Genomic DNA, 56,350 nt, shown 5'->3' with positions numbered 1-56,350 from the left:
GACCGCGGAGCGCCGGGTGCGACAGGGTCGGCGCGGCGTCTACGACGTCACGGTGACCGACGAGGCTGGAGACGTGGTGGCGCTGTTCCGCGGACGGGCGGTCGTCACGGATCGCCCGGCGCCGCCATCCATCGTGCCGGCGGATGCCGCGGCCGCAGGAGCGGGCGGGTGACCGAGGGGCCCGTGGCCGGCGACGTGGCAGAGGCGGGCGTGGCCGAGGCCGACAGGGGCGAGGCCGTTACCGCGCCCGTCACCCCTGAACCGCGCCGCGGCCGGCCCGGCTACGACCGGCGGGGCGCCCTCGAGGTCGCCGCGCGCGTGTTCAACGAGCACGGCTACGACGCGACATCCATGGGCATGCTGGCCACGCGGCTGGGCCTGTCGAAGTCGGCGATCTACCATCACTTCGCGTCCAAGGAGCACCTGCTGGATGCCGCCCTCGACGAGGCGCTCGGCGGACTGGAGCAGGTCCTCGAAGAGCCGGGCGCTGCGGCGGGCGAGCCGATCGACCGCCTGACCTATGTGGTGCGCCGGGCCGTCGAGGTGCTGGTCGAGCGGCTGCCGTACGTGACCCTTCTGCTGAGGCTGAGGGGCAACACCGAGGTGGAGCGGACGGCGCTCGAGCGTCGCCGTCGATTCGACGAGGCCGTGAGCGCCCTCGTACGGGCCGCGCAGGCCGACGGGGCGGTGCGAGCGGATCTCGACCCCGCGATCGCGACGCGGCTCGTCTTCGGAATGGTGAACTCCCTGGTCGAGTGGTACCGGCCGACCGGCCCCGAGCGCCCCGCCGACATCGCCGACGACGTGCTCGCCCTCGTCTTCGACGGCCTCCGCCGCCGCTGAGCGCGGGACGTCTGCGCCGCTGACCCCGGGGTCGCGTGCGCGCGAGCCCGAGAGGCCGACCCCGTTCCCGCTGCACAATCCGGACGGCGCTGCGTCGATTCGCGTGGCCCGCGCAGGAAAGTGCAGCGCGAACGCCCGAGCCGGGCGAGCTGCGGCGCGGGAGCGTGCCGGGCCGCCGCTGGGTTCGGGATGCGCGCGATACCCGCTCGCGCTGCACAATCCGGACGGCGCTGCGTCGATTCGCGCGGCCCGTGCAGGAAAGTGCAGCGCGGATGCCGGGCGGACCCGGGCAACGGGTGAGTCAGCGCCCGGTCGGCCCGAAGTGCGACCCGGCACCGAGCCCGCCCAGAACTCCCGTGCGACCTACTCCTTCGCGACGAGCGTCAGCACGTCGTAGGTCGCCACGAGGTCGTCGCGCTGGTTGCGGATCACGGCGTCCCACCGCACCTCGCCGTACTCGTCGGTCTCGCGCGGGGTGATCTGCTTCGCGGTCAGCTCCACGCGGATCTCGTCGTCCGGGCTCACGGGGGTCACGAACCGCAGGTTCTCGAGCCCGTAGTTCGCGAGCACCGGGCCAGGCGCCGGGTCGACGAAGAGGCCCGCCGCCCACGACACCAGCAGGTACCCGTGCGCCACGCGACCGGGGAAGAACGGGTTCGCCGCCGCGGCATCCTCGTCCATGTGGGCGTAGAAGGTGTCGCCGGTGAAGTTCGCGAAGGTCTCGATGTCATCGAGCGTGACCGGCCGCGACTCCGAGATCAGCTGGTCGCCGATGCGCAGTTCGCCCAGGCTCTTGCGGAACGGATGCCGCTCGTCGCTCCGCGCCTTCGCGCCGGGGTGCCACACCCCGGTGAGGGCGGTGAGCATGTCGGGGGAGCCCTGAATGGCCGTGCGCTGCATGTGGTGCAGCACGGCACGGATGCCGCCGAGTTCCTCGCCGCCGCCTGCGCGCCCGGGGCCGCCGTGCACGAGGTGCGGCATGGGGGAGCCGTGCCCGGTCGACGAGCGTGCGTCGTCGCGGTCGAGCAGCAGCACGCGGCCGTTGCACGAGGCGATCCGCGAGGTCAGCTCGACCGCGAACACCGGGTCGTGGGTCGCGACGCTTGTCACAAGGGACCCCTCGCCTCGCGCGACCAGGTCGGCCGCGTCATCCACGCTCTCGTAGCCGAGGATGGCAGCGACCGGACCGAACGCCTCGATCTGGTGCACCGCCGGCGTTCGGGCATCCGCGAATCGCAGCACGAGGGGGGTGATGAACGCGCCGTCCTGGGCCGGCCCGCGGGTGCCGTCGGCCCGCACCACCTCGGGGGCGTCGGTCGAGCCGATCGCGATCTCGCCACCGGCCTCCACGAGCCGCGCGACCTGACGGAGCACCTCGTCGCGCTGCGCGGTGGACACCAGAGGCCCCATGGTCACGCCGTCGCCGCGCGGATCACCGAGCACCGCGCGCTCTTCGAGGCGTGCGCGCACCGCGTCGAGAACGGCATCGACGGATGCCGCGGGCACGATCGCCCGCCGGATCGCCGTGCAGCGCTGGCCCGACTTCGCCATCAGCTCCGCCACGAGCTGCTTCACGTAAGCATCGAACTCCGGGGTCCCCTCGCCGGCGTCGAGCCCGAGCACCGAGGCGTTGATCGAGTCCGTCTCGGCCTGGAAGATGGCGCCGTTCGGCACGCGCGCCCGCAGCATCGCGGCCGTCGATGCCGATCCGGTGAACGCGACGATGTCACCCAGCCCGAGGCTCTCGAGCAGGCCGGGCACGCTCCCGCACACCAGTTGCAACGCGCCGTCGGGCACCTCGCCGGACTCCACGAGGATGCGCACCATCGCCTCGGCGACGAACGCGGTCGGGGTCGCCGGCTTGACGATGGTCGGCATACCCGCGAGGAACGCGGGCGCGAACTTCTCGAGCGCTCCCCACACCGGGAAGTTGAACGCGTTGATCTGCACCGCGACCCCCGGCAGCCGGGTGTAGATATGCCGGCCGAGGAATGAACCGTCTTTCGAGAGGGACTCCGACGGGCCGTCGACGTAGACCTGGGCGTTCGGAAGTTCGCGCCGGCCCTTGGACGAGTACGTGAAGAGCACGCCGATACCCCCGTCGACGTCGACCCAGGCGTCGGATTTCGTCGCACCCGCTCGAGCCGATGCCGCGTAGAGCTCGTCCTTGCGCTCGGACAGCACCTGTGCGAACCGCTTCAGGAGGAGGGCGCGCTGGTGAAAGGTCAGCGCGCCGAGGCTGGCCTGGCCGATGCGGCGCGCATAGTCCACCGCCGCGGCCAGATCGAGTCCGTCGGCGCTCACCTCGGTGATCAGCGCGCCGGTGGACGAATCGCGGACGGGGACGGCGGAGCCCCCGGCATCCGGTGTGAACCACCGCCCGGTGGTGTAGCTCGGCAGCGCGCCCATGGCTGTCCTCCTCATCGAGAACGGATTAGTGACCGATCGTTCAGGAAGTCTAACCGAGCGACACGGGTACGCCACCAGCCTCGGGTGAAGGTATCTACTGAGCGACCGCGGCCGCATCGCCGAGAGTCCCGTGCGCACACGGGTGAACGCGCTTCTGCCCGAGGGTGGGGTCCGGGCACCGCCTGGCACGCGCGGTGCACGTTGGCAGGCGGCGCCTGGACCTCAGCTCGGACAGGAGACCGCCGTCAGTGCAGAAGCCCGCACGCAACCGGATCGGTGGCCTCGGCGGGGAGGCTGGGATCCAGCTCGCTGGCGCCTTCCGGATCGCTGAGGTTGTACGCCCCGTTGCCGTCGTAGTCGTTTCCGTGGATCACGACGACGCCCTCAGCCGCGCGGATGGCCTCGGCGATCTGTGCAGCGGTGCCGGTGCCGCCGGCACCCGGGTAGCCGGTTCCAGCAACGTCAGTGAACGCGATGTTCCGCCGGAAGTAGTTGTAGGTTCCGTTCTTGGAGACGGGGAACCGGGTAACGTCCAGAAAACTGGCCGGCGACGTGTCGCCGCTGGTGTTCAGCGATACGACGACGGGCCCGTAGGCCGGAACGCCTTCGACGGTGTTCAGCCGCCCGTCACCGTTGCTGTCCAGCGCCAGCGTGGGACACTCGTTCAGTGCCTGCTCGCCGTAGTGGATGTGCTGGGCGTGAGGCGCATTGGGTGAGAGGCCCCTCGCGCGGATTCCGATCGCCCGGATCGTCTCGTCGCGAACGACCGCGATCGCCTTCCCCGAGGCCCCCGATCCGTTGAGCTCCGTGAGAGTGGCGGTGAGCACCACGTTCTTCCCCGGTGACGGCTCGGGATCATGCGCCATCGCCGGCGCAGCGCCGAGCGACATGGCAACAAGCGCTGCGGCACCGACGCCGAGCACCCGCTTGGTGTTCTTCTTCACGATTCACTCCCTTGTGTCATCGCCCGCCGGGGAGATCCCGACGGTTCGTGCGACAGGTGTGATTCGTTGCGGCGCGCCGAATGGATTGGCGGAGGTCGCCTGTCCAGCCGGCGGCATCCGTGGCACACTCGCCCCATGCGCTTCGAGACGACCCTCTTCCAGACCGGCAACAACACCGGGATCGAGGTGCCTCCCGAGGTGATCGAGCAGCTCGGCGGAGGCAAGCGGCCGGCGGTGACGGTCGAAGTCAACGGCTTCCAATACCGCAGCACCGTCGCGGTGATGGGCGGGCGCTACCTCATCGCGTTCAGCTCGGACAAGCGGGCCGCAACGGGGCTGAACGGCGGCGACCCCATCACGGTCGAGCTCGCCCTCGACGCCGCGCCGCGGACGGTCGAGGTGCCCGACGACCTTGCTGCGGCGCTTCGCGGCGGCGATGCGCAGGAGGCGTTCCAGGCGCTCTCGCCGAGCGCGCGCAAGGCGCACGTGACGAACGTGGAGGGCGCGAAGACGCCCGAGACGCGCCAGCGCCGCATCGATTCCATCGTCGCGAAGCTCGTCTCCTGAGCGCACGCGCCGCTCGGCCGGCGGGCGCGGGCTGCGCTTCTGGAATGCGCTCGCCGTCGGCCCGCTAATCTCTGAGGGAGGGAGGTGGGCGGCTGTGGGGAGAAATGCGGATGCCGTCGCCGAGGGAATCGCGATTGCCACGGCGGCCGCTCGCCTGAGTGTGAAGAACAACATCCTCGTGGGGACGATCTCGCTCGGCGAACCCTTCGAGGCCTCGCGGTTCGTGCCGGTGGCGCGAGATGCCCTCCTCCTGCTCGCCACCGAGGCGGAGGACGCGGCGAGCCTCGCGAAGCGTCAGCGCAAAGCCGCCTGGGGTCAGTACTCCCAGCCCGACGGCACGCACGACTATCGGGACCGCGACGTGAAGAACCTGCGTCGCCGCGGTCGTCAGTATCTGCGGGTCGCGAAGGAGCTCCGCAGAAGGGGCGATGATCCGGACGCGCTGGCAGAGCTCGTCGAGGCCGCGCGCGAGGCGGCGTGGGCGGATGTCGAGTCCAACCTCGAACGGCGGCTGAGGGTCGAGGGCATGCGCCCCGAGTCCGACCCCGACTACGAGCGCATGCGTGCGGCGCGGATGCAGTCGCTGCGCCTCGTCGACCTCGAGCGCCTAGCCGCGCAGCACCGGCGCCGGCTTCGCGGCGCGGACGCTGATGACGAGGACGATGGGGCGGATGACGGCGCCGGCGTGGATGACAACGTCGGCGTGGATGACACCGCCGGCGTGGATGGCAGTTCCGCCGCCGGCGACTCGTCAGAGCGCTGACGTCGTCGGACGCTCCTGGCACAATCGGGGGATGCCGGACACGCCGCCGCCCTCGCCCTTCCCGCGGGATGAGGCGTTCATCCCCCGCCTGCGGGAGCTCTGCCTCCGGTATCCCGAGGTCGCGGAGGTCGCCGCGCACGGCCGGGCCACCTGGCGCGCCGGCACCCGGCAGTTCGCCATCGCCGGCGCCGCCCATCAGCCGGAGCAGGCGGTGGTCGTACGGGTCGACCCGGACGAGCGGGAAGCGCTGCTCGAGCGCGACGACGTGTGGGTCCCCGCATACGACGGTGCCTGGGGCTACCTCGCCATCGCGGCGCATGAGGAGGCGGACTGGCAGCTGATCGCAGAACTCGTCGACTCGTCGTACCGCTCGGTCGCGAATCAGCGTCAGCTTCGAGCCCTCGACGCAGAGCCGGTCGTTCCCCTGCGAGGCGATGCATGACCGACATCGATCGCAGCCGCTGGGAACTCGAGTTCGAAGACGACTTCGACGGGAACGACATCGATCCGTCCAGGTGGATCCCGGCCTATCTGCCGCAGTGGAGCAGCCGCGCGGCGACAAGACCGCGCTACTCCCTCCGCAACAGCGTGCTCACGCTGCGGATCGATGAGGACCAGGCGCCGTGGTCGCCGGAGTTCGACGGCACGACGTACGTGTCGAACCTGCAGACGGCGGTCCGCTCGGGACCTCTCGGCTCGCGCGACGGCCAGCACCGCTTCGCCGATGCCCTGGTGGTGCGCGAAGAGCAGCAGCGCGAAGTGCTCTACGCCCCGAGCGAGGGCCTCGTCGAAGTGCGCATGCGTGCCACCCCCGACCCCGACGCGATGGCGGCGCTGTGGCTGATCGGAATCGAGGACAGCCCCGAGCAGTCCGGTGAGCTCTGCGTCGCCGAGATCTTCGGCCGCGACATCCGGGGGCAGACGATGAAGGTCGGCGTCGGCGTGCATCCGCATCATGATCCGGACCTGCCCGACGACTTCACGACGGTCGACGTTCCCGGTGCAGACGAATTCCACGAGTATGCCGCCGCGTGGTCGGCCGACGGCGCGCGGTTCTACGTGGACGGCCGCCTGGTTCGCTCCGTCGCACGCGCGCCCGCCTATCCGCTCATGCTCATGCTCGACCTGTATGCGTTCGCGCGGCCCGACGGCGGGCGGGGCGCGCTGCCGAAGTCGTGCGAGGTGGATTGGGTGCGGGGATGGCGTCCCGCCGCCCCGGAACCCTCGCCGATCTGACCTCGGTTCGCGGCATCCTCGCGCGTGGGGTATTCTGGACGCTGGCCTGCGCGCCTTGCGCCAGGCGAGACTGCGCTCGTAGCTCAATGGATAGAGCATCTGACTACGGATCAGAAGGTTGGGGGTTCGAGTCCCTTCGAGCGCACACTGTGTTGAGACAGTGACGGAAGAAGTGCCGAAGCATCGGCACTTTTTTCGTTAAGCCTCGGGTCGAAGCGAGCGCGCAGGGAACGGCTGCTGCTGCTCCGCAGGCTGGCTGACGTGTGGGAAGCCCGTCGACTCCCGGCCCACGATGCGAAAGTTCGGCTTGATGCGCCGGGGCGGCATCCTCTCGCCCTTCTCTGCGATGCGCTCGACGAGCATCTCGACCGCAAACTCGGCGATATCGTCGCGTCCCGGGTCCACGCTCGATAGGGATGGGAGCGAGAAGCGTGTCGCATCGGTGTTGTCGAAGCCGATGATGGCGACGTCGTCGGGTATCCGCACACCGGCTTCGCCCAGAGCGCGCAGAGCGCCGATGGCCAGAGTGTCGTTCAGAGCGAAGAGCCCGTCGAACGATGTCCCCGAGGCGATCAGGGCGCGTGTGGCGATTGCGCCGTTCTCGTGACGCCACTTGCCGGCGGAGCGGATGAGGTCGGGATCATCGGGGATCCCGGCTGCCGCGAGCGCCTGCCGATACCCCCGCACGCGCAGGGTCGCCGAACCCACCGCATCCGCCGGCTCCGAATCGGCCGCACCGATGAGTGCGATCCGGCGACGGCCGAGCCCCAGCAGGTGTTCGACAGCCGCCTGTGCGGAAGACACGTTGTGCATCGTGACGTGATCGGTGGGGCCGCCGAAGATGCTCTCGCCGAGGATGACCAGAGGAAACGGCACGTCGAGCAGCCCGGCATCCATCTCGCCGATATGAACAGGGCTGAAGACGATGCCGTCTGTCAGCCGAAGTCGGCGACCCGCGATGACATCGAGTTCATGCTCGCGTACCTCGTTGGTCTGATCGACGACCACCCCCAGGCCCCGCTTCTCTGCGGCCACGATGATCGAGTCCGCCAGCTCGGCGAAGTACGCCTCTCGCACCGACGGGATCGCGAGCCCGATCACGCCCGTCTTTCCCGAACGAAGGCCACGAGCGGAGAGATTGGGCTGGTATCCGAGTTCCTTGACGGCTACGAGCACTCGATCGCGCGTCGTCGCCCGCACGTGCGGGTAATCGTTGATGACGTTGGACACGGTCTTGATCGAGACGCCTGCCACGCGGGCCACATCGTGCAGCGTCGCACTCATGTCGCCTCCTTGCGCCGGCTCCCACGGCCTGTGCGTGTGCGGCAAGCTTAGCGGCGCTCCTGGTCCGCGTTCCGGCCGCCGTCCGCTGCACGACAAGAGACTTGCGATTACCGCTCTTCGGACAGGGACTTTTCGAAATTCCTTGACACGACTCGGGTGATCGGGGATAGTCATTTCCAACGTTGAATGTACAACGTTGCAAACACGATTCAGACACCCCGATCTGCTCGGTGGGCGCACGCTCGCCAGGTCGAATGGGGACCCCGCGATCGTGGGCGCTTCGACGAAGATGTCCAGCACCGAAAGGAATCACAGTGAAGACGACACCGGTCATCGCTGCAGCAGCCACGCTCGCGCTGGCGAGTGCCCTCGTTTCCTGCTCCCCGGGCGAGAACGATGCGGACGGCGGCGGCGGCGGAAACGACGCGACCAACTGCACCAACACGATCAAGAACGAAGACGCACCAGTGGTGACGCTGTGGGCCTGGTATCCGAACAGCGAGACCGTCGTCGACAACTTCAATGAGGAGCACGATGACGTGCAGGTCTGCTGGACGAATGCGGGCGCGGGCGGCGACGCCTATGACAAGTTCCAGACCGCCATCTCGGCAGGCAGCGGCGCTCCCGACGTCATGATGGTCGAGGCCGACCGGATCGCGACGTTCCAGGCGCAGGACGCCCTCGTCGACCTGACGGACATCGGCTATGAGGACGTCAAGGACAACTTCAGCGAGGGCGCCTGGAAGGACGTCTCGGTCGGTGATGCCGTCTACGGGGCTCCGATCGACGGCGGCCCGATGGGCATGATCTATCGCACCGACGTCTTCAGCGAGTACGGCATCACTCCGCCCACGACGTGGACCGAGTTCGAGGCCGCCGCGCAGACGGTGAAGGATGCCGGAGGCCCGGTCTTCGCCAGCTTCGCCGCGAATCAGCCCGCCGAGGTCACGGCGCTCATGTACCAGAACGGTGCGGAGCCGTTCGAGTACGACCCCGCCGCCGAGGGCGAGATCGGGATCAACCTGAACAGCGACGAGATCAAGGAGGTCCTCGACTACTGGAGCGGCCTCGTCGAGAAGGGTCTGGTCGGCACCGAAGATCAGTTCACGCCCGAGTACATCTCCGGCGTCATCGCCGGCGACTATGCAACGTACCTGTCGGCCGCCTGGGCCCCCGGCTACCTGCAGGGCGCAGGCGTCGGCGAGGGCGCTGACGCCGGCGTGTGGGCGAGTGCGCCGATGCCGCAGTGGAACCCGGACAACCCGATCGCGATCAACTGGGGCGGCTCCGCGTTCGCGGTGAGCAGCCAGGCGGCGGATCCCGAGCTCGCAGCGCAGGTCGCCTTCGGCGTCTACGCGGACCAGGCCTCGCTCGACGAGGGCTGGCAGCAGCAGATCATCTTCCCGCTGAACCTGAACGTGCTCGAATCGGAGGAGTTCCTGAACTACGAGGTGCCCTTCTTCAACGGCCAGCAGGCCAACAAGGAGGTGTACGTGCCGGCCGCCAACGCCTACACCGGTATGACGTACACGCCGATCGGACAGTACTACTACTCCCAGCTGACCGAGCAGATCGCCCGGATCAACGATGGGTCCGCGACCGGCTCTGAGGCCGCGGATGCGCTCCAGGCAGCCGTCGTGGCATACGCAGAGGAGCAAGGGTTCACCGTCAAGTGACATGACACGAGGGCCGGTCCGTGTCAGTGCGGACCGGCCTTCGGTCATCCGTTCCATACCCGGAGAAATCATGACAGCGACAACCGCAAGTCCCGCAAAGACGAAGGTTCGCAGATCGACCGCCGCCCGGCAGAACCTGTTCGGATGGCTCTTCGTCGGACCGTTCGGAATCATCTTCCTCGCCCTTCTCGTCCTGCCCATCGGCTACGCCTTCTACCTGAGCCTGTTCCAGAAGTCGCTGATCGGCGGGACGAGGTTCGTGCTCTTCGGCAACTACGCCAAGGCCTTCAGCGACCCGTCGTTCCTCGACGGCGTGTGGTTCGTGGTCAGGTTCTCGCTCGTCCTGATCCCGCTGCAGATGGCCGTCTCGCTCGCGATCGCGCTGATCCTCGACATCGTGGTCACCCGGTTCGCACGCTTCTCGCGCCTCATGATCTTCCTGCCGTACGCGATCCCGACCGTGATCGGCGCCCTGATGTGGGGGTTCCTCTACAGCGACAACTTCGGCCCGCTGGCGGAGATCTTCGAGAGCTTGGGTCGACAGGCGCCCGATTTCCTGAGCACCGGCCTCATCTTCTACGGCCTGCTCAACATCGTCACGTGGCAATGGGCCGGTTACTACATGATCGTCATCTACGCGGCGCTGCAGGGGATCGATCCCACGCTCTACGAGGCAGCCCGCATCGACGGCGCATCCCAGTGGCAGATCACACTGCGGATCAAGATCCCACTGGTCGCCCCGGCGCTCCTGCTGATCCTCGTTTTCGCCCTCATCGGCACCCTGCAGTTCTTCAACGAGCCGCAGATCCTGCAGCAGCTGGCCGCCGGGTCCATCCCCAATGACTTCACGCCGAACATGTACGCATATCAGCAGGCGTTCTCGCTGGCCAACTACAACTACGGCGCCGCGATCTCGTTCGCGCTGGGCGCGGTCGTCTTCGTCTGCGTCTACATCTTCCTGTTCGCCACCCGCAAGCGAGGGAGCATCCTCTCATGACCGTCACACCTGTCGAGGTCACGGGCATCCCTTCGGCGCCCGACGATGCCTCCAAGCGGAGGCGGCCCCCCCGCGCTCGCGGCCGCATCCCCCTGAACATCGTGCTCGCGCTGTTGATGATCTACTTCCTGATCCCGTTCTGGTGGCTCATCGTGAACAGCTCGAAGAGCGCCGCCGGGCTGTTCGGGGGCGACAGCTCGCTCTGGTTCGCCGACGACATCGACTACATCGGCAATCTGATCGACCTGTTCACGTACAGCGGTGGGATCTACGCTCGCTGGCTGGCGAACTCCGCCCTCTACGCGATCGTCGGAGGCCTCGGCGCCACCGTGCTGGCGGTGCTGGCGGGTTACGGCTTCGCGAAGTACCGCTTCTTCGGCCGCCGTGCCTCCTTCGCGATCCTGCTGGGTTCGGTCATGGTGCCGACGACTGCTCTGGTGATCCCGACCTTCGTCCTGTTCGCCCAGGCCGGGTTGACGAACACGATCTGGGCGGTGATCCTGCCGACGCTGCTCAACCCGTTCGGCGTGTACCTGATGAACGTCTACGCCCGCGACGCGGTACCCGACGAGCTGCTCGACGCCGCACGCGTGGACGGCGCGGGGGAGTTCAGGACTTTCCTGCAGGTGGCCCTTCCGCTGCTGCGACCCGCCATCGTGACCGTTCTGCTGCTGTCGGTCGTGGCGTCGTGGAACAACTACTTCCTCCCGCTCGTGATGCTGTCGGACAACCGGCTCTTCCCCGTGACGGTCGGGATCGGCCTGTGGAACTCGACCGCGTCGACCTACGGCGCCGCCGGCGGACAGACCCTGTGGAGCATCATCATCCTCGGCTCCTTGGTCTCGGTCATCCCCCTGATCATCGCGTTCCTCACCCTTCAGCGTTACTGGCAGGGCGGGCTCTCGATCGGAAGCCTGAAATGACATTTCGCGACCACCATCACGACACCAATGAGGACCATGATCTCCGCACATCTGACAATCGACCCCCACTTCGTCGTCGGACCGATCAACCGCCGTCTTTTCGGCTCGTTCGTAGAGCATCTCGGGCGGGCCGTGTACGAGGGCATCTATGAGCCCGGCCACGCCGACGCGGACGAGCACGGCTTCCGTCGAGACGTGATCGAGTTGGTTCGGGAGCTCGGCGTCTCGACCATCCGGTATCCGGGGGGAAACTTCGTCTCCGGATATCGGTGGGAGGACGGCGTCGGCCCCCGCGCGGAGCGGCCCAGACGGCTCGAGTTGGCATGGCATTCGACGGAGCCGAACGAGATCGGCCTCGACGAGTTCGCCACCTGGCTGGACAAGGTCGGCAGCGAGATGATGTACGCCGTCAACCTCGGCACCCGCGGGGTGGAAGAGGCACTCGACGTGCTCGAGTATGCGAACCTCAATTCAGGAACGGCTCTGAGCGATCTGCGCATCGCGCACGGTACCCCGCAGCCGTACAACATCCGCATGTGGTGCCTGGGCAATGAGATGGACGGTCCGTGGCAGCTCGGTCACAGCACCGCTCAGAGCTATGCCGAGCTCGCATCCAAGACGGCGCGTGCGATGCGTCAGATCGACCCCGACCTGGAGCTTGTCGTGTGCGGCAGCTCGAGCGGCCAGATGCCGACGTTCGGCGCCTGGGAGCGGACGGTGCTCGAGGAGACGTACGACGCCATCGATTACATCTCGTGCCACGCCTACTACGAGCCGCTCAACGGAGACTTCAAGAGCTTCCTTGCGTCAGCCGTCGACATGGACCGATTCATCGACAAGGTCGTCGCGATCGCGGACGGCGTGAAGGCCGTGCGCGGCAGTGACAAGACGATCAACATCTCCTTCGACGAGTGGAACGTCTGGTATCTGTCGCGCTATCGCGAGGTCGACCGTGTCTCAGGAGTCGACAGCTGGCCGGTCGCGCCGCGCATCTGCGAGGACACCTACTCTGTCGCGGACGCCGTCGTGGTCGGAAGCCTGCTGATCTCGCTGCTTCGCCACGCGGATCGAGTGACCGCCGCGAGCCTGGCTCAACTGGTGAACGTCATCGCGCCGATCATGACCGAGCCGGGTGGTCCTGCGTGGCGCCAGACGACCTTCTATCCGTTCGCCGTGACATCACGACTCGCCCGCGGCGTCACCCTGGACGTCACGCTCGACAGTCCGTCGTACGACACGGATCGATTCGGGTCGGTGCCCGTGATCGATGCCGTCGCCACCAGGGATGAGGCGACCGGCCAGACGACGGTCTTCGTCGTGAACCGAAGCATGGAGGAAGAGGTCACGATCGACATCGACGTGCGCCAGCTCGGAAGCGTCGCGCTGCAGGAGGTGCAGTCCCTGCACGACGACGACATCCACGCGGCCAACACCCTGGAGCATCCCGACCGGGTCGGTCTGCGCGGCAATCAGTCGGCCATCCTCGCGGACGGCATGGTGACCCTGCAGCTGCCTCCGGTTTCGTGGACTGCGTTGACCCTGGGGTAGCGGGCGTGACCGCGCTCGTGCGGCATGGCTGAGAAGAACCGCGTGACCCTGGCGACGATAGCTGCGGCGACCGGGGTGTCCGTCACGACGATCTCGAAGGTCCTCAACGGCCGCGGGGATGTCGCGGCCTCGACCCGGATCCTCGTGGAGGAACACCTGGAGCGGCTCGGGTACGCGCGACGCGGTGAGAGCAGAAGCGAGTTCATAGAGGTCGTTCTCCATGAACTCGATTCCAATTGGTCACTCGAGGTGATCGAGGGGGTGCGCGACGTCGCAGCGTCTTCTGGTCGGACGATCTCGCTATCCGTCAACGGCGACCGCTACGCGCCGACCGAAGGGTGGATCATCGACGTCGTCCGTCGGCGTCCGATCGGTGTCGTGCTGGTGTTCGCCGGCCTGCCGCCCTCGGCCCGCCGCACGCTGCAGGCGCGCGGCATCCCATTCGTGATCCTCGACCCCACCGGCGACCCGGCTCCGGACGTACCAGGAATCGGATCGGCCAACTGGCAGGGCGGAGTGCTCGCCACCCGCCATCTGATCGAACTCGGTCACCGTGTGATCGGGGCGATCATGGGCCCGGACGACATGATGTCCTCGCTGGCGCGCATCGACGGGTTCCGCTCCGCGATGAGCTCGGCGAGTCTGGAGGTCCACCCCGAGTGGGAACGATTCGGCGAGGTGAATGTCGAGAGCGGCGAGCAGATCGCCGGGGAGGTTCTGGCGATGCCGGAGACTCCCACCGCGATCTTCGCCGGCAGTGATCTGCAGGCGATGGGGGTCGTTCGCGCAGCCCGTCTGCGCGGGCTCGACGTGCCGCGCGACCTCTCCATCGTGGGGTACGACGACATCCCGCTCGCGAGCATCAGCACTCCGCGCCTGACAACCGTTCATCAGCCTCTCCGACGCATGGCCGAGGAAGCGACGCGCCTGCTGCTGCGGATGCGGGGCGGCGAGGAGCCGGCGACGACCCGCATAGACCTGGCCCCGACGCTCGTGGTGCGGGAATCCACGGCGCCGCCCGACCACCCGTTGCATCCTTCATTTACAACGTCGTAAAGATTTGCTTTACAACGTAGTAAACCTTCGGTTAGCCTGGCCGCGGCGAGCAGCCTTCCGGCGCTCAGTGGCCGTTCAAGGAGGAACAGTAATGGGAGCTTTGCAATCGAGTAGGCAGACCGGAGGGGTGCGGGGCAGTGCCGTCCAGGCGCCACTCCTGAAGCTGATGACGGCTTTGGCGCTCGCGTTGGCGATGGTGCTGAGCATGTCGGCCGTGTCGGCGCGGGCCGACGAGGTGAATCTCACCCCTGGGCCGACCGTCACCCAGGATCCGAACTCGCCGACCGGCTACACCGGCCACTTCGTGTACTACAACCCGACCGCGACCAGCGTGCGATTCGTCGCCGACATCATGCTGCGCAACTGGGCGGACCCCACCGACACGACCGTCTACTCGCCGTTCGAGTACCGGCCGGGCCTGATGCGCGGAGGCGGTGGATACGACGTGGAGATGACAGAGGTGGCCGACGGCTACTGGGTCACCGATGTGCCGCTCGCCGCGGGCGCCAACCAGTACTGGTTCTACGTCGACAACGACACGAGCTACTGGGTTCCGGATCCCGCGAACTCACCGATCTTCGCTCCGGACGGCATCCAAGGCACCGCCCGGCGCGCGTTCAACAAGGTGCACGTGCCGTACGATCCGGTGAAGCAGAACTACGCACCGCTTGCTGCACGCGAGATCGAGAACCCCCGGGCCGACTCGCCCAAGGGCACCTGGAGCTATGTGCCGTTCGAGGTCAACGGCACGACGCGCACCATGGGCGTCTACCTGCCGCCGAACTACGACCCGAACCGGGCCGAGCCGTACAAGACGATCTACATGCAGCACGGCGGCGGGCAGGATCAGTCCGACTGGATGAACATGGGTGACGTCCCCGTCATCATGGACAACCTCCTCCAGGACGGCACCACCGAGCCCGCGATCGTCATCACGACGAACACGAATTACCTCGGCGCGCCCAACGAGGGCTACCCCAACCTGCGCAACGTCGTGATCCCGTTCGTCGAGGCGAACTACAACGTCTCCACCGACGCGATCGACCGCGCGTTCGCGGGCCTGTCGGCGGGTTCCTTCGTCACGCAGAATCTCATGCGCTACGACACTCTGAGGTTCGGGTACTACGGTCCCTGGAGTGGAGGCGCACAGGCAGTGCTTGCCACTGTACCGAACATCGATAAGCCCTACATCCTGTACGGCGGCGGTCGGTGGGACTTCGGTCTGCCCAATGCGAACACCGTCGCCGCTCTGGATCAGGTTGCCTTCGTCGAGAACGTGGTCGTCGCCGGTGCCCACGACTTCAACGCCTGGAACCAGCTGTTCACCATCTGGGCGAGGGACTACCTGTGGCACCCGGAGGCGTTCATCCTTGATGAGGTCACCACGCTCAAGGACGCCGTCGCGGACACGGGCCTCAATAAGGGGAACCGCAACGCGCTCACCGTGAAGCTCGATCAGGCGCTCAAGCTCGTGCCGAAGGACGAGAACGGCGGCGCGGTCGATGTGCTGAACGGCTTCGTCGCTCAGGTCAACGCGTTCGAGAGCAATGGAAAGCTCACAGAAGAAGAGGCGGCAGGGCTGCTCGTCATCGCGAATCAACTGCTCTCCAACCTCGGATACTGGCAGCAGCAGTAGTCAGTACGTGAAGTGGGTTGCCGGCGGAGCTTCTCCGTCGGCAACCCATTTCTGCGGCACCAGCGAAGGTCAAAGGCTCCTTGGTCACCGTTTTCGAAATAAGTTGACGACAAGAACTTATCGTGCTTAGCATGGTCGCCGGATGGAAAACGTTATCGAACCATCCTTCACCACCCCATGCAAAGGAGCATTTCCATGCGCATTTCCCGTCCCCTGCTCGTCGGCGCGCTGGCTACGGCCTTCGTCGTTGCCCCGGGCACAGCCTTCGCCGCCGATCCGGCCCCGCCGGCCAACCCGAATGCGTCGAAGCACTCGGCCGTCATCGGCGAGAACACCCTGCGCGCGCTCGCCGAAGAGGCTGGCATCGAGATCGGTGTCGCCGTCAACACCGACCTGCTGGCTAAGAACGGCAAGTACCGCAACATCGTCAACACCCAGTACTCGAGCGTGACGGCCGAGAACGTCATGAAGTGGGAAGCGCTGAACCCCGCGCCCGGAGTTTATGACTGGGCGGCGGCCGAAGCGCTGATCGCCAACGCCGAGGCGAACGGCCAGGTGGTGCGCGGGCACACGCTCGTGTGGCACAACCAGCTGCCGACGTGGCTGACCACCGGCGACTACAGCGCCGAGGAGCTGCGCGCGATCCTTGAGAACCACGTTCGGACGGTCGCCGGACACTTCGCCGGTCGCATCCAGCAGTGGGACGTCGTGAACGAGATCTTCAACGACGACGCTGAAGGAAGCTTCCGCGAGACCATCTGGTACCAGGCGTACGAGGAGCTGGGCCTTCCGGGCGAGCAGTACGTGGCGGATGTGTTCCGCTGGGCGAACGAGGCCGACCCGGAGGCGCTGCTGTTCTACAACGACTACAACCTCGAGTTCACCGGCCCGAAGAGCAACGCCGCGTACGCGTTCGTGCAGGAGCTGCTCGCCGCAGGGGTGCCGATCGAGGGCGTCGGCTTCCAGGGACACCTCGACACCCAGTACGGATACCCGGACCTGCAGAACAACCTGCAGCGCTTCGCCGACCTCGGCCTCGAGGTCGCGCTCACCGAGGTCGACATCCGCACCTTCGTGACGCAGAAGAACAACGGCACCTACACCAACACCCCCGCCGATCCGGCGGAGGAGGCCGAGCAGATCGACTGGTGGGCCCGGACGCTGGAAGCCTGCCTCGCGGTGGAGGCATGCAACTCGTTCACCGTGTGGGGGGTATCGGACGCGAACTCGTGGATCCCCGGCTGGTTCACCGGCCAGGGCGCGGGCCTGCTGTACGACACGCACAACAACCCGAAGGCCCAGTACGACGCGCTGCGCGAGGTGCTGCGCGCCGCCGCCTGACCGGCATCGGATTCGCGTCCGGCGGCCTTCCGTCGCCAGGACCACGAGGGGCACGTCCATCCGGGCGTGCCCTCGCGGCGTGTGGGCCGAACCTCGCGCGACCTGCGTTCCGGCGCGCGGTCGTCAGGACAGCGGGGGAGTGCTCGGCGGAGCCACCCGACGCGGCCGGATCGCCTCGAAGGCGCTCGCCAGCCGCAGCAGGGCCACGTCATCGTAGGCGCGTCCCGCGAACGTCAGTCCCACCGGCATCCGGATGTCGTCCATCAGCCCCATCGGGACCGTGACGGTCGGGATGCCGAGGTGCCGGATCGCCAGGTTGCCGTTGGCCACCCAGACCCCGTTGCGCCAGCCGAGGTCGGCGGAGTCCGGGTTGACGTCCATGTCGGCGGGGCCGACATCGGCGACGGCCGGGAACACCACGGCATCCAGGCTCAGGCCGTCCATCCACTCCTCGAGGTCGAGGCGGCGCGTCTGCTCGAGGCCGATGACACCCGCCTCGAGATCGGCGAAGTCCGCCCAGGTCGCGTCCGGGTGCGTGCGCACCCAGTCCGGGTACTCCGCGATGTCGTCGTCGAAGCCGGTGTAGCGGTCGAGGGCCGCTCCTCCCGGGTGGGGGAAGATGCGGCTGCCGTCGACGTCGGCGAGGGTCGACAGCGCGGGGTCGCCGTTCGCGGCGAGGAAGTCCTCCCACGCCCATGCCGAGAGGTCACGGATCTCGCGCGCCAGGTAATCGGGCGTCACCAGTCCGCGCGTCGCGATCGTCGGCGCGCCTGGTCTGTCTCCCTCGTAGTTCGACACGACAGGGAAGTCGACCTCGACGACGGTTGCCCCCGCCTCCTCCAGGTCGCGGCGGGCGGCGTCCCAGAGGTCGAGAACCGACGGCCGGGTGTCGATGCGGGTGCCGGTCGGCCCGCCGATGCCGGGGGAGGGTGCGGTGCCGGCCAGCTCGTCGGCGTTGATGTACATGCGCGGGATGCCGATGCGCCGGCCGGCCAGCGCGCGTCGGGCGGTATCCGCGTCGGTGACCGCGAGCGCGGCGTACGAGTCCGGACGCCGCGTCGACGCGGCGGGAATGGGCACCCAGGGCTGCACGCGCCAGAAGTCGCCGCGCGTCTCCGGGTCGTCCGCCACGACGGCGTCGAGCACGGCCAGCAGATCGGACATGGTGCGGGTGTGCGGCACGACGACGTCCATCGTGGGCACGAGGGGCCAGTTGCCCCGCACCGAGATCACGCCGCGGGAGGGTGTGTAGGCACACAGGGCGTTGTTGGATGCCGGCCCCCGGCCGCTCGACCAGGTCTCCTCGCCGAGCCCGAACGCACCGAAGCTGGCCGCGGTGGCCGTGCCCGACCCGTTGGACGAGCCCGAGGCGAAGGGCGCTGTCAGGTAGTCGGCGTTGTAGGGGCTCTCGGCGCGTCCGTAGAGGCCGCGCTGCATGCCGCCGTTCGCCATCGGCGGCATGTTCGTGAGTCCGAGACAGATGGCGCCGCCCGCGCGGAGCCGCTCGATAGTGAACGCATCTCCCTGCGCCACGAGCTCGGCGAACGCCGGGCTGCCGGCGGCGGCGGTGAGCCCGCGCACGAGGTAGCTGTCCTTCGCGGTGTACGGGATGCCGTCGAGCGGGCCGAGCACGCGCCCTGCCGCCCGCCGGGCATCGGATGCCGCGGCTTCGGCGATCGCGTCGGGGTTGGCCACGATGACGGCGTTCAGGGCCGTCGGCGTGTGCGGAGCGTCGTACGCCGCGATCCGCCGCTGGTAGGCGTGCACGAGGTCGACGCTCGTCGTCCCGCCGGACTCGAGCGCCCGGCGCAGGTCGGCGATGCTCGCCTCGACGACGTCGATCTCGGTCGCGCCGTCGGTGCCCGTCATCCCGCCGCTCCGTCCACTCGAGGCTGCTGCTGGGTGATGCAGTGTACGCCACCCCCGCGCGCGAAGATCGGCCTCGCATCGACGCCGACAACCCGCCGTCCTGGGTAGGCGTCTTCGAGGATGCCCCGCGCCGCGGCATCCGCCGGCTCGTCCCCGAACGCGCACGCGATCACGCCGTCGTTGACGACCAGATGATTGATGTAGCTCCAGTCGACGAACCCCTCGTCGTCCCGCAGCGTCGACGGGGCGGGCACGTCGACAACCTCGAGCGACCGGCCCGCGGCATCCACCTCTGCGTCAAGGAGAGCGCGCAGCTGCGTGGACACGGTGTGGTCGGGGTGGCCCGCGTCGTTCTGCGCGTGCAGCAGCACGCGACCCGGGGCGGGGATGGTCGCGACGATGTCGACATGCCCGTTCGTGCCGAAGTCGTCGTAATCGCGCGTCAGGCCGCGCGGAAGCCAGATCGCGTGGCGGGTGCCGATCGTGCGGGCGAGCTCGGCCTCGACCTGCCCGCGCGTGAGCCCCGGATTGCGCCGAGGGTCGAGCTGCACCGTCTCGGTGAGCAGCACGGTCCCCTCTCCATCGACGTGGATGCCGCCGCCCTCGTTGACGAGTTCGGAGGGGATCGTCTCGGCCCCGACGAGGTCGGCGACGAAGGCGCCGATCCGAGCCGAGAGCTCCCACTCCGCCCACGCGGGGGCACCCCAGCCGTTGAAGACCCAGTCCACCGCGCCGAGCGCTCCGGGTCGCTCATCGTCGACCACGAAGGTCGGCCCGAAGTCGCGCATCCAGAACTCGTCGAGCGGAGCTTCGACGATCTCGATGTCGCCCGAGAGCATGCGGCGCGCCCTGGCGATCTCGGTGGGGTCGACGACCATCGAGAGGGGCTCGAATTCCGCGACGGCGTGCGCGGTCGCCGTCCAGGCGGCGTAGCACTCCTCGCGCTCCTGCTCGGTGTCGCCGATCGTCTGTCCGGCGCGGGGGAACGCCATCCACGTCCGCTCGTGGGGCCTCGTCTCCGAGGGCATTCGCCAAGCCATCCGTGGCACCTTCCCTTACAAGTTGATCACTTGATCAATTCGACCTCACGGTACAGAATCGGGGTGATGTCGTCAACACGCACACGAAGATCCGCGAGCGAGCGCGTCGCCGAAATCGGCGACGCCGCTCGGGCGATCGCGCTCCAGTCCGGCCTGAGCGCCGTCACTCTCCGCGGGGTGGCGCAGCACATGGGGGTCGCCTCGGCGCTCGTCGCGCACTATGCGCCCAGCATGAACGACCTGGTGGCCGAGACGTTCGCCACGATCGTCGGCGCCGAGCTGACGGAGCTGCAGCAGGTTGCGAACGCCCAAGACGGGCATTCCGCCGCACTCGTCTCGATGCTCGGCAGCATGCTCGACGAGGACCGCGCGGACGTGACGCTGATCTGGGTGCAGAGCTGGGCGCTCGGCGGCCGCAATCCCGCCCTGGCCGAAAGCGTCCGCGAGCAGATGGACCGGTGGCGGGCGTTCCTCGCCGGCCTGCTCGCGGAGGGGCGCCGAGCGGGGGAGTTCCGATTCGACGACCCGATCGCCATCGCGGGACAGGTGCTCGGGATGATCGACGGGCTGAACGCCCATTCCCTGGTCGGGTGGCAGCGCCCGCGCGAGCGTACGGAGCTGCTGATGCGGTCGGTGGAATCGATGCTCGGGCTGTCGTCGGGGGCGCTCATCGACCGGATGCCCTAGACGCTGCTCCGGCGTTCGGGCTCCGCGTGGGCGCGCGGCGTGATCACGCCAGCGTGTCGAGGATCGAGGTGAGCAGTTCGATCGTCGTGAGGGGGCTGATGATCGCGAAGCGCAGCACCGGCTCTCCCGCGTGCGAGCTGGGCACCACGAAGGCCTTCTGCTCGGCGAGCAGCTTGTCGGACCACGCCTGGTAGTCGCGGGCCGACCAGCCCTCCCGGCGGAAGACCACCACCGAGAGCTCCGGCTCGCGCACGAGTGACAGATGCGGACGCTCGGCGATCTCGTCGGCGATCGTGCGGGCCAGCGTGATGCCGTGGTCGATCGCCGATCGGTACTGCTCCGTGCCGTGCGCCGCGAGCGAGAACCACAGCGGCAGGCCACGGGAGCGACGGGTGAGCTGCACACCGAGATCCGAGGGGTTCCAGTCGGCCGTCTCGGTGAGGGTGTCGAGGTACTCCGCCTTCTGAGTGTGCGCGAGACGCGCCAGGTCGGGATCGCGGTACAGCAGCGCGCAGACATCGAAGGGGGCGAACAGCCACTTGTGCGGGTCGACGATCACCGAGTCGGCGTGCTCGACGCCGGCGAACGTCGGTCGCATCCGCTCCACCAGCATCGCCGCCAGGCCGTACGCGCCGTCGATGTGCAGCCATACGCCGCGCGAGCGGGTGACCTCGGCGATCGAGGCGATGTGGTCGACGATGCCGAAGTTGGTGGTTCCGCCAGTGGCGACGACCGCGAACACGGCGGCGCCGTGCTCGTCGAGCGCCCGGGCCATGGCGTCGCCGCGAAGACGACCGCCGTCATCCGGGGCGGCCGCGACGACGTCGATGTCCATCACGGCGGCGGCCGAGGCGATCGAGGAGTGCGCCTCGGCGCTGCACAGCACGACCCAGCGGGCGGGATCGGCGACGCCGTTCTCGCGATTGCGGCGGCGGGCGGCATCCCGAGCCGTCACGAGCGCCGACAGATTGCCGATCGTGCCGCCCTGCACGAACACGCCGCCGGCAGTCGCGGGGAGTCCGAACTCGCGCGCCAGCCAGTGCAGCACCTCGTTCTCGGCGAAGACCGCGCCCGCACCCTCGACCCACGAGCCGCCGTAGATCGCCGACGCCGACACCACGAGATCGAAGGCGATCGCCGCCTTGCTCGGTGCCGACGGGATGAATGACAGGTATCCCGGATGGTCGGTCGAAAGGCACGCGGGCGCCAGCACATTCTCGAAGAGGCTGATCGCCTGCTCGGCGCCCAATCCCGCGGGGCCGATGGAGCCGGAGGCGGTCTTGGAGAGCTCCTCGGGCGTGACCGGGTGATCGAGCGGGATGTCTTTATAGAGCACACGGTTGCGTGCGTAGTCCAGCACCGCCTCGATCACGTCGTGCGTCTCGTCGGTGAGGGCGTGCATGCGCGCGGGTGCGTCTGTCTCGAACAAGGGGCGCTCCAGGGAGTGAGGGAATCGCGCCCGGCGGGAGCGCACGGCTGCCGCGGCAACTATCTCAGCGTAGGGACGACCCGGGTGCACGATCAATCGCCGGACTGCGCGTTCTCGACCCGTGCATATGCGGAATGTGCATCCCGGATGTACATTATGTGCATGGAGCCCATACTCGACGACCTCGATCGCCGGCTCCTCGCGCTGCTTCGCGACAACGCGCGGGACCCGGTCGTGACGCTCGCCGCGCGCCTCGGAGTCACCCGCGCAACGGTGAACAAGCGTCTGAACCGTCTGCTCGACTCGGGGGCGATCCTCGGCTTCTCAGTGCGCGTGCACGACGCCGCCGAGGGGTCGACGATACGGGCGATCACTCTCATCGCGGTCGAGAGCCGCGACGCGCGCGATGCGATCCGGAGCCTGCACGGCATCCCCGAGATCGCCGCTCTGCACACGACCAACGGGCGATGGGATCTGGTGGCCGAGCTCCGCTGCACGAGCCTCACCGCGCTCGACGGCGCCCTCGGCGCGCTTCGCGGCATCGAGGGGATCCGCGACAGCGAGACGAGCATCCTGCTCAGCACGGCGACGGCTTAGGCGCGACCAGACCGGTGCGGGCGCCGCGCCCGCCCGGTTGCCTCGCTCGTCGCTTTTTGTGGGTTTCTGCCCAGTTCACTGACACTTCGCGACGAGTGAGGCGATCTGGGCGTTACCCGGTGCTTTGCCGAACCTCCAGGCGTGACCAGATACTGTCCCGGCCGCCGGGCGTCACAGCGTCGTTTCGCGCGGCGGGGCGACGGACTCGCGTTCGATCAGGTGCTGATCGAGCACCCGCAGCACCGGAGGAGCACCGTCGCCCCGGATGCGACGGACCAGCAGCCGGGCCGCTTCGGCGCCGATCTCATGGATGGGCTGCGCCATCACGGTGATGCCCGGCGTGCTGACGCCCGTCCAGTCGGCGTCGTCGAAGGCGACCAGGGAGAGATCCCCCGGGATGCGGAGGCCCAGCGCGCGGGCGACCCGGAAGACCCCCAGCGCGATGAGGCTGTCGGAACTCACGATGGCCGTGATCCCCGGATCCTCCGAGAGGATGCGGCGGGTCAGCCGCTCCACCCCCTCCTCGCGGGCGTTGAGATGCACGAAGGACGCGGGATCCGGCACGCCGGCGCGGGCCAGCGCGCTCGTGAATCCCTCGACACGCTCGGCGACGGACGACGTCGACAGCACATCGCCTGCGTGGTAGCGACCCGGATGACCGAGCGTCGAGATGAAGGCGATGCGGCGATGTCCAGCGTCGACCAGGAGCGTCGTCAGCACCGCCGCGCCGGTCCGGTTGGCCGCGATCACGGTGTCGACCGGCAGTCCCGGCAGAGCGCGGTCGAAGAGCACCACGGGCCTCCGGGCGGTGAGCACGGTCTGCAGGTTCGACGCATCGATCGAGGATGCGGGTGCCACGAGCAGCCCGTCCACCCGTTTGGCGAGCTGCACCCCGATGGCCTTGGCCTCGATCTCGGCGTCCTCGTCGGAGTTGGAGAGGATCACATCGAGCCCGGCCGCCGCCGCGACATCCGCCGCACCTCTCGTGGCCTGCGCGAAGAACGGGTTCTCGATGTCGCCCACCACGATTCCCACCGTGTTGGAGCGACCGGTGCTCATGGTGCGGGCGAGCGCGTTCGGTCGGTAGCCCAGCCGCTCTGCGGCGAGAAGTACCCGGTCGCGTGCCGATTCGCTCACGGCTCCGTAGTCACCGAGTGCCCGGGCGGCTGTCGCCTTGGCAACCCCGGCCGCGGCTGCCACGTCGCTGACCGTGACCTCGCGACCGGTGTCGTCATGCCCGTCCCCGCCGGTGTCAAGTGACTGCACGTGATTTCCCCTCCTTGTTTGACTTGCGCCCCGGTCTCGCGTATTGTCCTCGAAAACGAACTGAGACCGGTCTCAATCTAATCAGTTGAGACCGGTATCACCAAAGCGACATGACTCACCACCGCGTGGAAACCCCCCGCGTGGAAACCCCCGTCACACCCAACCGCAGCTGAATCCCCGAGAGGATCATCGTGACCTTCACCACCATCCGACGCGCCATCGTCGGCGCCGTCGCCGCCAGTGCGACCGTTCTCGCGCTCGCCGCGTGCTCCTCGGCCGCTCCCGCGGCCGAGACCAGCGCGGCCGCCGACCCGTACGGCCTCATCACCCCGGGCCAGATCCGGGTGGCGAGCCTGGGCGACTCCAAGCCCTACACCTTCACAGACGAGAACGGCGAGTTCACCGGCTTCGACGTCGAGCTCTTCACCGATGTCGCCGACCGGATGGGCATCGACGATGTCGTGTTCACCGGTCAGGACTTCTCCGGTCTGCTCGCCGCCGTCGCGAACGGGCAGTTCGACGTCGGTGTCGCCGCCATCGGAATCACCGAGGAGCGCGAGCAGACGGTGGACTTCTCCGACGGCTACCTCGCCGGCTACCTCACCGTGATGTCCAGCCCCGACGCGAACATCGCCGACGAGGCCGATCTCGCGGGCAAGCGCCTGGGCGTCGTCCAGGGCACGCTGCAGGAGGCCTACGCGGTGAAGAACTTCACCGACACCGAGCTGGTCCGCTTCCCCGACAACAACGCCGCCATCTCGGCCGTGAACAGCGGCTCCATCGACGCGCACTTCCTCGACTACGAGGCGGCGAAGGAGTACGCCGACCAGTACGGCCTCGAGAACGCGATCGACATCCCGTCCTTCGATGCCCCCGCCGGCTTCGCCATCGCCAAGGGCAAGGACGCCTTCAAGGACGCCCTCAACGAAGCGCTGCACGAGGCCATGGAGGACGGCACCTGGAAGGAGCTGTACCAGAAGTGGTTCCCCGGCTCGCCGATGCCCGGCCAGTACCTTCCCTCGGACGAGCAGCAGACCCCCGCTCCGACGGACACCGCGTCGGACTGAGCGGATCCGCGGTGCGGGCCGCCCACGGCAGACCGCGCGGCCCGCACCGCCACCGCCTTCTCTGAAAGAAGAAACCCATGGACTGGCTCGACAACATCGTCAAGACCTTCTTCGACTTCGAAGCGATGTGGCAGGTGTTCCCGCAGCTGCTCGGCATCGGCCTCGTCAACACGGTGGTGATCTCCGGCGCCGCCACCGTCATCGGAATCGTCCTCGGCATGGTCATCGCGATCATGGGCATCTCGCCCTCTCGGTGGCTGCGCATCCCCGCACGTGTCTACACCGACATCTTCCGGGGGCTGCCCGCGATCCTCACGATCCTGCTCATCGGTCAGGGCTTCGCCCGGTTGAGCCAGCAGATCTTCGGTCCGTCGCCGTACCCGCTCGGCATCCTCGCCTTGAGCCTCATCGCGAGCGCCTACATCGGCGAGATCTTCCGCGCCGGCATCCAGAGCGTCGACCGCGGACAGCTCGAGGCATGCCGCGCCCTCGGCATGAGCTACGGCAAGGCGATGCGCCTCGTCGTCGTGCCCCAGGGAGTCCGTCGTGTGCTGCCCGCCCTGGTGAACCAGTTCATCGCCATCGTCAAGGACTCGAGCCTCGTGTACTTCCTCGGCCTCCTCGTCTCGGAGCGCGAGCTGTTCCGGGTGGGCCAGGATGCCGCGGTGCTGACCGGCAACCTCTCGCCGCTCGTGATGGCAGGCCTGTTCTACCTCGTGATCACTGTGCCCCTCACGCACCTCGTGAACTACTTCGACAACCGATTCCGCACCGGCCGCCGCAAGGCCACTCCGCCCAAGAGCGGACTCGACGAGGTCGAAGAGACCACCCTGACTCCGACCCTCACCTACGGAGAGAACACATGACCTACACCACTCCCGTGCCCGTTTCCAACGGACACATCTACGCGGGTTCCAGCCTCGAGCTGCGCAACCTCACGATGGCCTACGGCGACATCGACGTGCTGCGCGATGTGAGCCTTCAGGTCGCGCCGGGAACGACCACCTGCATCATCGGACCCTCCGGCTCCGGCAAGTCGACTCTGTTGCGGGGCGTCAACCGGCTGCACGAGCCGAAGTCCGGCGATGTGCTGCTGGCGGGAGAGAGCGTGCTGACGCAGAAGGCGGATGCGGTGCGCAAGCGCATCGGCCTGGTCTTCCAGCACTTCAACCTGTTCCCCGACCACACCGCTCTCGAGAACGTCGCCCTCGCGCTGCGCAACGTAAAGGGCCTCTCGGCTCCGGAATCGCGGCGCATCGCCGCCGAGCGCCTCGCCGAGGTCGGCCTCGCCGAGCGCTCCGACCACCGGCCGCGCGATCTGTCGGGCGGCCAGCAGCAGCGCGTCGCGATCGCCCGCGCGCTCGCGATGGAGCCGGAGGTGATGCTCTTCGACGAGGCGACCAGCGCCCTGGACCCGGAGCTCGTCAAGGGCGTGCTGACCCTCATGGCCGGCCTCGCGCACCGCGGGATGACGATGCTCGTCGTCACGCACGAGATGGGCTTCGCACGCAAGGTGGCCGACCAGGTCGTCTTCATGGATGAAGGACGCGTCGTCGAATCCGGTGCCCCCGCCGATCTGTTCGACCGGCCGCAGAGCCCGCGCCTGCAGCGCTTCCTCTCGGAGGTGCTGTGATGACGGATGCCGCACACCGGCCGCTCCGCACCGCCATCATCGGCTTCGGCACGTCGGGTCGCGTCTTCCACGCGCCCTTCCTTGCGGCGAACCCCGACTTCTCGCTCGACCTCGTCGTGACGAACGACCCGTCGCGCCGGGCGGCGCTCGCCGACCGGCATCCGCGCGCACGGGCCGTCGCGTCGCCGGATGATGTCTGGGCGGATGCGGATTCGCTCGACCTCGTCGTGATCGGCTCGCCGAGCGGCACGCATGTCGACCTCGCCGACGCGGCGCTCGACGCGGGACTGCACGTCGTCATCGACAAGCCGCTCGCGGTGACCGCCGACGAGGGAAGGGCGCTGATCGCCAAGGCCGAGCGGCTCGGGCGACACCTCACGGTGTTCCAGAACCGGCGGTGGGACGGCGACTTCCTGACCGTGCGAGACCTCGTCGCGGCGGGGGAGCTGGGCGAGGTGCGTCGCTTCGAGTCCCGTTTCGAGTGGTGGAAGCCCGAGCCCGTCACCTCCTGGAAGACGAGCACATCGGCGGGGGAGGCCGGCGGCATCCTCTACGACCTCGGGACGCACCTCATCGACCAGGCTGTGCAGCTGTTCGGCCCCGTGTCGAGCCTGCACGCCGAGATCGCCCGTCGCCGACCGGCGACCGCCGCCGACGATGACTCGTTCCTCGCCCTTCAGCACGTCTCCGGCGTCACATCGCACCTGTGGATGAGCGCGGTCGCGCCGCTGGCAGGGCCGCGGTTCCGCGTGCTCGGCTCCCGCGCCGGCTACACGACGTGGGGCCTCGACCCGCAGGAGCCGTCGCTGCTCGCGGGCGCGCTTCCCGGTGACCCCGGCTTCGGCGAGGTGCCCGAGGATCGCTGGGGCACGCTCGGCACCGACGGCGCTGCGCGCCGCGTGCCGACGCGGCGCGGCGACTACGGCGAGTTCTACCGTCTGCTGGCCGTCGCCCTCCGCGGCCGCGGCCCGCTTCCCGTCGGTCCCCGCGACGCCGTCGACGTGCTCGAGCTCATCGAGCGTGCGCACGCCACCGCGGGCATCACCGTCTGACCGAACACTCGAGAACACGAAGGAATCACTCACACATGACCAGAACCGGATCGAAGAACGTCGTCGTCATCGGCGGCGGCATCCTGGGTGCCTCGACTGCGGCGCATCTTGCGCGCGGCGGTGCCCAGGTGTCACTCGTCACCGCCGGCGAGCTCGCGGACGGGGCATCCGGTCGCTCCATCGCCTGGCTGAACTCCTCGGGCGACCGTTCGGCCGAGTACCACTACCTGCGCCTGCTCGCGCTCGACCGCTACCGCACGTGGAGCGCGCGGCATCCGGAGAGCGCGGCGTACCTGCGCTTCGACGGCGCTCTGAAGTGGGCGGGTGCCGGCGAGAGCTTCCGCGACACCTTCGCCTTCGAGCGAGCAGGGGGCTATGACTCCGTCTGGGTCGACCGCGCCGACGTCGCCGCGGTCGCCCCGGACGTGAACGCCGACGCGGTCGCCGCCGAGGGCGCGATCTTCAACCCGGGTGAGGGCTGGGTGAGCCTGCCGGACATCATCGCCGCGCTGGTCGATGAGGCCCTCACCGACGGCGCCCGCCTCATCGAGAACGCGGGCGAGGCACGCGTCGAGGTGACGGACGGGACGGCCACCGGGGTGATCCTCGGTGACGGGACGCGCGTGCCGGCCGACGAAGTGGTGCTGGCGACGGGACCCGCGGTACCTGCGCAGCTCGCCGCGCTGGGCGTCTTCGTGCCGGATGCCACGCCGGCCGCGTTCGTGCTGTTCACCGATCCGGTGGAGGTCGAGGTGAAGACGGTGCTCAACACGCCCCGCGTGGCGGTGCGCCCGACGCCCGACGGCCGCCTCGTGCTCGACGCCGACTGGGCGGAGCAGTCGGTCGTCGTCGCCGACGATGGATCGCTGACGGTGCCGGACGACTCTGTCCAGGGCCTGCTGGATGCCGCATCCGAGGTGCTCGCCGGCCACCCCCGCCTGACCGCGCAGCGCGTCGGCGCGGGATTGAAGCCGATCCCCGGCGACGGCGAGCCGGTCGTCGGCCCCGTGCCCTCCATCGACGGCCTGTACACGCTGTTCACCCACTCGGGTGCGACACTCGGGCTGATCCTCGGCGAACTCGCCGCCGAGGAGATCCTGACAGGTGCGCCGTCACCGGTGCTCAGCTCGTTCCGTCTCGAGCGCTTCGGCGCAGACGCGGAGCCCGCGGCCGTGGGGACGGGGGCCTGGGCGCCGTTGGTGCAGAAGTAGACCGATCAGGGGCGGGGGCGTCGCGCCCCCGCCCGGATCGCCTAGCGGCGTCGCCTTGTGTGGGTTTCTGGCCGGGGCACCGACGCTCAGCGACGAGTGGAACGCTCCGCGCGCGGCCCTAGCCCGCGGCATCCGCTCGCATGAGGTTCGGCGAATCGCGCCTCGATCGTCCCGATCATCCGGAATCACCCGAACTGAGCGACATTCTCCGAAGTTCGTCCTCCCGCGGCGAGGCGACGCGCAGTCCGGTGGTTGAGCGAGCGCAGTCAGGAGCCACGCCCCGCCCGCGGCATCGGCTCGCATGAGGCTCGGAGGATCGCGCCTCAATCGGCCGGATCACCTGCAATCACCCGAATCAGGCGACACTCTCCGACGCTCGTGCTCCCTTGCTCCCGGCGGCCCCTCTGCTGCGCGAGCGCGGGAGAATTCAGTGATGGAGAGCATCACCCTCAACAGCGGGGCGCGGATGCCGCAACTCGGCATCGGCGTCTACCAGGTTCGCTCCGCCGACTGCGGGCCCGCGCTGGCTTCGGCCTTCGCGGCCGGCTATCGCTCGGTCGACACGGCGAACGCGTATCTGAACGAACGCGCCGTGGGGGAGGCGATCCGAAACAGCGGTCTGCCGCGTGAAGACGTCTTCCTCACGTCCAAGCTGTGGCCGCCGAACTACCCGTACGAGAAGGCGGTCGCGGCGATCGACGGCACCCTGAGGCGCCTGGCGACCGACTACATCGACCTCCTGCTGCTGCATCAGCAGTACGGCGACTACAACGGTGCGTGGCGGGCGATGGAGGAGGCCGTCGAGGCGGGAAAGGTCCGTGCTCTCGGGGTGAGCAACTTCGATGAGCGCCGCTTCACCGATCTCACGGTCCACGCGAGCATCGTGCCGGCGGTGAACCAGGTGGAGTGTCATCCGTACCATCAGCAACGCGAGCTGAAGGGTTTCCTCCGATCGTTCGGCACGGTGCTGGAGGCCTGGTATCCGCTCGGGCACGCCGACCGACGGCTGCTCGCCGAACCCGTCTTCGCGGAGCTTGCGCGCAAACACGGCAAGTCGCCCGTTCAGGTGATCCTGCGCTGGCACATTCAGGAGGGGAACATCGCGATACCGCGGTCGACCAACCCCTCACACATCGCAGCGAACATCGACATCTTCGACTTCGTGCTCGCACCCGAGGAGGTCGCCTCGATCGGGGCGCTCGACAAGGGCAAGCCGTTCTTCCAGATGCCCGACCTGCTCGGGCGGATCCTCCTTCCCGCGGCGCGCATCAACTTCGACAAGCGGCAGCGCTGAGCGGCGCACGAGAACCGCTTGCTACTGTGCCAAGCGTGATCATCGACGACCCGCGCACCCGGCGCGTCCTCATCAACTCCGACGTCAAGAACGAGGCCGACGACCAGTTCGCGGTCGTCCACGCGCTCCTGTCGCCGACGCTGGACATCCGTGGCATCATCCCCGCCCACTTCGGCAGCGCGCGGTCGCAGACGTCGATGTTCGACTCCCGTGCCGAGCTGGACCTGATCCTCGAGCTCATGGAGCGACCGGATGCCGTGCGGGTCGAGAACGGCGCCCCGCACGCGCTGCCGTCAGCGACCGAGCCGGTCGACAGCCCGGGTGCGCGCCTGATCATCGAGGAGGCAAGACGAGCGGATGCCGGTCCCCTCTTCATCGCCTTCCTCGGCCCGCTCACCGACATGGCGACCGCGCTGCTGCTGGCCCCGGACATCGCCCGGACCGACACCACCGTCATCTGGATCGGCGGACCGCCATACGGGGATCGCGAATACTCCGGCACATGGCCGGAGTTCAACCTGCGCAACGACATCCATGCGGCGAACGTCGTCTTCGCATCCGGCATCGCCGTGTGGCAGGTGCCGTCCGACATCTACCGCCTCGTGAGCGTGAGCTATGCCGAACTCCGCCGAAAGGTCGAGCCGCACGGCGCGCTCGGGGCTCACCTCGCACAGGGAGTGGTCGACTTCAACACCGCACATCACCGGGTGGCGACCGAGTCCCGCTCGCTCGGTGATTCACCGGCTATCGCCCTGATGATCGACCCGTGGTGCGCGGTCTTCCGCAAGCAGGGGCCGACGAGGTTCACCCTGGACGGCCACTACGAGCCATCGGACGTCGGCGGCGACATCCTCGTCGTCGAGCAGATCGACGTGCGGTTCCTGCTGGAGGACATGTTCGCCAAGCTTGCCGAGTTCGGCGAGACCTCAGGGGCGGCGGCCGCGCAGTAGGAGGTCACGGCGCCGAGGACGGTCACGGCGTCCCGAGTTCGGCGAGCCAGGAGAGGAAGGCTCGCTGGGTGGCCGCGTCGAAGGAGTGCGGAGCGTCGACCCAGTGCGCGGAATAGGCCTCGCCGGCGTTCCTGCTCTCGTAGTGGCGCCGGATCACCTCGTCTGCGGCACGCATCCCCTCGAGTGGAAACAGCGCGTCCCGTTCGGCGTACCCGACGAACAGCGGCCGCGGTGCGCGGCACGCGGCGATATCGGGCCAGTCGGCGACGCGACCGATCCCGGGGTTCATGAAGGCTTAGGTGTGCGAATGGAGATAGCCGTCGAGCATCGCATCCATCGTCGACATCATGGCGATGACGGCTGCTGCGCGGATGTCGTCGCTCAGTGCCGTCGCGAGCACCGCCCGCGCACCGCCCCCCGAGAGCCCCGCGACCGTGACGCCCCCGTCTCGTACCTCCGGTCGCGCGGCGAGGATCTGCGCGGCGATGAGATCGTCGCGGACGATCACGCCGCCCCACGATGTGCCCAGGACTCCGAGCGTCTTGGCCATGACGTCCTCGTGCGGCCCGGCGTGCAGGTCGTATTCCCGTGCCTCATTCAGCGGCTCGCCGGCCCGGCGCCGCTCGTCCAGTTCGAGCCCAGCGATGTGCTCGCTTCGCCAGGGCATGTTCTCCACCGGCACCCGGCGACTGCCCCAGCCGAACGCATCATGCACCAGCACGACGTTGCCGGCCAGCGCGAACTCGTTCGCCACCGCCCGACCCGAATAGCACTCGTCGCGGAAGGCCTGGATCTGAGCGGAAACGGCGTCCGGGCCGTCGGCGATCTTCTCCTTGCCGTACCGCTTCATCCCGCCGTGGCAGTGCAGCGCGACGATTCCGGGGAGCGGACCGGTCTCGCCGCTCGGCCGCAGCAGGAACGCCTCCGTGTCTGGACCGAAACCCGTGCTCCACCGCAGCAGCGCACCGTCGACGCCGTTCCGCGTCCACCCGCCCAGCTCCTCGACTGGGGTGGCCGCGGGGATCGTCGGTACGCCGAGCACGTCGGTCAGGACGCGGGGGATGTCCTCCGGTGCACGACCGCTGAACGGCCGGCGATCGAGCAGAGAATCGAGACCTTCGATCCCTCGTAGGTCTCGGGGTGCAGATTGCGGCGACACCGGCGCTCCTTTCATGTCGGGGGAGGCGTGCGCTCAGGCGAGCGCCGCGCGAAGCTCCCGGCCGAACGCCTCGGGCCGGTCGAGCATGACGAAGTGCTGTGCCCCGGCGAGAACGATCTCGGGGATGCCACTGCGCGCGATGTCGTCGCTGCGGTCGTAGCTGCGGACCTCACCGCGGATGAGGGTGGTCGGCACCCGAACGGAGAGCAGGAGGTCGGTGATCGAGTCGTCGAGGGCGTCCGTGGTGTGGATGGCGCATCGCAGGAAGGCGACAGGATCGGTCAATCGGACCTCGGCCCGTCGCCACGCGGGGTCGCCGGCGAGTGTGAGCTCCCAGCCGCGGTCGAGGAAGTCCTGCTCGCTCCAGGCGGCGATATCGCCTGCACCGATGGCCCGACGGTCCAGCGCGGGCTCGACGGCTACGCACCGACGCACCAGGTCTGGCCTTGCTGCGGCGATCAGGATCGCAAGGGTGCCACCCAGGCTGTGCCCGACGAGATCGACCGGCCCGTCAGCGACGGTCTCCACGACGGCGATCACGGCATCCCGGAGAAACGGCAGCGAATAGTCGTATGTCCGCGGGCGATCGCTCCTGCCATGGCCGGGCAGGTCGACCAGGATGGCGCGACGACCGAGACGGGAAGCGGCATCCGCCCACGACGCCGCCCCGTGGCATCCCAGACCGTGCAGATACACGACGGGATCGCCGTCGCCCGCGACATCGATCCAGCGCACCGCGTCGCCCCGGGGCGTGAATGCGACGAAGTCCGCGTACATCGACCTGCCTCCTGCTCGTGGCTCCGGTCGAATGTATCGCGATTCAGCGCGATCAGAAACCGGTTCCCAACGGATCGAAAAGATTCGGGTAACCGGTTTCCCTTTTCGCCGTTTCGGGCGTAGCATATCTCGCACCGGTCGAGAAACCGGTTACTGAGCGCACGCTGTGCCGACGCTCGACCAGCTCACCACGAACAAGGGGACGTCAATGAAGACTCACACGAAGCGCCGTGCTATCACGGCTCTCTCGGTTGCGGCCGCAGCGGGCGTCGTGCTTGCGGGCTGCGCCGGCCCGGCTGCCGAGGACTCGGGAGATGTCACGCTCACGGTCCAGGCCTGGGCCGACACCACTCAGGCCGAGGTCTACGAAGAGGTCTTCGACGTCTTCGAGGAGAAGAACCCCGGCGTCACCGTCAAGCTCGACTGGATGGACGTCGGCTCGTACCAGGACAAGCTGGCGACGAAGTTCGCCGCCGGAAGCCCGCCGGACGTCATGTTCCTGGTGGGACTGTGGCTCGCCGAGTACGCCTCGCGCGGGGCACTCGCCGACCTGAGCGAGTTCTCGGACGAGATCGACTTCGACGACCTGCCGGAGAGCATCCTCGCATCCGGACAGCTCGACGGCGCGACGTACGGCATGCCGACGGGATCGACGGCCATCGGCTTCGTGTACAACAACGAGATCGTCGAGCAGGCGGGCCTGGAGATGCCGGATGACTCCACCTGGACCTGGGAGGACTTCGAGACGTTCAACAAGGAGATCTTCGACGCGACCGGCGTATACGGCACCGGCTTCTACGTTCCCTGGACCCCTGCCATCTCCACGTTCGCGCGCCAGCGCGGAGAGGACTTCTACACCGAGGACGGCGAACTCGGCGTCTCGGTCGACACGGTCGAGGACTACTTCCAGATGACGGTCGACATGCGCGCGAATGGTGGCTTCGCCCCCGCCGGCTCGCTCGAGGATCAGGGCAGCTCGACCGCGGAGTCTCCCCTCGGCAAGGACTTCATCGCGTCGCAGGTGATCCCCTCGAACGTCTTCCCGGACTTCCAGTCCGCATTGGACGGCAAGCTCGCACTCATGCGCTTCCCCGGCGAGACGGAGGGCGAGCGGCCCGGCATGGCGGTCACCCCCACCCTGCTGTGGGCGGCAGCGGCTCAGTCGAAGCACCCGGAGGAGGCCGCGAAGCTCATCGACTTCCTCACGAACGACCCGGAGTCCTACGAGGCTCGCTCCACGCTGCTCGGAGTGCCCATCAACCCGGCCGTCGCCGAAGAGGTCGCCGCCGGGCTGGAGCCCGATGCGAAGACGTTCGTCGACTACGTCCTCGGGCTTCAGGAGGAGGACCTCGCCCCGTACTTCCTCGAGCCCGCAGGCGCCGGAGAGGTGGGCAACGCGCTCGTGTCGGTCGGCACCGAGGTCGAGTTCGGCCGGATGACGCCGCGCGAAGCGGCGGAGAAGTTCGTCTCCGAGGCGGAGTCGATCCTCGCCAACGCCGGCTGATGCCACCGGGGCGGGTCCGCCGGACCCGCCCCCTCCCACCCGCACGATCGAAGGAGATACCGTGACCAGCCTTATCGGAGGCAGTGAGACCGTCGCCGAGGTCGAGCCAGGAGTTCTGAGCAGCGTCGTCCGAGACCGAGATCGTCCCTGGTGGCGCCGCAGCCGCGGGGGGAAGGACGACACCGCCGTCGCCTACGTGATGCTCATCCCCTGGATCCTCGGGATGCTGTTCACGATCATCCCCTTCGGCGTCTCGCTGTGGCTCGCCTTCACGGACTACAACCTGCTGCAGCCGCCCGAGTGGATCGGGTTCGAGAACTTCGTCCGGCTGTTCCAGGATCCGAAGATCGCGACCGCCACCCAGGTCACGCTGATGTACACGCTGCTGGCGGTTCCCATCTCGATAGCGGCTGCACTCGGGCTCGCGGTCCTCCTCAACCGGGGTGTGCGAGGACTCAACTTCTATCGATCCGTCTTCTACCTGCCGTCACTGATCGGCGCGAGCGTCGCCATCGTCATGCTGTGGCGCTCGATCTTCGGGTACAACGGCATCGTCAACCAGTTCCTCGGCTTCTTCGGCATCGATGGGCCAGGCTGGACGACGGATCCGGACTGGGCGCTCGTGACGCTCGTCACCCTCGCGGTCTGGGGCTTCGGGGCGTCGATGGTGATCTTCCTCGCCGGGCTGCGTCAGATTCCGCGGTCGTACTACGAGGCGGCCTCCGTCGACGGTGCGGGGGGATGGCGGCAGTTCCGGGCGATCACGCTGCCGCTGCTCAGCCCGGTCATCTTCTTCAATCTCGTGCTCGGTCTGATCGGCTCGCTGCAGACCTTCACGCAGGCCTTCGTCTTCAGCGGCGGCACCGGCGGTCCCGCCGAGTCCACCCTGTTCTACAACCTGTACCTCTACCAGCAGGGCTTCCAGCGGTTCGACATGGGCTACGCGTCAGCGATGGCGTGGGTCATGTTCGTCGTGATCGCACTGTTCACCGCGATCAACTTCTTCGCCTCGAAGTATTGGGTCTTCTACGATGACTGACACCACGGTAATCCGCACCGGCCTTCGCGGCCGCTCCAGCCTTCGCAGCCTTGCCGGCAAGGTCGGCGGTGAGACGCATCAGGAAGAGCTGACCGGCAGTCCCCGTCAGCGCTTCCTCCGCCATGTCGTGCTGATCGGTCTCGGCGTCGTGATGATCTACCCACTGCTGTGGATGCTCTCGGCGTCGTTCAAGCCGAGTGACATGGTCTTCAACGACGCGGGTCTCATCCCGAGCGAGATCGAACTCGGAAACTACGCGCAGGGGTGGGACGCACTGGAGTACCCGTTCCAGCTGTACATGTGGAACTCGCTCCTGCTGGCAGTCCTCAACATCATCGGCAACCTGCTGTCATGCTCGCTCGCCGCCTACGCCTTCGCTCGGCTGCGGTTCCGCGGTCGCAAGCTGATGTTCGCAGCGATGCTGGGCACGATGCTGCTCCCCGCTCACGTCGTGCTGATCCCGCAGTACATCGTGTTCGCCAAGCTCGGATGGGTCAACACGTTCCTGCCGCTGACCGTGCCGGCGTTCCTCGCTTCGAACGCGTTCTTCGTGTTCCTGCTCGTGCAGTTCATGAGGAACCTCCCCATGGAGCTGCAGGATGCCGCCAAGATCGACGGCGCGGGGGCGTTCCGCACGTTTTGGAGCATCATCCTTCCGCTCACGAAGCCGGCGCTCGCGACGATCGCCATCTTCACCTTCATCGGCAGCTGGAACGACTTCTTCGGGCCGCTGCTGTACCTGACCGACCAGAAGCTGCTCACCGTGCCGCTGGCCCTCCGCCAGTTCGTGGCGAGTGAGGGCTCGAGCCAGTGGGGTCCGATGTTCGCGATGTCGGTCGTCTCCCTGCTGCCGGTGATCGCCTTCTTCTTCATCGGACAGCGCTACCTCATCAACGGCATCGCAACGACGGGACTGAAATGACGGACTTCACTCGCCGCTACGCCATCATCGGGACGGGCGGTCGCTCGGAGATGTACCTGCGGGCCCTGCTGACCACTCACGCCGACCTCGGCGAGGTCGTCGCCTTCCTGGACACCAACGAGAGGCGCATGGCGTTCTATGACGGGGTGGCTCGAGAACTCGGCAGTGCAGCCGCCATCCGGCACTTCGCTCCCGAGTCGTTCGAGACGATGCTCGCCGAGACCGAACCCGATGTCCTCATCGTCACCTCGCCGGACTTCACGCACGCCGAGTACATCGTGGCGGGTCTTGACCGTGGCCTGGACGTCGTCTGCGAGAAGCCCATGACGATCGATGCGCCGAGCCTGCGGGCCATCGTCGACGCGGCGAACCGTTCGACGGGGAATCTCATCGTGACCTTCAACTACCGATACTCGCCGCGCAACACCCTGGTCCGGCAGATCATCGCCGATGGTCTCATCGGCGATGTGACCTCCGTGCACTTCGAGTGGTGCCTGGACACCGTGCACGGGGCGGACTACTTCCGCCGATGGCACAGGGAGAAGTCGAAATCCGGTGGGCTCCTGGTGCACAAGTCGACGCATCACTTCGACCTGGTCAACTGGTGGATCGACGATGTGCCCGATGTCGTGTTCGCACTCGGGCGGCTCAGATTCTACGGACCCGAGAATGCGGCGCGTCGTGGCCTGGGACCGCGCGCCGAGCTGGGTCGCGACCTGCCGGGCGATCCTTTCGCCCTGGACCTCGCCGCAGACGACAAGCTGTCGGCCCTGTTCCTCGAGGCGGAGTCGCTGGACGGCTACCAGCGCGATCGCGACGTGTTCTCGGACGGCATCACAATCGAGGACAACATGACCGTCGCCGTCGGGTACCGGAGCGGTGCGTCCCTCGCGTACACCCTTGTCGCGCACTCGCCCTGGGAGGGGTATCGCGTCGCGATTTCGGGAACCGAGGGACGCGTGGAGCTGGAGGTGGTCGAGCGAGGCGCCGTCAGCCACGACCGTGCGACCAGTGGCCTCGGGCCGAACGGCAAGTCCGCTCCCGTCGTCGACCCGAGCGCGCAGGTCGACGACCTCGCGCAGACGGAGACCGTCCGTCCCCACGGGTCGCGCGTCGTGCTGCAGCGCCTGTGGGAGCCGCCCCGCGTCATCCCCATTCCGGAAGGTGTCGGATCGCACGGCGGTGGGGATCGGATGCTGCTCGACGACGTGTTCCGTGGACCGGGGGAGGACCCCCTCCGGCGTCAGGCCGGGTACCTCGACGGGGTGCGCAGCGTGATCGTCGGCGTCTCAGGCAACGAGTCCATCCGCACCGGGATGCCGGTGCGCGTCGCCGAGTTCGGGCTCCCCCTGATCGAATCCGATGGCGGCGTCCACGGCCTCCGGCCCAAGGTCTCCGCGTGACGGGCCGAAGGCACCTCATCCTCGTGCTGGGCCAGTCCAACGCGAACGGCTCGAACACCGACTATCAGCCCGACGGGCTCGACGCGCGCGACCCGCGGATCGAGGTGTTCCCCGGTTCCGGGCCGGACGCCGGCACCATCGTGCACGCGCGCGAGCCGCTTCCGCCCATCGGGGGCCACCCGCCGGGTGGGCTCGGACCGGGCGGGCCGTTCGCCGCGCTGCTCCTTCCGACGCTTCCGCCGGAGGACCGGATCCTTCTCGTGCCCGTCACGATGGGCAGCACCGGCATGCGCTCGCACGGCGGTTACGCCGGCGTGTGGAAGGTGGACCTGGTGAAAGACGGTGCTCCGAATCTCTTCGACGCCACGATCGCGCACAGTACCGCCGCCCTGGAGGCGGCCGGTCCCGGCGCGACGATCGACGCGATCCTGTGGCATCAGGGCGAGACCGACGGCGGCCGCAGCGAGGCGGACTACGCCGCCGACCTCGATGAGCTGATCGGGGCGCTCCGGGAACGGCTGCCGGCCGCGGCCGATGCGCCCTTTCTCGTGGGTCAGCTCCCGGCGGAGCGTCGCCGCGCATACCCGAACCACCAGGGCGTGGCGGATGCCCTGCGGAACACCCCGAACCGGGTACCGAACACCGGCTATGCCGAGGCGCCGCCGTTCGGTCACGTCAACGACCTCACCACGCACCTGACGGCATCCGGTCAGCGCATCCTCGGCGAGAACTACTTCGTCGCGTACGAGGAGCTGCGCGCAGGCTGAGCAGGCGCGCGCCGCTCCCCATCGAGCAGGCCCGCGGATGCGACCCCTTCGGCCACCAGCGCGGCGACGGCATCCGCGCCCTCGTCGGACAGATGGGTGTCGTCGGCCTCGCCATCGGGGAAGCCGGGCCACACTCGCGGCTCGAGCCAGAGGAACAGCCGCTTGCTCTCTTCGGGCCCGAGCTCCTGCACCAGGCTGCCCGTCAGCCGCGTGAGATCGATCAGGGCGACACCCTCCGCGGCGGCGAGCCGGCGCACGCGCTCCGGGTAACCGCCGTGAGTCGAGCGCAGGCGGCCGTCGACGAAATGCCGGCGCACGATGGGGGTCAGCAGGACGGGCACTCCGCCGCGCGCGCGGGCGCCGATGAGATAACGGCGGAGGTTCGACTCGAACTCCGTGAAGACGTCGCTGTGCCGTTCATCCGGCTTCGAATCGTTGTGGCCGAACCCGATCAGCAGCAGGTCGCCCGGCTCCAGGGTGTCGAGAGCCGCATCGAGTGCACCGAGCTCGATGAAGCTGCGGCTGCTCGCCCCGGAGATCGCGAGATTGCGCGTCGGCATCCCGGTGTGCCGACGGAGGCGCTGTCCCCACCCCGTGCGCGGCGCGCGGCTCTGGTCGTAGTGCGACGCGGTCGAGTCCGAGACGATGACGGCGGCGGGGCCCTCTTGCATGCGGGCCGCGGGGGCGGTGAGCCAGTCCCGGGGATCGGGAGCCAGGGCGGCCTGTGGTCGGTCTTCCCCCCGCCGGGCGCCTTCGCCGACGTTCTCGAACTCCTCGAACCGCGCGTCGCGCCACGAGAATCCGCCCATGTCGTCCCACGGCTCGGCGGCGATGTGCGCCCCCAGGCGGCATCGTGCGAACACGGCCTGACCGACCGCATCCGGTTTGCCGCCCGGGTGCCAGGGACGTCCCAGTCGCACGGATCCGTCCGGAAGATCGGCGACGACGTCCACGTTCCAGAAGAGGAACCCCCGCGGGTTCTCCCGCGCGGTGCTCGGCGCGGCGATGTAACCGGGCCCCACGCTGCGCAGGATGCCCCCTTCGATGAGGGCCGTGGCGCGGCCGTAGACGAAGTCGACATCCCCCTGGATCTCGCACTCCCGCAGGTGCACGCGGCGCCACGCGGCGAAACTGGGGGCGTCGAGCAGAACGGTGTCCTGCCTGCCCAGCAGACGGCACCCATCGAGAAGGATCTCATCGCCGCGCGTTCGCAGGGCGAGCGCCTGCACGTTCGGAAGCTCAGGATGCGCGCGGCGGTCGAAGCTGTTCTCGATCGTGATGTGCCGGACGGTGACCGCATCGGCGTCGATCGTGAGGGTCGCGCACGACTGGACGAACTCCATGCCCGTTCGGTCGCGGTCTCCTTGCCGCAGGCCGAAGGTCAGCACGACATCCTCGGCGGCGCCCGTGGACGAGCGGATCAGCAGGGGCGCATCCCGAGGGGCGATCACGACGTGCTCGATGTACACGCCGGGATGCAGCACGATCTCGGTGGCGTCGGGGTCTGCGAGCGCCATCCCGAGCGTCGGGATCATGTCTGCGTCGTCTCCGACCCGCAGCATCTTCGCCATTGTTTCCTCCGAGTAACCGGTTTCCGGTACGATTCTACGCATAGTAACCGGTTTCTCGACAGAATCGATCCCATGAACCCTCGGCACGACGATGAGCCGCACTACCAGAACCCGATCCTCGACGAGGACCGGCCGGACCCCGATGCGATCCGGGTGGGCAGCGACTTCTACCTCGTCGCGTCGAGCTTCAACCGGGCGCCCGGGCTTCCGGTGTTCACCTCCCGCGACCTCGTAAATTGGGCCCCCGTCACGTCGGCCATCCCCCGCAACGAGCCCGAAGACTGGTTCCGGCTGCCCCGGCACGGCGGGGGCGTATGGGCACCCTCCATCCGCCACCACGAGGGCACCTTCCACATCGTCTTCCCCGATCCGGATCGCGGAATCCTTGTGACGAGCGCGACCGATGCGGCCGGGCCATGGACCGAGCCGAGGGTGCTGCTCGAGGGCCTCGGCCTGATCGATCCGTGCCCGCTGTGGGACGACGACGGCGCGGCGTATCTCGTGCACGGCTGGGCCGGCAGCCGCGCGGGGCGCAAGAACCAGCTGTGGGTCGCACCCGTCGATGCGCGGCTGACCACAGCACTGGGTCCGAGCAGGCTGGTGATCGACGGGAACGCGCTGGACGGGTACCGAACGCTCGAGGGGCCGAAGTTCTACAAGCGGGACGGCTGGTACTGGATCTTCGCCCCAGCCGGCGGAGTCGCGACCGGATGGCAGTCGGTGTTCCGTTCCCGAAGCGTGTTCGGTCCCTACGAGGGCCGGATCGCCCTGGAGCAGGGAGAGACCACCGTCAACGGACCCCACCAGGGCGCATGGGTGGACGCCGGGGACGGCACGGACTGGTTCCTCCACTTCCAGGACCGGGGCGCATTCGGTCGCGTGCTGCATCTTCAGCCGATGGCGTGGGATGCCGAGGGCTGGCCGCTCATGGGCCGGGCCGTCTCGGGCGGAGCGGCGGTCCCCGTGCTGCGGCATCCCTCGCCCCTCGGGGCGGTCCAGCAGCGGCGCACGCTCGCGGCGGACGATGACTTCATCGATGGGATCGACGCGAACTGGGCGTGGCAGGCGAATCCACGCGCCGATTGGTGGGACACCGGATCGGACGGGCTGCGGCTCGTGGCCGTGCCGAACGACGGGGGGAATCTCCGCGCGATCCCGCAGGTGCTCGGGCAGCCCCTTCCGGGGATGCCGATATCGGCGGAGGTGTCGATTCGAGTCGACGGGCCGCCGGGAACGCGCGCGGGGTTACTGGTGCTGGGCCGGAGCTACCTCTGGGTGGGACTCCGGGTGGGCGATGGGGGGAGACGGCTCGTCGTCGCCACCCGGATAGACGGTCGGCTCGAGGAGGAGATCGTGCGCGATCGACCGTGGGCGAGTGACGAAGTCCGCCTGCGGGTGATCGTCGACAGTGATGCCGTCGTCTCGGCACTCGTCCTCGACGGAGGGGTGTGGCAGGAGCTCGCGGTCGCGTTCACGGCCGTCGCGGGTCACTGGATCGGCGCGGAGATCGGAATCTTCGCCGCGGCGCCGCTCGGCGGCGAGCCGGGCGTTGCGCGGATGCAGCGGTTCCGGATCCGCACGGAGGATCCGGTCGGCGCGCAGGATCCGATCGACACAGAGGAGCCGGACGGCGCGCAGGCTCCCGTGAGCCGGAGCCGAGCATGACCTCGGCGGTAGCGCTCGAGGTGAACGGGCACGTCGTCGCTCGGCTGGATGACGGCTCGGACATGGCGCCGCAGCTCTCTCCGCGCCCGTTCGTCGAGGCGTGGACCCTCGGGGGAGAGCCCGTGACGCAGACTCATCCGAGCGACCATCCGCACCACTACGGCGTGAGCGCCGCCCTGCCCGATGTCGACGGCGTGAGCTACTGGGGTGGGCGCACGTACGTGCGCGGGAGCGGGTCGACCATGCTGGAGAATCACGGGACGCAGCGGGTCGAGAGCCGGACGGTGTCGGCCTCGGGCGTTCTCGACGAGATCTCGTGGCGGCGACCCGACGGCAGCCTCCAGGCAGTCGAACAGCGCGAGGTGTCGGTGGAAGGGTTCGACGGCGGCTGGATTCTCGACTGGGTGTCACGACTGCAGGCGCCGGACGGCGTCACGCTGGGGAGCCCCGCGACGAACGGGCGGCCGGGAGCGTTCTACGGAGGCCTGTTCTGGCGCACGCCCTTCGAATCGGCCGCGATCTCATCGGAGGCACTCGCCGGGGTCGAGGCGGCCCACGGATCGGAGTCGCCGTGGCTTGCGATCCAGTCTCCTCGGGCCGCGCTCGTGGCGGCGGCGCCGCGAGGGTACCCGTGGTTCGTCCGGGACGACGGCTACGTCGGATTCGGTCCCGCGGTGGCGGTGCGGCATCGGCGTGCCGTGCCGCCGGGAGGCGCATTGAGCCTGCGGCTCCGGGTCGCCGTGCTGAATGGCGACGAGGAGCGCGTCGTGGAGCGAGGCCGCCGAGCCGTGTTCGGCGGAGAAGGAGGCCGGCTGTGACCACCTCGTCTACCCCCACGGTCGCGGTGGTCGGTGCCCATGGGCACGGCCGTTCGCACGTCGTCATCGCGACCGACGCCCATCGCGAGGGGCGCATCACCCTGGCGGCCGTGGTCGATCCCGTGCCCGTCCCCTCCGGCCTCCTCCCCGACGCGACCGCCTATCACTCAGAGTTCGCATCTCTCCTCGAGGCTGCGGTGCCTGATGTCGTGATCATCAGTACGCCGATCCACACCCACGCCGACCTGGCCCTCGCGGCCGTGCGGGCGGGGGCGGACGTTCTCCTCGAGAAGCCGCCGACCGCCACCCTGACGGAGTTCGATGAGCTGTGCGCGGAGTCCGAGAGAGCGGGCGCCCTGGTGCAGGTCGGCTTCCAGAGTCTCGGCTCGCACGCCCTCGCCTACATCCGGGATCGCGTGCGCGAGGGCGCGGTCGGCGAGATCACCCGCTACGGCGCCTCGGCGGGCTGGGTGCGGCCCGAGAGTTACTGGCGACGTGCCGCGTGGGCCGGCAGACGCCGAGTGGGCGACCGCGTCGTGGCAGACGGCGTGCTCACCAATCCTCTGGCTCACGCCACGGCCACGGCGCTCGCGCTGGCGGACCGCATGCGAGCGGACGACGTCGTCGGCATGACCCTCGACCTGCATCGAGCCAACGACATAGAGGCCGACGACACCTCCGTCGCTCGCCTTGGGCTGCGGGACGCGCCATCGCTCACGACCGCCGTGAGTCTCTGCGCGACTTCGCGTGAGGAACCCTGGGTCGAGGTCGTGGGCACGAAGGGCCGCATCGTCTTCTACTACGGGATCGACGTCGTGCAGGAGCACTCGCGCGCGGGCGAGCCGCCCGTGACGACGCGGCACGATCGCACGGCGCTCCTCGAGGACCTCATCATCGCGCGTCGCGACGCTCGCCCGCTGTGCTCGCCGCTCGTGGACAGCGGAGGATTCATGAGGCTCCTGCAGGGGGTGATGGATGCACCCGATCCGGCGGCGATCGACCCGTCCCGGGTGCGGTGGGTGACGGACGCCGCCGGCCGCCATCCGATCGTCGACGGTGTCGAGCATGCCCTGCACGAGGCCGTCCGCACGGAGCGCACGTTCCGCGAGGCCGGCGTGGAGTGGGCTCAAGCCTGAGAGGCGGTCCGGCTCTTGCCCTCAGCGGGCGGGACCCGTGCTGGCTCGCACGACCAGATCCGGACGGAATCTCGTCTCCGACGGTTCCTCGCCGCGGTCGATCGCGGCTCGCAGCTTCTGCCACGCCACCTCGCCGATCCGCACCTGATCGATCGTCACCGTCGTCAGGGGCGGGGACGAGAATCGGCTGAACGGGATGTCGTCGAATCCGGCGACGGAGAGGTCGGCCGGAACCGCGATCGATTCCTCGTTCAGCCGGCCGAGGAAGCCGAGGGCGACCAGGTCATTGAAGGCGATCACCGCGGTCGCGCCCGTGGACTGCACGTCCGGCCACGCCCGATAGCCGTCCACCAGGGTCGATCCGCACGGTACCCAGTGGATCTCGAGATCGTCCCGCTCCTGCTTCGTCTTCTCGAGTGTCTCCATCCGGACGACATTCGACGCGCTCTGCGGCGGCCCCTCCAGGTACGCCAGGCGGCGGTGGCCGAGGGCGACCAGGTGGTCGACGAGAGACCGGATGCCGGCGGCGTAGTCGATCGTGACCGCCGGCGCGACGCCGCCCTGCGTGCTGCGGTTGATCACGACCGCGGGCTGCACGGTGCGCAGCAGCTCGACGAGCGCCTCGCCGCTCGATCGCGGTGCGCACAGCACGACCGCGTCGCAACGGCGTCGCGCGTCACGGGCGATCGCGACCTCGTCGGCGACGACCTCTTGAGAGTCCGACACCAGCACGCGGTACCCGTCGGCCCCGGCCGCGTGGTGGAAGCCCTTCAGGATCTCCTGGAACATCGGATTGCCGAGGTCGGGGACCATCATCGCGACGGTCTGGGTCACCCCGAGCGACAGGGAACGCGCGGTCCCGCTCGGCGCGTATTCGAGCTCGGAGGCGGTCGCCAGGACCCGCTCCGCGATCGATGCGTCCACCGTGCTGATGCCGTTCATCACCCGTGAGACGGTTGCCCGCGACACACCCGCCGCGCGCGCGACGTCAGTGATGGTCGCGCGCTTGCCCGCGTTCACCGCGTCGATGGTCATCACATCCTCCGGACGTCGCGCTGGGGAGCGCACTCGCGGTTCGCGAGAGTGCAGTGCCCCATCCGTTGCCCAGCATAGCGGGGAACCGGTTACCGGATCGGGACGTCGGTCGAGCCGGAGGGACCGATCGCCACGCGCGTCACCTCGCCGCGCATCTCGACGGTGTGCACGCTTCCGATGTCTCCTCGAAGAGTCAGTGAGGTCGGGACGCCGTGGCGCCAGTCGAGGTCGATTTCCGCGCCGCCTCGCACCCGTGCACCGCGCACCCTGCCGCTCGGCCACTGCGCCGGAAGGGCGGGCAGTATCGCGATGCGGCCGCCGTGCGACTGCACGATCATCTCCAGGATCGCCGCGGTGATGCCGAAGTTGCCGTCGATCTGGAACGGCGGATGCGCGCAGAAGAGATTCGCGTACAGCCCCGCCTGGCCGGACGGTCCGGGATCGTCCGGTTCCCTAACGGGTGCGAGGAAGTCGCGCAGCGCGGCGTGGGCACCCACCGCATCCCGGAGGCGCGCCCGCAGCCCGACCCGCCAGGCAAGCGACCAGCCCGTGGTGTCGCGGCCCCGCACATCGAGGCTCCGCGCAGCGGCTCGGCAGAGTTCCGCTTCGGTCCAGGGGACCACCGCGTCCCCAGGCAGCACGCCATAGAGATGAGACTGATGACGGTGATGCGGTTCGGCGTCAGGGGAGTCGTCGTACCACTCGGCGAGCAGCCCCTCGCCGGTGATGTGCTCGCGAGGGATGCGCGACAGGGCGCGCGCCGCTCGAGCGACGAGCGGATCATCGAGCCCCAGCACCTCTGCTGCGCTCACGACATTCGTCAGCAGGTCCCGGATCATGGCGAGATCGGCGGTCGTTGAGACCGTCAGCCCGGTTCGCACCGCGCCGACGAGGAAGTGATTCTCCGGGGAGGTGGAAGGCATCGTGCCGAGCGTGCCGTCGTCGAGTTCGACGAGCCAGTCCAGGACGAAGGCGGCGGCGCCCCGCAGGATCGGCCAACTCCGATCGCGGAGCTCTTCCGGGTCCTGGGAGAAGAGCCAGCGATCCCAGAAGTGTCGGCAGAGCCAAGCCCCGCCCATGGGCCACATCGACCACACCGGGTCGAACGTGCCGTCGCCGACGGGAACGGAGAACCCCCAGATGTCCGAGTTGTGATGCACCGTCCAGCCCGGCAGTCCGTACAGCTCGCGCGCGGTTCTCGCGCCTCGTTCGGCGAGGTCGCCCAGCCATTCGAGCAGGGGCACGTGGCATTCGGCCAGATTCACCGCCTCGGTGGGCCAGTAGTTCATCTGAAGGTTGATGTTGGTGGTGTAGTTGCCGCGCCACGGCGGAAGCAGCTTGTCGTTCCAGATGCCCTGCAGATTCAGCGGACGGCTGCCGGCGCGCGACCCCGCGATCGTGAGGTAACGGCCGAAGGCGAACACGGTTTCGGCCAGCCTGCGCTCGTCTCCGTCCTCGGCCGCGCCGCGAAGCAGCTCGGCCGTCGAGACCGACGCGGAGCCGGAGGTGCCCAGGTGCAGCGACATCCTGTCGTAGAGCGCGCGGTGATCGGCGACGTGCCGAGCGTGCAGCGCATCGCCGCGTGCGAGCGCCGCGGCGGACCGCGCCGACGCCTCGGCCAGGAGCCGGGATGCGTCACCGTGCGGTGCGATCCGCATGCCGACGAAGTCGGTTGCGGTCGCGACGACGATGCGGATGCGGCGGGCCCCGGCGAACGCCAGCGCGCCGGTGGAGACACCGTCATGCTCGAGGCGAAGGGCGACGACGGCAGTGACGGCGGCACCCGGAGCGGGGTCGTGAAGGGCGTGCTCGGTCTTCGACCCGGCTTCACGGGAGATGTCGGAGGGCATCCGCACGGTGATCGTCGCGTCCGCCGCTCCGGCGCGGACCGTGCCGTCTTCGTGGGGTGTGTCCAGCAGCACGCGGCCGGAGAAGGGGGCTCCCCGCGTCACCTCCCGCTCGATGACGAGCACACCGTCGGGGGCGCTCACCCATGACACCTCACGCGCCGATCGCGCCGGCGTGGTCCAGGTCGTCGTGCTCGTGGCCGTCGGCAGGTCGAGGATCCGCTCCAGCGTCCCGGGCTCGCGGTCGCCGTCGGATTCCACGCACACATCGGCCAGGGGCTGGTATGCCTGCGACCACCCCAGCTGCAGATCCTGCTCCGCCGCAGTGGCGGCGGCCACGTCGCCCGCCGCCAACGCCGAACGCACGCGCGCGAGCGCGGCGGGCCCGTCGACGGATGCATGGCTGACCCTGCCGTGGGCCGAGGCGGGGGAGCCGGTCCAGCAGGTGTCGTCGTTCAGCTGGAATCGGGAGCGATGTGGCGTGCCGAAGACCATGGCCCCCAGGCGCCCGTTGCCCAGAGGCCAGGCCTCGGTCCAGCGTTCGGCGGGACTGCCGGCGGCGAGCCGTTCGGCGCTCATCGCGAAGGTGGGGGAAGAGATCGAATCGGACAGGATGCGTTCCTTTCGCCGGACAGGAGAACGCGGTGCGGGCAACGGCGGGAAAGCGGTTGCTCCGACACGGCACACACGGTATCGTAGTCGGAGAAACCGGTTTCTGAGAGAGAGGACGACCGATGCGCATAGCCGTGACGGGAGCATCCGGGCGCCTCGGCCGCAGCGTCACTGCGGTGCTGCGCGGCGCGGGGCATCGCGTGCTCTCGATCGACCGCACGCTGATTCCGGGAGACGAGGGCGAGGCGGTCGATCTGACGGACGCCGCCGCGACCGAGGACGTCTTCGCGCGATTCGAGCCGGATGCCGTGGTGCACCTCGCCGCGATCGCCGTGCCGTTCAGCGCACCCGAGCGCACGATCTTCGCGACGAACACCGGCATGGCCTTCACCGTGATCGAGGCGGCCGTCGCAGCGGGCGCGACGCGCGTGCTCGTCGCCTCCAGCCCCACCGTGCTCGGCTACGGCGGAGCCGACTGGGCGCCGGCGAGGCTTCCCCTCGACGAGCACGAGGAGCGCCGACCCACGAACGGCTACGCGCTGTCGAAGGTGTGCGTCGAAGACACCGTCGAGATGTTCGCGCGCACCAACCCCGGCGTGCGGCTCGCGAGCTTCCGGCCCTGCTACGTGATCGCGCCCGACGAGTGGGCGGGCGTTCCGACCCAGCAGGGCCACACCATCATCGAGCGCCTCGAACGGCCGGAGTTCGCCGCCGTGTCGCTGTTCAACTACCTCGACGGGCGGGACGCCGGGGAGTTCGTCGATGCGTGGCTGCGCGCCGACGACGCACCGAGCGGCGCCCGCTACTTCGTCTCAGCGGCCGACGCTCTCGCGCTCCGGCCGCTCTCCGAGTTGCTTCCCGCCTTCCACCCCGGCACCGCTCCCCTCGCCGACGCGCTGCGCGGGACGGCCTCCGCGTTCTCCTCGGACGCTGCCTTCCGCGACCTCGGCTGGACGGCCAGCCGCAGCTGGCGCACCGAACTTCCGGCCGATGAGGTCGCCCGGCTCGAGGCATCCGTTCTCGAGCTGTCGCTCGAAACGGAAAGGTCCGCATCGTGAGTTTCGCCTTCGCCGATGGCCCGCTGTTCTTCCCGGTCACTGCCTACGCCGAGGACGGCACGGTCGATCACGCGCTGACCCGCGCGCACATCGAAGCGGGCGTCGACGCCGGTCCCGGTGGCGTGTTCCCCGCGTGCGGGACGGGCGAGTTCCACGCACTCTCCGCGAGCGAATCGGTCGCCGTGGCCAGGACGGCGGTCGAGGCCGTCGCCGGACGCATCCCCGTGATCGCGGGCGTCGGCGGGCCGGTCGGACAGGCCATCGAGTCCGCCCGCAACCTGCAGGGAGCCGGCGTCGACGGCCTGCTGCTGCTGCCGCCCTACCTGGTGGCGGCGACGCAGGCGGGCCTTGAGGCGTACGTCGCGGCGGTGGCCTCGGCCTCCGAGCTGCCGATCATCGTCTACCACCGCGCGACGGCGAAGTTCGAGGCGGCGACCTTCGCGCGCATCCTCGAGACCCAGCCGACCGTCGTGGGGTTCAAGGACGGCATCGGCGACGTCGCGCTCGCCCAGCAGATCGTTCTCGGGGCACGGGCCGTGCGCGAGGACGTGCAGTTCTTCAACGGCCTTCTGACCGCAGAAGCCAGCCAGGCCGCGTACCGGGCGATCGGCATCCCGCTCTACTCGTCAGCCGTGTTCGCCATGGCGCCCGACATCGCCCGCGCGTTCTACGAGGCCTACCGCGACGGCGACGACGCGCGCTGCGACGAGCTGCTGACCGGGTTCTTCTTCCCGTTGGTCGGACTGCGCGACACCACGCCCGGCTACGCGGTGGCGCTCATCAAGGCCGGCGTTCGCCTGGCCGGGCTTCCCGTCGGGGGAGTACGACCCCCGCTGGTCGACCCCGGTGAGGCTCACACGGCGCGGCTCGAGCAGCTGCTCGCGGCCGGACGGTCGCTCCCGTCGGCCGGCGGCGCACGGATGTCTGAGGGCGCGGTGTCGGAGGTCGCCGGGATGCCGGAGGGCGCGGTGTCGGCTTCTGCCGCAAGTGCCCTCGTCTCGTCATGAGCCGCATCGCTCGCATCGACGTGCGCCGCGTGTCGGCGCGGATGCCTCGGCCCTGGGTGCCCGAGGCGCCCGATCTGCACCTCATCATCGTCAGAGTGGAGGACGATCAGGGCGCCGTCGGCACCGGATTCTCATGGACGCCGACCATCGGCGCGTCGGCCGTTTCCGCGCTGCTCGGCGACGACATCCGGCGCTTCGTCGTGGGTCAGGATGCCGACCCCGCCACGCTCTGGCCGCTCCTCTGGGCGCACCTGCACGAGGCCGGAGGCGGGGGCATCACGACCATCGCGATCGCCGGCCTGGACCTCGCGCTGTGGGACCTGCGCACCCGCCGCGACGGCGTCGGCCTCGCCACGGCGCTCGGCCGCCGGCACGAGCGGCTCCCGGTCTACGGCTCCGGCGTGAACCTGCATTACTCGGCCGATGAGCTCGTGGCCCAGGTACGGCGCTGGACGGATCGCGGCCTCGACGCCGTCAAGGTCAAGGTCGGCAAGCCCGACCTCTCCGAAGACATCGAGCGTGTCGCGGCCGTGCGCGATGCGCTCGGGCCGGGCCGGCGGCTGATGATCGACGCCAATCAGCGCTGGGACCTGCCGACCGCCGTGCGCGCCCTCGAGGCGCTCGCCCGTTTCGATCTCACCTGGATCGAGGAGCCCCTCCGGGCCGACGACACCGCCGGCTACCGCGCACTCGGCGCCGAGACATCCGTGCCCATCGCCCTCGGCGAGAACCTGCACACGATCCACCGCTTCCGCGACGTGCTCGACGCCGGCTTCGCCTCGACGGTGCAGCCGAACGTCGTGCGGGTCGGCGGAATCACGCCGTTCCTCGAGATCGCGGCGCTCGCCGGCGAGCGGGGGGTGGATGTCGCTCCGCACCTGCTGCCCGACATCTCCGCCCAGCTCGGCATGGCCCTCCCCGGCGAGACGTGGGTCGAAGATGTCGAGGACGCCGACTTCGCCGCCCTGGGTGTGCTCGCCGCCCCGTCGCCCGTTCGCATCGAGGGACCCTGGGCGACCGTATCCGAGTCCCCGGGGCTCGGCCTGACCTTCGTCCCGACCCCTCAGACCCACACCGAGGAGACCCCATGACTCTCACATCCACGGTCGCATCCACCCCCGCCGACCTCGCCCCCGTGCTCGACCGGTCCGCCGCCGCCGCGGTCGCGCTCCGTTCGATCCCGGACGACGTGCGCGCCGGCTGGCTCGAGGCGATCGCCGACGCCATCGATGCGGCGCGCGAGGAGCTGGTCGAGATCGCCCGCCGAGAGACGCACATCGCCGAGGTGCGGCTCGTCGGAGAGGTCGCCCGCACCACCGGCCAGCTGCGGCTGCTCGCCGGCGTCGTGCGGGAGGGCTCGTACCTCGAGGCGATCCTCGATGACGCGGCCCCCGAGGCGACGCCCCCGCGCCCCGATCTTCGCCGCATGCTCGTCCCGCTCGGCACGGTCGCGAACTTCTCGGCCTCGAACTTCCCGTTCGCCTTCTCGGTCGCCGGAGGCGACACCGCCGCGGCGCTGGCCGCCGGGTGCCCGGTGGTCGTCAAGGCCCACAGCGGGCACCTCGAGCTCTCGCACCGCACCGCCGAGGTCGTCTCCGAGGCCCTCGCCGCGGCGGGCGCACCCGAGGGCACGTTCGCGCTCGTCGAGGGTCGCGAGACGGGCACGGCCCTGGTCGCCCACCCCGTCGTCAAGGCCGGCTCGTTCACCGGATCGGTGAACGGAGGCCGCGCCCTGTTCGACATCGCATCCAGCCGCCCCGATCCCATCCCCTTCTACGGAGAACTGGGCAGCGTGAACCCGGTGGTCGTGACGCCGGGCGCGTCGGCCGCCCGTGCTGCGGAGCTCGCGGAGGGGCTCGTCGGCTCGTTCACCATGGGCTCCGGTCAGCTCTGCACGAAGCCGGGCATCGTCTTCGTCCCCGCAGGCAGCGACATCCCCTCGCTGGCCGCCGCGGCGGTGGGCGAGCCCGTGCCCGCGAAGCTGCTCACCGACTCCATCGACGGCGCCTTCACCGGTGGCTGGGCCGAGCTCGGTGAGATCGAGGGACTCACCCGGCTGGTGGATTCGACCGTCGGGCCGGAAGGCGGGGTGACCCCGGGTCTCGCGCACGCGCCGATCGCCACGTTCCTCTCGGAGCCGCGCCTGCGCGAAGAGCTGTTCGGCCCCGCGACACTGCTCGTCTCGTACGATTCGCTCGAGCAGGTGTTCGCCGCCTTCGACCTGCTGGAGGGCAGCCTGACCGGCACGATCCATGCCGAACCGGGTGAGGACATCGCGGACCTCGTCTCCGTCGTGTCGGAGCGCGTGGGTCGCCTGCTGTTCGCGGGCTGGCCGACCGGGGTCGCGGTCACGTGGTCGCAGCACCACGGCGGACCGTGGCCGGCGACCACCTCGCTCCACACCTCGGTCGGGGCGACGTCGCTGCGGCGGTTCCTGCGGCCGCTCGTCTACCAGAGCGCACCCGAAACGGTGCTGCCGCCGGCGCTGCGCGACGGCAATCCCCTCGGCATCCCGCGGCGCGTCAACGGAGTGCTCGAGCTGCCCTGAGCCCTCCCGCGGCCCGCCGCGCAGCGGCTCGTCAGGGCGGCCGCCGAGCGCGGCTCGCCTGTCCGTGTGGCGTCGCCGGTCAGCCGAGGGGCGTGACCCGCAGCCACACGAACCCGTGCGGCGGCAGCACCAGGCCGTGGTTCAGCGCGAGGTCGCGCTTCTGCACGATCTCGCGCGCCGCGGCCGTGAAGCCGCCGAAGATGATCGGGTCGAGATAGGCGTCGTCGTCGCTCACGTTGGCGAGCACGAGGATCACGGCATCGGCCCCCGGCCGCTGGTAGCCGAGCACCGCCGGATTCTTCGCGTCGAACCCGATCAACTCGCCTCCGGCGAACTCGGGCGTCGCCTTCCTCGTGCGGATCAGTGCCGTGAGCCCGGCGAAGACGCGTCCGGCATCCGTTGTCGGATCCTGCCGCTGCGCGTAGCGTTCGGCGGGCCGGGCCGGGCGATGCACCCAGCGGCTGTCGCCGGATCGGTCCGGGTCGTCGGCGTAGGAGTAGTCGTTCAGCTGCGCGACTTCGTCTCCGAGGTACAGCAGCGGGATCCCGCCGGTCGAGAGAGCGATCGAGTGGGCGAGCAGGATGCGGTCGACCCCGCCGGCATCCCCCGCCTCGACGCCGGTCAGCGACGCCGTAGTGCCGGTGACCCGCGCGTCACCCGTCTTCGGGTTCTCCTGGAAGGGCACACCGCGCGCGAAGGTGCCGGGGAACCTGCCGACGTAGAAGTCGTTCAGGAACCGCCGGTGCGGGTAGCCGTCGATGCCCAACTCGGCGGCATCCTCGTCGGCGAACGTCCAGCCGATGTCGTCGTGGCTGCGGACGTAGTTGACCCAGGCGGTGCCGGGCGGGAGCGCGTGCCGCCGCTCGAGCGACTGCTGCAGAAGCCGCGGGTCACGGGTGGCGAGGGCCTCCCAGGTGAGCGCCATCTGCAGCGGGTTGTAGGAGAGCTGGCACTCCTCGAGTGAGATGTACTGGATCACCTCGTCGGGGTGCACGATCGCCTCGGACTTGAAGAGCAGCGACGGGGCCGCCATCCGGAGCACCGCGTTGAAGGCGCGCAGCAGCAGGTGTGCCTCGGGGAGCGACTCCGACGGGGTTCCCAGACGCTTCCAGATGAAGGCCACGGCATCCATGCGCAGCACTTCCACTCCCTGGTTCGCGAGGAACAGCATCTCGCCCGCCATCGCGCGGAACACCGCGGGATTCCCGTAGTTCAGGTCCCACTGAAAGTGGTAGAACGTCGCCCAGATCCACCTGCCGTCCTTCAGCTGCACGAAGGAGCCGGGGTGGTCGTCGGGGAAGATCTCCCGCACCGTCTTCTCGTAGGCGTCGGGCATCGTGCGATCGGGGAAGATGAGGTAGAAGTCCTCGAATCCCCGCTCCCCGGCCACCGCCTTGCGAGCCCACTCGTGCTCGTTGCTCGTGTGGTTGAAGATGAAATCGACGACGAGTGAGATCCCGGCGTCGCGCAGCTCGGCGGACAGCGCGGCCAGCTCTTCCATCGTGCCGAGCTTCGGATTCACGCGCCGGTAGCTCGATACGGCATACCCTCCGTCGGAGTTTCCCTCCGGGCTCTCGAAGAGCGGCATCAGGTGCAGGTAGGTGAGCCCCAGCTCCTGGAAGTAGGGGATGCTGTCCCGGATGCCGGCGAGCGAACCCGCGAAGCGGTCGACGTAGCAGACGCCGCCGAGCATGCGGTTCGAGAGGAACCAGCCGGGGTCGGCCTCGCTCTGCTCATCGCGGGCCTTCAGGTCAGGGGAGCGGACCTTCCAGGATGCCGCGGCTTCGGCGATCACCGCCGCGAGCTGATCGAGGCTGTCGTCGCGCTCGCCGTAGAGCTCGAGGAACAGCGGATGGAGGGTGGGGAAGTGCTCGTAGAACCGCCGGGTGAAGGAGGCGTCGATCTCGCCGGCGCCCAGTGTCGCGAGCGCGCGGACCGCGTCGATGTCGTCGGTCCACTCGGCGGTGAGTCTCGGCATTGCGCTCCTCGTGAAGTGGCGACGTGTGCTCTCACCCTAGGTGCCGCAACGGGCGCCCGCGAGGACTGGAGCGCGGCCGGTGCGCCTGGGAGACTTCCCGCATGAGACTCGTTCAAGTGGCGTTGCACGCCTCCGACCTCGACCGCGCGTCGGACTTCTACACGGTGCTGCTCAACACCGATCCAGTGGCCCGGTTCGACCCTCCGGGGCTGCTCTTCTTCGATCTCGACGGTGTGCGGCTGCTGCTGGATGCCGAGGCCCCGGCATCCCTTCTGTATCTGCATGTGCACAACGTGCATGAGACGCTGGAGCGCCTCGACGGCATCGCGGATGTCGTGTCCCGGCCGCACGTCATCTTCCGGCACGAGAACGACACCCTCGGTCCCGCCGGGCACGAGGAGTGGCAGGCCTTCATCCGCGACTCGGAGGGCAACATGGTCGGCCTGATCGCGTTCCAGCCCGCCTGACTTGGCGCTCCTCCGCTCGCCGCCGCCGGTCTCGGGCACTCCGTGCTGAGCTCGCTCGTCGCTGAGTGCGGGAGTACACCGGGTGTACCCGCACCTTGCGACGAGTGACGCCGTGAGGGCCTGCGTTTTTCGGGGGATTTCGGGTCTCGTGTTCGCTGGAGGCGAACAGAGATCAGACTTGGCACTCTCGGTGCCCGAGTGCTAATCTGAACGTAGTTGAGCCGATAGGGCTCAACTCCCAGAACACAGTCCGGAAAGTTCCGGACGCACGACAGAAGGAGACGACATCATGGCAACCTACGACCCGTTCCGTGACCTCGACCGCCTCGCGTCGACGTTCTTCGAAGGCCGACGCGGCCCACGGTTGATGCCGATGGACCTGTACCGCGACGGTGACCACTACGTGCTGACCGCCGACCTGCCGGGCATCGACCCCGGTTCGGTCGACATCGACGTCGACGGCCAGCTGCTCACGATCCGCGCGGAGCGGACGCTCACCGGCGGAGAAGGAGTCAAGTGGATCACCCGCGAGCGTGAGGCTGCGAGCTTCCTGCGTCAGCTCAACCTCGGTCAGGGCGTCGACACGGAGCACATCGCGGCCAGCTACAGCAACGGTGTGCTGAGCGTGACCATCCCCGTCAGCGAGAAGGCCAAGCCGCGCAAGATCGAAGTGGCGACGGAGGGTGACCAGCAGGTCCTCCAGGCTCGCGAGAGCACCGACGCTCAGCAGTCGGTCGAGCAGTAGCAGCACACGGCGCGCAACGCCCGTCAACCCAGGTGCATCGCCGAACAGCACCGGCGCATCACCGAGCGACAGCGGCGCAGACCGCGAAACACCGGCGCAGCGCCGAACGAACCGCCCCGAGGCAGACCGCCTCGGGGCGTTTCGGCGTATCGGGGCGCTTCCCATCGCGCACTTTCGGGTAAGCCGCACCGTGCGGGTCAGCCGCGGCCCGCGCCGGCGGTCGAAGAAGGAGGACGCCCATGGCCATTCACAGGAGCCTGATCGCGATCATCGCGAGGAGGAATCCGGCGATCTGGGAGGAGATCATCGGTCCGCTCCGGAGTTCGTGTTCGGCTATGCCGTGGGCCTCGCGTTCGCGCTCGAGAGCAGCGTCCACGCCTGGGAGTTCCTCGACGGCGCTCCCGCCCTCGAACAGCTTCACGAAGCGGCGTTCGAGACGGTGGAATCCGCCGGCTGAGCGCAAGAGGGCCCGAACGCCGGGCGTACGCTGAGGGGGTGACAGCGTACGTCTCGGCGTTCGAGTTGTTCTCCATCGGCGTGGGACCCTCGAGCTCGCACACGGTCGGCCCCATGCGCGCCGCGCAGGACTTCGCCGCACGACTGCGCGCCTCCGGCCGGCTTTCGGAGGTCGGCCGGGTGACCTGCGTGCTGTACGGCTCACTCGGCGCGACGGGAATCGGGCACGGCACACCGGATGCGATCGTCGGCGGCCTGCAGGGGCTGGCTCCCGAGACGGCAGATCCGGATGCCGTGCGCTCGGCGTGGCGCGACTGGCCCGATGGCGGCCCGCTGGCGCTCGACGGGAACCACCCCGTCCCGTTCGTCAAGGCCGACATCGCGTTCGAGCCGCGCACGCGGCTGCCCGGCCACCCGAACGCGATGACGCTGTACGCGTGGGCCGCCGAGCATTCCCCGGTCGCTGAGCCTGGCTCGGTCGCTGACCCTGGTTCGGTCGCTGAGCCTGGCTCGGCCGC

At 68.9% G+C, this 56,350-nt stretch carries 52 protein-coding genes and 1 tRNA gene (1 of these 53 running past the window's edge); 38 read left to right on the top strand and 15 right to left on the bottom strand.

Annotated features, from left to right (window positions below):
* Both paaI and ACPW96_RS03095 read left to right on the top strand, forming a co-directional pair.
* Positions 1-172, top strand: the 3' end of a protein-coding gene (gene paaI / locus ACPW96_RS03100) for a hydroxyphenylacetyl-CoA thioesterase PaaI (protein WP_425819247.1). Its footprint begins 269 nt before the window's first position; 172 of the gene's 441 nt are visible here — the last part of the coding sequence; its start codon lies beyond the left edge, outside the window; its stop codon occupies positions 170-172.
* The gene (locus ACPW96_RS03095) at positions 169-843 is read left to right on the top strand and encodes a TetR/AcrR family transcriptional regulator (protein ID WP_425881983.1); all 675 of its coding nucleotides are present in this window, start codon (positions 169-171) and stop codon (positions 841-843) included. The genes paaI and ACPW96_RS03095 overlap by 4 nt, the downstream gene beginning before the upstream one ends.
* A 363-nt stretch (positions 844-1,206) precedes the next feature.
* On the opposite strand, the gene paaZ is transcribed toward ACPW96_RS03095, so the two are convergent.
* Complete coding sequence (gene paaZ, locus ACPW96_RS03090; RefSeq protein ID WP_425881982.1) at positions 1,207-3,252, bottom strand: phenylacetic acid degradation bifunctional protein PaaZ; 2,046 nt, start codon at positions 3,250-3,252, stop codon at positions 1,207-1,209.
* Positions 3,253-3,497: 245 nt separating this feature from the next.
* Positions 3,498-4,196 carry a hypothetical protein gene (locus tag ACPW96_RS03085; protein ID WP_425881981.1) on the bottom strand — a complete coding sequence of 233 codons (699 nt, stop codon included), beginning with the start codon at positions 4,194-4,196 and terminating at the stop codon, positions 3,498-3,500.
* Positions 4,197-4,331: 135 nt separating this feature from the next.
* Between ACPW96_RS03085 and ACPW96_RS03080 the strand changes: the two genes are divergently transcribed.
* The 5 genes from ACPW96_RS03080 (at position 4,332) to ACPW96_RS03060 (ending at position 6,907) form a co-directional block, all read left to right on the top strand.
* Complete coding sequence (locus ACPW96_RS03080; protein WP_425819253.1) at positions 4,332-4,763, top strand: YdeI/OmpD-associated family protein; 432 nt, start codon at positions 4,332-4,334, stop codon at positions 4,761-4,763.
* A gap of 94 nt (positions 4,764-4,857) precedes the next feature.
* Positions 4,858-5,526 carry an asparagine synthase gene (locus ACPW96_RS03075; RefSeq protein WP_425819255.1) on the top strand — a complete coding sequence of 223 codons (669 nt, stop codon included), beginning with the start codon at positions 4,858-4,860 and terminating at the stop codon, positions 5,524-5,526.
* Positions 5,527-5,557: 31 nt separating this feature from the next.
* On the top strand, positions 5,558-5,968 hold the full coding sequence (locus ACPW96_RS03070; RefSeq protein ID WP_425881980.1) for an MmcQ/YjbR family DNA-binding protein: 411 nt from the start codon (positions 5,558-5,560) through the stop codon (positions 5,966-5,968).
* On the top strand, positions 5,965-6,762 hold the full coding sequence (locus ACPW96_RS03065) for a glycoside hydrolase family 16 protein (RefSeq protein ID WP_425881979.1): 798 nt from the start codon (positions 5,965-5,967) through the stop codon (positions 6,760-6,762). Before ACPW96_RS03070 ends, ACPW96_RS03065 begins: the two co-directional genes overlap by 4 nt.
* Positions 6,763-6,834: 72 nt before the next feature.
* Positions 6,835-6,907, top strand: a tRNA-Arg gene (locus tag ACPW96_RS03060).
* 53 nt (positions 6,908-6,960) lie between these two features.
* Here ACPW96_RS03060 and ACPW96_RS03055 read toward each other — a convergent pair.
* Positions 6,961-8,046, bottom strand: coding sequence for a LacI family DNA-binding transcriptional regulator (locus tag ACPW96_RS03055; protein WP_425819285.1), 1,086 nt, complete (start codon positions 8,044-8,046; stop codon positions 6,961-6,963).
* A gap of 314 nt (positions 8,047-8,360) precedes the next feature.
* On the opposite strand from ACPW96_RS03055, the gene ACPW96_RS03050 reads away from it, so the two are divergent.
* The 7 genes from ACPW96_RS03050 (at position 8,361) to ACPW96_RS03020 (ending at position 17,223) form a co-directional block, all read left to right on the top strand.
* Positions 8,361-9,722, top strand: coding sequence for an ABC transporter substrate-binding protein (locus ACPW96_RS03050; protein ID WP_425819287.1), 1,362 nt, complete (start codon positions 8,361-8,363; stop codon positions 9,720-9,722).
* Positions 9,723-9,792: 70 nt separating this feature from the next.
* The gene (locus ACPW96_RS03045; protein WP_425819289.1) at positions 9,793-10,719 is read left to right on the top strand and encodes a carbohydrate ABC transporter permease; all 927 of its coding nucleotides are present in this window, start codon (positions 9,793-9,795) and stop codon (positions 10,717-10,719) included.
* Positions 10,716-11,642 (top strand): carbohydrate ABC transporter permease, encoded by a 927-nt coding sequence (locus ACPW96_RS03040; protein WP_425819291.1) that lies wholly within the window; start codon positions 10,716-10,718, stop codon positions 11,640-11,642. The genes ACPW96_RS03045 and ACPW96_RS03040 overlap by 4 nt, the downstream gene beginning before the upstream one ends.
* A 36-nt stretch (positions 11,643-11,678) precedes the next feature.
* Positions 11,679-13,190, top strand: a complete 1,512-nt coding sequence (locus ACPW96_RS03035; RefSeq protein WP_425881978.1) for an alpha-N-arabinofuranosidase — start codon at positions 11,679-11,681, stop codon at positions 13,188-13,190.
* 42 nt (positions 13,191-13,232) lie between these two features.
* Positions 13,233-14,246 (top strand): LacI family DNA-binding transcriptional regulator, encoded by a 1,014-nt coding sequence (locus ACPW96_RS03030; protein WP_425881977.1) that lies wholly within the window; start codon positions 13,233-13,235, stop codon positions 14,244-14,246.
* A gap of 91 nt (positions 14,247-14,337) precedes the next feature.
* Entirely contained in the window at positions 14,338-15,882 is a 1,545-nt protein-coding gene (locus ACPW96_RS03025; RefSeq protein WP_425881976.1) for an alpha/beta hydrolase-fold protein, read from the top strand.
* Positions 15,883-16,077: 195 nt separating this feature from the next.
* The gene (locus ACPW96_RS03020; RefSeq protein ID WP_425819299.1) at positions 16,078-17,223 is read left to right on the top strand and encodes an endo-1,4-beta-xylanase; all 1,146 of its coding nucleotides are present in this window, start codon (positions 16,078-16,080) and stop codon (positions 17,221-17,223) included.
* Between the two features lie 123 nt (positions 17,224-17,346).
* On the opposite strand, the gene ACPW96_RS03015 is transcribed toward ACPW96_RS03020, so the two are convergent.
* Together ACPW96_RS03015 and ACPW96_RS03010 are read right to left on the bottom strand one after the other, a co-directional pair.
* The gene (locus ACPW96_RS03015; protein ID WP_425881975.1) at positions 17,347-19,092 is read right to left on the bottom strand and encodes an amidase; all 1,746 of its coding nucleotides are present in this window, start codon (positions 19,090-19,092) and stop codon (positions 17,347-17,349) included.
* Positions 19,089-20,120, bottom strand: coding sequence for an agmatine deiminase family protein (locus ACPW96_RS03010; protein ID WP_425882137.1), 1,032 nt, complete (start codon positions 20,118-20,120; stop codon positions 19,089-19,091). The genes ACPW96_RS03015 and ACPW96_RS03010 overlap by 4 nt, the downstream gene beginning before the upstream one ends.
* Positions 20,121-20,198: 78 nt before the next feature.
* On the opposite strand from ACPW96_RS03010, the gene ACPW96_RS03005 reads away from it, so the two are divergent.
* Positions 20,199-20,819: a TetR/AcrR family transcriptional regulator gene (locus ACPW96_RS03005; protein WP_425881974.1), complete on the top strand. Its 621-nt coding sequence runs from the start codon at positions 20,199-20,201 to the stop codon at positions 20,817-20,819.
* A 43-nt stretch (positions 20,820-20,862) separates the two neighbouring features.
* On the opposite strand, the gene ACPW96_RS03000 is transcribed toward ACPW96_RS03005, so the two are convergent.
* Complete coding sequence (locus tag ACPW96_RS03000; RefSeq protein WP_425881973.1) at positions 20,863-22,248, bottom strand: pyridoxal phosphate-dependent decarboxylase family protein; 1,386 nt, start codon at positions 22,246-22,248, stop codon at positions 20,863-20,865.
* A gap of 162 nt (positions 22,249-22,410) precedes the next feature.
* Between ACPW96_RS03000 and ACPW96_RS02995 the strand changes: the two genes are divergently transcribed.
* Positions 22,411-22,845 carry an Lrp/AsnC family transcriptional regulator gene (locus ACPW96_RS02995; protein WP_425881972.1) on the top strand — a complete coding sequence of 145 codons (435 nt, stop codon included), beginning with the start codon at positions 22,411-22,413 and terminating at the stop codon, positions 22,843-22,845.
* Positions 22,846-23,016: 171 nt separating this feature from the next.
* Here the strand turns inward: ACPW96_RS02995 and ACPW96_RS02990 are convergent, their stop codons facing one another.
* Entirely contained in the window at positions 23,017-24,111 is a 1,095-nt protein-coding gene (locus tag ACPW96_RS02990) for a LacI family DNA-binding transcriptional regulator (protein ID WP_425819308.1), read from the bottom strand.
* A gap of 191 nt (positions 24,112-24,302) precedes the next feature.
* Between ACPW96_RS02990 and ACPW96_RS02985 the strand changes: the two genes are divergently transcribed.
* The 7 genes from ACPW96_RS02985 (at position 24,303) to ACPW96_RS02955 (ending at position 31,318) form a co-directional block, all read left to right on the top strand.
* Positions 24,303-25,178 carry an ABC transporter substrate-binding protein gene (locus ACPW96_RS02985; protein ID WP_425881971.1) on the top strand — a complete coding sequence of 292 codons (876 nt, stop codon included), beginning with the start codon at positions 24,303-24,305 and terminating at the stop codon, positions 25,176-25,178.
* 77 nt (positions 25,179-25,255) lie between these two features.
* Positions 25,256-26,044, top strand: a complete 789-nt coding sequence (locus tag ACPW96_RS02980) for an amino acid ABC transporter permease (protein ID WP_425881970.1) — start codon at positions 25,256-25,258, stop codon at positions 26,042-26,044.
* Positions 26,041-26,811 carry an amino acid ABC transporter ATP-binding protein gene (locus ACPW96_RS02975; RefSeq protein WP_425881969.1) on the top strand — a complete coding sequence of 257 codons (771 nt, stop codon included), beginning with the start codon at positions 26,041-26,043 and terminating at the stop codon, positions 26,809-26,811. The genes ACPW96_RS02980 and ACPW96_RS02975 overlap by 4 nt, the downstream gene beginning before the upstream one ends.
* Complete coding sequence (locus ACPW96_RS02970; protein WP_425881968.1) at positions 26,811-27,863, top strand: Gfo/Idh/MocA family protein; 1,053 nt, start codon at positions 26,811-26,813, stop codon at positions 27,861-27,863. The genes ACPW96_RS02975 and ACPW96_RS02970 overlap by 1 nt, the downstream gene beginning before the upstream one ends.
* Before the next feature lie 35 nt (positions 27,864-27,898).
* Positions 27,899-29,074 (top strand): NAD(P)/FAD-dependent oxidoreductase, encoded by a 1,176-nt coding sequence (locus tag ACPW96_RS02965; protein WP_425881967.1) that lies wholly within the window; start codon positions 27,899-27,901, stop codon positions 29,072-29,074.
* A gap of 433 nt (positions 29,075-29,507) precedes the next feature.
* On the top strand, positions 29,508-30,368 hold the full coding sequence (locus ACPW96_RS02960) for an aldo/keto reductase (protein ID WP_425881966.1): 861 nt from the start codon (positions 29,508-29,510) through the stop codon (positions 30,366-30,368).
* A gap of 35 nt (positions 30,369-30,403) precedes the next feature.
* The gene (locus tag ACPW96_RS02955; protein ID WP_425881965.1) at positions 30,404-31,318 is read left to right on the top strand and encodes a nucleoside hydrolase; all 915 of its coding nucleotides are present in this window, start codon (positions 30,404-30,406) and stop codon (positions 31,316-31,318) included.
* Between the two features lie 22 nt (positions 31,319-31,340).
* Here ACPW96_RS02955 and ACPW96_RS02950 read toward each other — a convergent pair whose 3' ends face one another.
* Genes ACPW96_RS02950 through ACPW96_RS02940 form a run of 3 tightly spaced genes read right to left on the bottom strand, consistent with a single transcriptional unit; the run spans position 31,341 to position 33,254 of the window.
* Positions 31,341-31,607 (bottom strand): hypothetical protein, encoded by a 267-nt coding sequence (locus ACPW96_RS02950; protein ID WP_425881964.1) that lies wholly within the window; start codon positions 31,605-31,607, stop codon positions 31,341-31,343.
* A gap of 6 nt (positions 31,608-31,613) precedes the next feature.
* Positions 31,614-32,477, bottom strand: a complete 864-nt coding sequence (locus tag ACPW96_RS02945) for a hypothetical protein (RefSeq protein WP_425881963.1) — start codon at positions 32,475-32,477, stop codon at positions 31,614-31,616.
* A 33-nt stretch (positions 32,478-32,510) separates the two neighbouring features.
* Positions 32,511-33,254: an alpha/beta fold hydrolase gene (locus tag ACPW96_RS02940; protein WP_425881962.1), complete on the bottom strand. Its 744-nt coding sequence runs from the start codon at positions 33,252-33,254 to the stop codon at positions 32,511-32,513.
* Between the two features lie 208 nt (positions 33,255-33,462).
* Here ACPW96_RS02940 and ACPW96_RS02935 point away from each other — a divergent pair, with 208 nt between their 5' ends.
* From ACPW96_RS02935 to ACPW96_RS02915, 5 genes are all read left to right on the top strand, one after another.
* A complete protein-coding gene (locus tag ACPW96_RS02935) occupies positions 33,463-34,758 on the top strand; it encodes an ABC transporter substrate-binding protein (RefSeq protein ID WP_425881961.1) in 1,296 nt (431 codons plus the stop codon).
* Positions 34,759-34,819: 61 nt separating this feature from the next.
* Positions 34,820-35,797, top strand: coding sequence for a carbohydrate ABC transporter permease (locus ACPW96_RS02930; protein WP_425881960.1), 978 nt, complete (start codon positions 34,820-34,822; stop codon positions 35,795-35,797).
* Positions 35,790-36,719, top strand: a complete 930-nt coding sequence (locus ACPW96_RS02925) for a carbohydrate ABC transporter permease (RefSeq protein WP_425819329.1) — start codon at positions 35,790-35,792, stop codon at positions 36,717-36,719. Before ACPW96_RS02930 ends, ACPW96_RS02925 begins: the two co-directional genes overlap by 8 nt.
* A complete protein-coding gene (locus ACPW96_RS02920) occupies positions 36,716-38,122 on the top strand; it encodes a Gfo/Idh/MocA family protein (RefSeq protein WP_425881959.1) in 1,407 nt (468 codons plus the stop codon). Before ACPW96_RS02925 ends, ACPW96_RS02920 begins: the two co-directional genes overlap by 4 nt.
* A complete protein-coding gene (locus tag ACPW96_RS02915) occupies positions 38,119-38,889 on the top strand; it encodes a sialate O-acetylesterase (protein WP_425819332.1) in 771 nt (256 codons plus the stop codon). The genes ACPW96_RS02920 and ACPW96_RS02915 overlap by 4 nt, the downstream gene beginning before the upstream one ends.
* Here ACPW96_RS02915 and ACPW96_RS02910 read toward each other — a convergent pair.
* Positions 38,853-40,460: a pectinesterase family protein gene (locus ACPW96_RS02910; RefSeq protein ID WP_425819334.1), complete on the bottom strand. Its 1,608-nt coding sequence runs from the start codon at positions 40,458-40,460 to the stop codon at positions 38,853-38,855. The two genes, ACPW96_RS02915 and ACPW96_RS02910, sit on opposite strands and share 37 nt — an antisense overlap.
* 72 nt (positions 40,461-40,532) lie before the next feature.
* Between ACPW96_RS02910 and ACPW96_RS02905 the strand changes: the two genes are divergently transcribed.
* Genes ACPW96_RS02905 through ACPW96_RS02895 form a run of 3 tightly spaced genes read left to right on the top strand, consistent with a single transcriptional unit; the run spans position 40,533 to position 44,079 of the window.
* Positions 40,533-42,125 (top strand): family 43 glycosylhydrolase, encoded by a 1,593-nt coding sequence (locus tag ACPW96_RS02905; RefSeq protein ID WP_425881958.1) that lies wholly within the window; start codon positions 40,533-40,535, stop codon positions 42,123-42,125.
* A complete protein-coding gene (locus tag ACPW96_RS02900; protein ID WP_425881957.1) occupies positions 42,122-42,943 on the top strand; it encodes a DUF6807 family protein in 822 nt (273 codons plus the stop codon). Before ACPW96_RS02905 ends, ACPW96_RS02900 begins: the two co-directional genes overlap by 4 nt.
* Positions 42,940-44,079, top strand: coding sequence for a Gfo/Idh/MocA family protein (locus tag ACPW96_RS02895; protein WP_425881956.1), 1,140 nt, complete (start codon positions 42,940-42,942; stop codon positions 44,077-44,079). Before ACPW96_RS02900 ends, ACPW96_RS02895 begins: the two co-directional genes overlap by 4 nt.
* Before the next feature lie 21 nt (positions 44,080-44,100).
* Here ACPW96_RS02895 and ACPW96_RS02890 read toward each other — a convergent pair whose 3' ends face one another.
* The gene (locus tag ACPW96_RS02890; RefSeq protein WP_425881955.1) at positions 44,101-45,114 is read right to left on the bottom strand and encodes a LacI family DNA-binding transcriptional regulator; all 1,014 of its coding nucleotides are present in this window, start codon (positions 45,112-45,114) and stop codon (positions 44,101-44,103) included.
* Positions 45,115-45,203: 89 nt separating this feature from the next.
* Positions 45,204-47,540: a glycosyl hydrolase family 95 catalytic domain-containing protein gene (locus ACPW96_RS02885; RefSeq protein ID WP_425881954.1), complete on the bottom strand. Its 2,337-nt coding sequence runs from the start codon at positions 47,538-47,540 to the stop codon at positions 45,204-45,206.
* Positions 47,541-47,695: 155 nt separating this feature from the next.
* On the opposite strand from ACPW96_RS02885, the gene ACPW96_RS02880 reads away from it, so the two are divergent.
* Genes ACPW96_RS02880 through ACPW96_RS02865 form a run of 4 tightly spaced genes read left to right on the top strand, consistent with a single transcriptional unit; the run spans position 47,696 to position 52,186 of the window.
* Positions 47,696-48,631: an NAD-dependent epimerase/dehydratase family protein gene (locus tag ACPW96_RS02880; RefSeq protein WP_425819346.1), complete on the top strand. Its 936-nt coding sequence runs from the start codon at positions 47,696-47,698 to the stop codon at positions 48,629-48,631.
* Positions 48,628-49,638: a 5-dehydro-4-deoxyglucarate dehydratase gene (locus ACPW96_RS02875; RefSeq protein ID WP_425881953.1), complete on the top strand. Its 1,011-nt coding sequence runs from the start codon at positions 48,628-48,630 to the stop codon at positions 49,636-49,638. Before ACPW96_RS02880 ends, ACPW96_RS02875 begins: the two co-directional genes overlap by 4 nt.
* Positions 49,635-50,729, top strand: coding sequence for a mandelate racemase/muconate lactonizing enzyme family protein (locus ACPW96_RS02870; protein ID WP_425881952.1), 1,095 nt, complete (start codon positions 49,635-49,637; stop codon positions 50,727-50,729). The genes ACPW96_RS02875 and ACPW96_RS02870 overlap by 4 nt, the downstream gene beginning before the upstream one ends.
* Positions 50,726-52,186, top strand: a complete 1,461-nt coding sequence (locus ACPW96_RS02865) for an aldehyde dehydrogenase (NADP(+)) (protein WP_425881951.1) — start codon at positions 50,726-50,728, stop codon at positions 52,184-52,186. The genes ACPW96_RS02870 and ACPW96_RS02865 overlap by 4 nt, the downstream gene beginning before the upstream one ends.
* Positions 52,187-52,265: 79 nt before the next feature.
* Here ACPW96_RS02865 and ACPW96_RS02860 read toward each other — a convergent pair whose 3' ends face one another.
* On the bottom strand, positions 52,266-54,164 hold the full coding sequence (locus tag ACPW96_RS02860) for an amylosucrase (protein ID WP_425881950.1): 1,899 nt from the start codon (positions 54,162-54,164) through the stop codon (positions 52,266-52,268).
* A 101-nt stretch (positions 54,165-54,265) separates the two neighbouring features.
* Here ACPW96_RS02860 and ACPW96_RS02855 point away from each other — a divergent pair, with 101 nt between their 5' ends.
* Together ACPW96_RS02855 and ACPW96_RS02850 are read left to right on the top strand one after the other, a co-directional pair.
* On the top strand, positions 54,266-54,631 hold the full coding sequence (locus ACPW96_RS02855) for a VOC family protein (protein WP_425819356.1): 366 nt from the start codon (positions 54,266-54,268) through the stop codon (positions 54,629-54,631).
* A gap of 289 nt (positions 54,632-54,920) precedes the next feature.
* Positions 54,921-55,376, top strand: coding sequence for an Hsp20/alpha crystallin family protein (locus tag ACPW96_RS02850; RefSeq protein WP_425819358.1), 456 nt, complete (start codon positions 54,921-54,923; stop codon positions 55,374-55,376).
* A gap of 247 nt (positions 55,377-55,623) precedes the next feature.
* Here ACPW96_RS02850 and ACPW96_RS02845 read toward each other — a convergent pair whose 3' ends face one another.
* A complete protein-coding gene (locus tag ACPW96_RS02845; RefSeq protein WP_425881949.1) occupies positions 55,624-55,797 on the bottom strand; it encodes a hypothetical protein in 174 nt (57 codons plus the stop codon).
* A gap of 74 nt (positions 55,798-55,871) precedes the next feature.
* Here ACPW96_RS02845 and ACPW96_RS02840 point away from each other — a divergent pair.
* Positions 55,872-56,350 (top strand): serine dehydratase beta chain (locus tag ACPW96_RS02840; protein ID WP_425881948.1); only part of this gene is annotated, 479 nt, incomplete at its 3' end.

The sequence above is a fragment of the Micromonospora sp. DT81.3 genome, assembly GCF_049847225.1.
GTDB lineage: Bacteria > Actinomycetota > Actinomycetes > Actinomycetales > Microbacteriaceae > Microbacterium.
This window is presented reverse-complemented; position numbering and strand designations above follow the sequence as displayed.

What these genes read in the sequence shown, in the direction of transcription:
- paaZ (WP_425881982.1), bottom strand. Translation starts at nt 3,252, where the DNA reads ATGGGCGCGCTGCCGAGCTACACCACCGGGCGGTGGTTCACACCGGAT.
- ACPW96_RS03080 (WP_425819253.1), top strand. Translation starts at nt 4,332, where the DNA reads ATGCGCTTCGAGACGACCCTCTTCCAGACCGGCAACAACACCGGGATC.
- ACPW96_RS03070 (WP_425881980.1), top strand. Translation starts at nt 5,558, where the DNA reads ATGCCGGACACGCCGCCGCCCTCGCCCTTCCCGCGGGATGAGGCGTTC.
- ACPW96_RS03065 (WP_425881979.1), top strand. Translation starts at nt 5,965, where the DNA reads ATGACCGACATCGATCGCAGCCGCTGGGAACTCGAGTTCGAAGACGAC.
- ACPW96_RS03055 (WP_425819285.1), bottom strand. Translation starts at nt 8,046, where the DNA reads ATGAGTGCGACGCTGCACGATGTGGCCCGCGTGGCAGGCGTCTCGATC.
- ACPW96_RS03045 (WP_425819289.1), top strand. Translation starts at nt 9,793, where the DNA reads ATGACAGCGACAACCGCAAGTCCCGCAAAGACGAAGGTTCGCAGATCG.
- ACPW96_RS03040 (WP_425819291.1), top strand. Translation starts at nt 10,716, where the DNA reads ATGACCGTCACACCTGTCGAGGTCACGGGCATCCCTTCGGCGCCCGAC.
- ACPW96_RS03035 (WP_425881978.1), top strand. Translation starts at nt 11,679, where the DNA reads ATGATCTCCGCACATCTGACAATCGACCCCCACTTCGTCGTCGGACCG.
- ACPW96_RS03025 (WP_425881976.1), top strand. Translation starts at nt 14,338, where the DNA reads ATGGGAGCTTTGCAATCGAGTAGGCAGACCGGAGGGGTGCGGGGCAGT.
- ACPW96_RS03020 (WP_425819299.1), top strand. Translation starts at nt 16,078, where the DNA reads ATGCGCATTTCCCGTCCCCTGCTCGTCGGCGCGCTGGCTACGGCCTTC.
- ACPW96_RS03015 (WP_425881975.1), bottom strand. Translation starts at nt 19,092, where the DNA reads ATGACGGGCACCGACGGCGCGACCGAGATCGACGTCGTCGAGGCGAGC.
- ACPW96_RS03010 (WP_425882137.1), bottom strand. Translation starts at nt 20,120, where the DNA reads ATGCCCTCGGAGACGAGGCCCCACGAGCGGACGTGGATGGCGTTCCCC.
- ACPW96_RS03005 (WP_425881974.1), top strand. Translation starts at nt 20,199, where the DNA reads ATGTCGTCAACACGCACACGAAGATCCGCGAGCGAGCGCGTCGCCGAA.
- ACPW96_RS02995 (WP_425881972.1), top strand. Translation starts at nt 22,411, where the DNA reads ATGGAGCCCATACTCGACGACCTCGATCGCCGGCTCCTCGCGCTGCTT.
- ACPW96_RS02980 (WP_425881970.1), top strand. Translation starts at nt 25,256, where the DNA reads ATGGACTGGCTCGACAACATCGTCAAGACCTTCTTCGACTTCGAAGCG.
- ACPW96_RS02975 (WP_425881969.1), top strand. Translation starts at nt 26,041, where the DNA reads ATGACCTACACCACTCCCGTGCCCGTTTCCAACGGACACATCTACGCG.
- ACPW96_RS02970 (WP_425881968.1), top strand. Translation starts at nt 26,811, where the DNA reads ATGACGGATGCCGCACACCGGCCGCTCCGCACCGCCATCATCGGCTTC.
- ACPW96_RS02965 (WP_425881967.1), top strand. Translation starts at nt 27,899, where the DNA reads ATGACCAGAACCGGATCGAAGAACGTCGTCGTCATCGGCGGCGGCATC.
- ACPW96_RS02960 (WP_425881966.1), top strand. Translation starts at nt 29,508, where the DNA reads ATGGAGAGCATCACCCTCAACAGCGGGGCGCGGATGCCGCAACTCGGC.
- ACPW96_RS02950 (WP_425881964.1), bottom strand. Translation starts at nt 31,607, where the DNA reads ATGAACCCCGGGATCGGTCGCGTCGCCGACTGGCCCGATATCGCCGCG.
- ACPW96_RS02940 (WP_425881962.1), bottom strand. Translation starts at nt 33,254, where the DNA reads ATGTACGCGGACTTCGTCGCATTCACGCCCCGGGGCGACGCGGTGCGC.
- ACPW96_RS02935 (WP_425881961.1), top strand. Translation starts at nt 33,463, where the DNA reads ATGAAGACTCACACGAAGCGCCGTGCTATCACGGCTCTCTCGGTTGCG.
- ACPW96_RS02925 (WP_425819329.1), top strand. Translation starts at nt 35,790, where the DNA reads ATGACTGACACCACGGTAATCCGCACCGGCCTTCGCGGCCGCTCCAGC.
- ACPW96_RS02920 (WP_425881959.1), top strand. Translation starts at nt 36,716, where the DNA reads ATGACGGACTTCACTCGCCGCTACGCCATCATCGGGACGGGCGGTCGC.
- ACPW96_RS02910 (WP_425819334.1), bottom strand. Translation starts at nt 40,460, where the DNA reads ATGGCGAAGATGCTGCGGGTCGGAGACGACGCAGACATGATCCCGACG.
- ACPW96_RS02905 (WP_425881958.1), top strand. Translation starts at nt 40,533, where the DNA reads ATGAACCCTCGGCACGACGATGAGCCGCACTACCAGAACCCGATCCTC.
- ACPW96_RS02900 (WP_425881957.1), top strand. Translation starts at nt 42,122, where the DNA reads ATGACCTCGGCGGTAGCGCTCGAGGTGAACGGGCACGTCGTCGCTCGG.
- ACPW96_RS02890 (WP_425881955.1), bottom strand. Translation starts at nt 45,114, where the DNA reads ATGACCATCGACGCGGTGAACGCGGGCAAGCGCGCGACCATCACTGAC.
- ACPW96_RS02885 (WP_425881954.1), bottom strand. Translation starts at nt 47,540, where the DNA reads ATGAGCGCCGAACGGCTCGCCGCCGGCAGTCCCGCCGAACGCTGGACC.
- ACPW96_RS02880 (WP_425819346.1), top strand. Translation starts at nt 47,696, where the DNA reads ATGCGCATAGCCGTGACGGGAGCATCCGGGCGCCTCGGCCGCAGCGTC.
- ACPW96_RS02870 (WP_425881952.1), top strand. Translation starts at nt 49,635, where the DNA reads ATGAGCCGCATCGCTCGCATCGACGTGCGCCGCGTGTCGGCGCGGATG.
- ACPW96_RS02865 (WP_425881951.1), top strand. Translation starts at nt 50,726, where the DNA reads ATGACTCTCACATCCACGGTCGCATCCACCCCCGCCGACCTCGCCCCC.
- ACPW96_RS02860 (WP_425881950.1), bottom strand. Translation starts at nt 54,164, where the DNA reads ATGCCGAGACTCACCGCCGAGTGGACCGACGACATCGACGCGGTCCGC.
- ACPW96_RS02855 (WP_425819356.1), top strand. Translation starts at nt 54,266, where the DNA reads ATGAGACTCGTTCAAGTGGCGTTGCACGCCTCCGACCTCGACCGCGCG.
- ACPW96_RS02850 (WP_425819358.1), top strand. Translation starts at nt 54,921, where the DNA reads ATGGCAACCTACGACCCGTTCCGTGACCTCGACCGCCTCGCGTCGACG.